This is a genomic window from Acinetobacter sp. ANC_7553 (assembly GCF_056779895.1).
Map to the genome: position 1 here is coordinate 1 of NZ_JBWYIV010000012.1, position 57671 is coordinate 57671.

General features: G+C 38.7%; 56 protein-coding genes and 1 pseudogene (1 of these 57 running past the window's edge). 24 read left to right on the top strand and 33 right to left on the bottom strand.

What is annotated here, in order from left to right:
- Window positions 1–260: 260 nt before the first annotated feature.
- The 6 genes from AC1M9I_RS10345 to tssH are packed head-to-tail and all read right to left on the bottom strand — an operon-like array spanning window position 261 to window position 7895.
- Window positions 261–1238, bottom strand: coding sequence for a M15 family metallopeptidase (locus tag AC1M9I_RS10345; RefSeq protein WP_481594549.1), 978 nt, complete (start codon window positions 1236–1238; stop codon window positions 261–263).
- On the bottom strand, window positions 1235–1852 hold the full coding sequence (locus AC1M9I_RS10350; protein WP_481592760.1) for a hypothetical protein: 618 nt from the start codon (window positions 1850–1852) through the stop codon (window positions 1235–1237). Before AC1M9I_RS10350 ends, AC1M9I_RS10345 begins: the two co-directional genes overlap by 4 nt.
- 12 nt (window positions 1853–1864) lie before the next feature.
- Complete coding sequence (gene icmH, locus AC1M9I_RS10355) at window positions 1865–2668, bottom strand: type IVB secretion system protein IcmH/DotU (protein ID WP_481592014.1); 804 nt, start codon at window positions 2666–2668, stop codon at window positions 1865–1867.
- A gap of 19 nt (window positions 2669–2687) precedes the next feature.
- The gene (gene tssK, locus AC1M9I_RS10360) at window positions 2688–4052 is read right to left on the bottom strand and encodes a type VI secretion system baseplate subunit TssK (RefSeq protein ID WP_481594548.1); all 1365 of its coding nucleotides are present in this window, start codon (window positions 4050–4052) and stop codon (window positions 2688–2690) included.
- Between the two features lie 5 nt (window positions 4053–4057).
- Window positions 4058–5176, bottom strand: coding sequence for a type VI secretion system protein TssA (gene tssA / locus AC1M9I_RS10365; protein ID WP_092766616.1), 1119 nt, complete (start codon window positions 5174–5176; stop codon window positions 4058–4060).
- 22 nt (window positions 5177–5198) lie between these two features.
- Complete coding sequence (gene tssH, locus AC1M9I_RS10370; RefSeq protein WP_481611035.1) at window positions 5199–7895, bottom strand: type VI secretion system ATPase TssH; 2697 nt, start codon at window positions 7893–7895, stop codon at window positions 5199–5201.
- 434 nt (window positions 7896–8329) lie between these two features.
- Here tssH and AC1M9I_RS10375 point away from each other — a divergent pair, with 434 nt between their 5' ends.
- The 14 genes from AC1M9I_RS10375 (at window position 8330) to AC1M9I_RS10440 (ending at window position 23535) form a co-directional block, all read left to right on the top strand.
- The gene (locus AC1M9I_RS10375; RefSeq protein WP_092766614.1) at window positions 8330–8917 is read left to right on the top strand and encodes a hypothetical protein; all 588 of its coding nucleotides are present in this window, start codon (window positions 8330–8332) and stop codon (window positions 8915–8917) included.
- Window positions 8918–8945: 28 nt separating this feature from the next.
- Window positions 8946–9458 (top strand): type VI secretion system contractile sheath small subunit, encoded by a 513-nt coding sequence (gene tssB, locus AC1M9I_RS10380; RefSeq protein ID WP_092766613.1) that lies wholly within the window; start codon window positions 8946–8948, stop codon window positions 9456–9458.
- Window positions 9451–10932 (top strand): type VI secretion system contractile sheath large subunit, encoded by a 1482-nt coding sequence (gene tssC / locus AC1M9I_RS10385; RefSeq protein ID WP_481594547.1) that lies wholly within the window; start codon window positions 9451–9453, stop codon window positions 10930–10932. The genes tssB and tssC overlap by 8 nt, the downstream gene beginning before the upstream one ends.
- Window positions 10933–10976: 44 nt before the next feature.
- On the top strand, window positions 10977–11480 hold the full coding sequence (locus tag AC1M9I_RS10390) for an Hcp family type VI secretion system effector (RefSeq protein ID WP_092766611.1): 504 nt from the start codon (window positions 10977–10979) through the stop codon (window positions 11478–11480).
- Window positions 11481–11548: 68 nt separating this feature from the next.
- Window positions 11549–12028 (top strand): type VI secretion system baseplate subunit TssE, encoded by a 480-nt coding sequence (tssE, locus tag AC1M9I_RS10395; RefSeq protein WP_481611016.1) that lies wholly within the window; start codon window positions 11549–11551, stop codon window positions 12026–12028.
- 13 nt (window positions 12029–12041) lie between these two features.
- A complete protein-coding gene (gene tssF / locus AC1M9I_RS10400) occupies window positions 12042–13850 on the top strand; it encodes a type VI secretion system baseplate subunit TssF (protein ID WP_481611017.1) in 1809 nt (602 codons plus the stop codon).
- On the top strand, window positions 13814–14809 hold the full coding sequence (gene tssG, locus AC1M9I_RS10405) for a type VI secretion system baseplate subunit TssG (RefSeq protein WP_481594546.1): 996 nt from the start codon (window positions 13814–13816) through the stop codon (window positions 14807–14809). The genes tssF and tssG overlap by 37 nt, the downstream gene beginning before the upstream one ends.
- Window positions 14806–16212, top strand: coding sequence for a hypothetical protein (locus AC1M9I_RS10410; RefSeq protein WP_481592764.1), 1407 nt, complete (start codon window positions 14806–14808; stop codon window positions 16210–16212). Before tssG ends, AC1M9I_RS10410 begins: the two co-directional genes overlap by 4 nt.
- A gap of 26 nt (window positions 16213–16238) precedes the next feature.
- A complete protein-coding gene (gene tssM, locus AC1M9I_RS10415) occupies window positions 16239–20078 on the top strand; it encodes a type VI secretion system membrane subunit TssM (RefSeq protein WP_481611018.1) in 3840 nt (1279 codons plus the stop codon).
- A 43-nt stretch (window positions 20079–20121) separates the two neighbouring features.
- Window positions 20122–21081, top strand: coding sequence for a type VI secretion system-associated protein TagF (gene tagF, locus AC1M9I_RS10420; protein WP_092766605.1), 960 nt, complete (start codon window positions 20122–20124; stop codon window positions 21079–21081).
- Window positions 21081–21839: an OmpA family protein gene (locus AC1M9I_RS10425; protein ID WP_481611019.1), complete on the top strand. Its 759-nt coding sequence runs from the start codon at window positions 21081–21083 to the stop codon at window positions 21837–21839. Before tagF ends, AC1M9I_RS10425 begins: the two co-directional genes overlap by 1 nt.
- A gap of 23 nt (window positions 21840–21862) precedes the next feature.
- On the top strand, window positions 21863–22399 hold the full coding sequence (locus AC1M9I_RS10430; protein ID WP_481611020.1) for a PAAR domain-containing protein: 537 nt from the start codon (window positions 21863–21865) through the stop codon (window positions 22397–22399).
- Entirely contained in the window at window positions 22389–23084 is a 696-nt protein-coding gene (locus AC1M9I_RS10435) for a zinc protease (protein ID WP_481611021.1), read from the top strand. Before AC1M9I_RS10430 ends, AC1M9I_RS10435 begins: the two co-directional genes overlap by 11 nt.
- Window positions 23085–23097: 13 nt before the next feature.
- Entirely contained in the window at window positions 23098–23535 is a 438-nt protein-coding gene (locus AC1M9I_RS10440; protein ID WP_481611022.1) for a hypothetical protein, read from the top strand.
- Window positions 23536–23739: 204 nt separating this feature from the next.
- Here AC1M9I_RS10440 and AC1M9I_RS10445 read toward each other — a convergent pair.
- The 6 genes and pseudogenes from AC1M9I_RS10445 to ribF form a co-directional block, all read right to left on the bottom strand.
- A pseudogene (locus AC1M9I_RS10445) lies at window positions 23740–24752 on the bottom strand (IS30 family transposase).
- Between the two features lie 433 nt (window positions 24753–25185).
- Window positions 25186–25728 (bottom strand): NADPH-dependent FMN reductase, encoded by a 543-nt coding sequence (locus tag AC1M9I_RS10450; protein WP_481611023.1) that lies wholly within the window; start codon window positions 25726–25728, stop codon window positions 25186–25188.
- A gap of 119 nt (window positions 25729–25847) precedes the next feature.
- Window positions 25848–26330, bottom strand: a complete 483-nt coding sequence (locus AC1M9I_RS10455) for an FKBP-type peptidyl-prolyl cis-trans isomerase (protein WP_035270560.1) — start codon at window positions 26328–26330, stop codon at window positions 25848–25850.
- Complete coding sequence (gene lspA, locus AC1M9I_RS10460) at window positions 26323–26865, bottom strand: signal peptidase II (RefSeq protein ID WP_481611024.1); 543 nt, start codon at window positions 26863–26865, stop codon at window positions 26323–26325. The genes AC1M9I_RS10455 and lspA overlap by 8 nt, the downstream gene beginning before the upstream one ends.
- Window positions 26858–29704, bottom strand: coding sequence for an isoleucine--tRNA ligase (ileS, locus tag AC1M9I_RS10465; RefSeq protein WP_481594542.1), 2847 nt, complete (start codon window positions 29702–29704; stop codon window positions 26858–26860). The genes lspA and ileS overlap by 8 nt, the downstream gene beginning before the upstream one ends.
- Window positions 29705–29765: 61 nt before the next feature.
- Window positions 29766–30767 carry a riboflavin biosynthesis protein RibF gene (gene ribF / locus AC1M9I_RS10470; RefSeq protein ID WP_092766599.1) on the bottom strand — a complete coding sequence of 334 codons (1002 nt, stop codon included), beginning with the start codon at window positions 30765–30767 and terminating at the stop codon, window positions 29766–29768.
- A gap of 189 nt (window positions 30768–30956) precedes the next feature.
- Between ribF and AC1M9I_RS10475 the strand changes: the two genes are divergently transcribed.
- Complete coding sequence (locus AC1M9I_RS10475) at window positions 30957–31526, top strand: 5'-methylthioadenosine/S-adenosylhomocysteine nucleosidase family protein (RefSeq protein ID WP_481611025.1); 570 nt, start codon at window positions 30957–30959, stop codon at window positions 31524–31526.
- Between the two features lie 77 nt (window positions 31527–31603).
- Here the strand turns inward: AC1M9I_RS10475 and AC1M9I_RS10480 are convergent, their stop codons facing one another.
- From AC1M9I_RS10480 to AC1M9I_RS10525, 10 genes are all read right to left on the bottom strand, one after another.
- A complete protein-coding gene (locus AC1M9I_RS10480) occupies window positions 31604–32218 on the bottom strand; it encodes a TetR/AcrR family transcriptional regulator (protein ID WP_035264923.1) in 615 nt (204 codons plus the stop codon).
- 315 nt (window positions 32219–32533) lie between these two features.
- Window positions 32534–33328, bottom strand: coding sequence for an ABC transporter ATP-binding protein (locus AC1M9I_RS10485; RefSeq protein ID WP_481592770.1), 795 nt, complete (start codon window positions 33326–33328; stop codon window positions 32534–32536).
- An 8-nt stretch (window positions 33329–33336) separates the two neighbouring features.
- Window positions 33337–34134, bottom strand: coding sequence for an aliphatic sulfonate ABC transporter permease SsuC (gene ssuC, locus AC1M9I_RS10490; protein WP_180000343.1), 798 nt, complete (start codon window positions 34132–34134; stop codon window positions 33337–33339).
- Window positions 34135–34187: 53 nt separating this feature from the next.
- Complete coding sequence (ssuD, locus tag AC1M9I_RS10495; protein ID WP_092766595.1) at window positions 34188–35363, bottom strand: FMNH2-dependent alkanesulfonate monooxygenase; 1176 nt, start codon at window positions 35361–35363, stop codon at window positions 34188–34190.
- Between the two features lie 21 nt (window positions 35364–35384).
- Window positions 35385–36317, bottom strand: a complete 933-nt coding sequence (locus AC1M9I_RS10500) for a sulfonate ABC transporter substrate-binding protein (protein ID WP_257219958.1) — start codon at window positions 36315–36317, stop codon at window positions 35385–35387.
- An 81-nt stretch (window positions 36318–36398) separates the two neighbouring features.
- On the bottom strand, window positions 36399–37373 hold the full coding sequence (locus AC1M9I_RS10505) for a sulfonate ABC transporter substrate-binding protein (RefSeq protein ID WP_481592772.1): 975 nt from the start codon (window positions 37371–37373) through the stop codon (window positions 36399–36401).
- 363 nt (window positions 37374–37736) lie between these two features.
- Window positions 37737–39089, bottom strand: coding sequence for an amino-acid N-acetyltransferase (argA, locus tag AC1M9I_RS10510; protein ID WP_481592773.1), 1353 nt, complete (start codon window positions 39087–39089; stop codon window positions 37737–37739).
- Between the two features lie 150 nt (window positions 39090–39239).
- Window positions 39240–39617, bottom strand: a complete 378-nt coding sequence (locus tag AC1M9I_RS10515) for an RcnB family protein (RefSeq protein WP_481594538.1) — start codon at window positions 39615–39617, stop codon at window positions 39240–39242.
- 179 nt (window positions 39618–39796) lie between these two features.
- A complete protein-coding gene (locus AC1M9I_RS10520) occupies window positions 39797–40195 on the bottom strand; it encodes an RcnB family protein (protein ID WP_092766593.1) in 399 nt (132 codons plus the stop codon).
- A gap of 280 nt (window positions 40196–40475) precedes the next feature.
- Window positions 40476–40631 carry a hypothetical protein gene (locus tag AC1M9I_RS10525; RefSeq protein WP_171076739.1) on the bottom strand — a complete coding sequence of 52 codons (156 nt, stop codon included), beginning with the start codon at window positions 40629–40631 and terminating at the stop codon, window positions 40476–40478.
- A 220-nt stretch (window positions 40632–40851) separates the two neighbouring features.
- Here AC1M9I_RS10525 and dapB point away from each other — a divergent pair, with 220 nt between their 5' ends.
- Window positions 40852–41673, top strand: a complete 822-nt coding sequence (gene dapB, locus AC1M9I_RS10530; protein WP_035264896.1) for a 4-hydroxy-tetrahydrodipicolinate reductase — start codon at window positions 40852–40854, stop codon at window positions 41671–41673.
- Between the two features lie 55 nt (window positions 41674–41728).
- The gene (locus AC1M9I_RS10535; RefSeq protein WP_481594537.1) at window positions 41729–42379 is read left to right on the top strand and encodes an START domain-containing protein; all 651 of its coding nucleotides are present in this window, start codon (window positions 41729–41731) and stop codon (window positions 42377–42379) included.
- Between the two features lie 18 nt (window positions 42380–42397).
- Here AC1M9I_RS10535 and AC1M9I_RS10540 read toward each other — a convergent pair whose 3' ends face one another.
- Complete coding sequence (locus tag AC1M9I_RS10540; protein WP_481608687.1) at window positions 42398–42808, bottom strand: hypothetical protein; 411 nt, start codon at window positions 42806–42808, stop codon at window positions 42398–42400.
- Window positions 42809–42902: 94 nt separating this feature from the next.
- Between AC1M9I_RS10540 and AC1M9I_RS10545 the strand changes: the two genes are divergently transcribed.
- Complete coding sequence (locus AC1M9I_RS10545; RefSeq protein ID WP_481611026.1) at window positions 42903–44345, top strand: aminotransferase-like domain-containing protein; 1443 nt, start codon at window positions 42903–42905, stop codon at window positions 44343–44345.
- Window positions 44346–44350: 5 nt separating this feature from the next.
- Here AC1M9I_RS10545 and AC1M9I_RS10550 read toward each other — a convergent pair whose 3' ends face one another.
- From AC1M9I_RS10550 to AC1M9I_RS10580, 7 genes are all read right to left on the bottom strand, one after another.
- On the bottom strand, window positions 44351–44920 hold the full coding sequence (locus AC1M9I_RS10550) for a DNA-3-methyladenine glycosylase I (RefSeq protein ID WP_035264883.1): 570 nt from the start codon (window positions 44918–44920) through the stop codon (window positions 44351–44353).
- A gap of 18 nt (window positions 44921–44938) precedes the next feature.
- Window positions 44939–45184, bottom strand: a complete 246-nt coding sequence (locus AC1M9I_RS10555; RefSeq protein ID WP_035264881.1) for a hypothetical protein — start codon at window positions 45182–45184, stop codon at window positions 44939–44941.
- 29 nt (window positions 45185–45213) lie between these two features.
- A complete protein-coding gene (locus AC1M9I_RS10560; RefSeq protein ID WP_035264946.1) occupies window positions 45214–45738 on the bottom strand; it encodes a M23 family metallopeptidase in 525 nt (174 codons plus the stop codon).
- Window positions 45739–45797: 59 nt separating this feature from the next.
- Window positions 45798–46829, bottom strand: a complete 1032-nt coding sequence (mutY, locus tag AC1M9I_RS10565) for an A/G-specific adenine glycosylase (RefSeq protein WP_481611027.1) — start codon at window positions 46827–46829, stop codon at window positions 45798–45800.
- Between the two features lie 106 nt (window positions 46830–46935).
- Window positions 46936–47304: an HIT family protein gene (locus tag AC1M9I_RS10570; protein ID WP_265596980.1), complete on the bottom strand. Its 369-nt coding sequence runs from the start codon at window positions 47302–47304 to the stop codon at window positions 46936–46938.
- Between the two features lie 62 nt (window positions 47305–47366).
- A complete protein-coding gene (locus AC1M9I_RS10575; RefSeq protein ID WP_035264872.1) occupies window positions 47367–48104 on the bottom strand; it encodes a dienelactone hydrolase family protein in 738 nt (245 codons plus the stop codon).
- Window positions 48105–48333: 229 nt separating this feature from the next.
- Window positions 48334–48492, bottom strand: coding sequence for a DUF1328 domain-containing protein (locus AC1M9I_RS10580; RefSeq protein ID WP_035264869.1), 159 nt, complete (start codon window positions 48490–48492; stop codon window positions 48334–48336).
- Window positions 48493–48682: 190 nt separating this feature from the next.
- Here AC1M9I_RS10580 and AC1M9I_RS10585 point away from each other — a divergent pair, with 190 nt between their 5' ends.
- The 3 genes from AC1M9I_RS10585 (at window position 48683) to AC1M9I_RS10595 (ending at window position 51807) form a co-directional block, all read left to right on the top strand.
- Window positions 48683–49135 carry a YcgN family cysteine cluster protein gene (locus AC1M9I_RS10585; RefSeq protein ID WP_481591991.1) on the top strand — a complete coding sequence of 151 codons (453 nt, stop codon included), beginning with the start codon at window positions 48683–48685 and terminating at the stop codon, window positions 49133–49135.
- A gap of 110 nt (window positions 49136–49245) precedes the next feature.
- Window positions 49246–50430, top strand: a complete 1185-nt coding sequence (locus tag AC1M9I_RS10590) for a PQQ-dependent sugar dehydrogenase (RefSeq protein ID WP_481592782.1) — start codon at window positions 49246–49248, stop codon at window positions 50428–50430.
- A gap of 102 nt (window positions 50431–50532) precedes the next feature.
- Entirely contained in the window at window positions 50533–51807 is a 1275-nt protein-coding gene (locus AC1M9I_RS10595) for a replication-associated recombination protein A (protein ID WP_092766586.1), read from the top strand.
- Between the two features lie 420 nt (window positions 51808–52227).
- Here AC1M9I_RS10595 and purC read toward each other — a convergent pair whose 3' ends face one another.
- Genes purC through dapA form a run of 3 tightly spaced genes read right to left on the bottom strand, consistent with a single transcriptional unit; the run spans window position 52228 to window position 54507 of the window.
- On the bottom strand, window positions 52228–52947 hold the full coding sequence (purC, locus tag AC1M9I_RS10600) for a phosphoribosylaminoimidazolesuccinocarboxamide synthase (protein ID WP_092766585.1): 720 nt from the start codon (window positions 52945–52947) through the stop codon (window positions 52228–52230).
- A 37-nt stretch (window positions 52948–52984) separates the two neighbouring features.
- Entirely contained in the window at window positions 52985–53590 is a 606-nt protein-coding gene (locus AC1M9I_RS10605) for a lipoprotein-34 precursor (NlpB) (protein WP_035264860.1), read from the bottom strand.
- Window positions 53591–53607: 17 nt separating this feature from the next.
- On the bottom strand, window positions 53608–54507 hold the full coding sequence (dapA, locus tag AC1M9I_RS10610) for a 4-hydroxy-tetrahydrodipicolinate synthase (RefSeq protein ID WP_481592783.1): 900 nt from the start codon (window positions 54505–54507) through the stop codon (window positions 53608–53610).
- Between the two features lie 681 nt (window positions 54508–55188).
- Here dapA and mhpT point away from each other — a divergent pair.
- From mhpT to AC1M9I_RS10625, 3 genes are all read left to right on the top strand, one after another.
- The gene (gene mhpT, locus AC1M9I_RS10615) at window positions 55189–56397 is read left to right on the top strand and encodes a 3-(3-hydroxy-phenyl)propionate transporter MhpT (protein WP_035264856.1); all 1209 of its coding nucleotides are present in this window, start codon (window positions 55189–55191) and stop codon (window positions 56395–56397) included.
- A 143-nt stretch (window positions 56398–56540) separates the two neighbouring features.
- A complete protein-coding gene (gene pncA, locus AC1M9I_RS10620) occupies window positions 56541–57194 on the top strand; it encodes a bifunctional nicotinamidase/pyrazinamidase (RefSeq protein ID WP_481592784.1) in 654 nt (217 codons plus the stop codon).
- 49 nt (window positions 57195–57243) lie between these two features.
- On the top strand, window positions 57244–57671 hold the start of the coding sequence (locus AC1M9I_RS10625; RefSeq protein WP_481594531.1) for a bile acid:sodium symporter family protein. It continues 538 nt past the right edge of the window; 428 of the gene's 966 nt are visible here — the first part of the coding sequence; its start codon is at window positions 57244–57246; its stop codon lies off the right edge, out of view.

The following is a 57671-nucleotide window of genomic DNA, read 5'->3' on the forward strand; positions in this document are numbered from 1 at the left end:
ATGGTAGTGTGGGGTTACCCATGTGAGAGTAAGTCATCGCCAGCTCATTATTCTAAACACCCCCTTCAATAGAAGGGGGTGTTTTTTTATGTGAAAAGAAAAAAATGAACAAATAAAATTAAGGGAAATGCATGGGGTACGGGAAAATTAACTTCTAAATCGATGTCTTCACATAGTTAATTACAAGCGCAAAATATATCAATAAATACAAAAATGCCTGTATCGTTAACAGGCATTTTGAAAAGAGAATCAACGGATTATTACTGTTCTATATTGCTTGCCATTAAATTACCTTGTTCAGCTTCTCGCATGAAACGATCATGAGTTTCCTTGCTACGAACCAAGCCAGGCATTCGATATTCTGTATGACCGTAGTCATGAATTTTTGTCCAACGTCCTCCCCAAACTAAACCGACAGACTCAGCAACTTGACCATATAACTGATAGCCACGCATAGCCCAAGGATCACGTTCAGAAATAACGACTTTACCATCTCGCTTGAATGCGACATCAGCTGCCAAACCAAATTGGTGATAGCTACGGTATGCAGTCGCTAAGGTGGTTGCTTTATTCCGAGATAGGCTATTTTGTCGTGCAGGACTACGATAACCCTCTAGTAATACTAATTCATAGCCATGTTGTTCCTTCATAATTTTGAAGACCATAAGTAAACGTTGTTTATAGCGTGGATGCATCTTGTCCCACTTACGATTTACCATTGAAGTATCGAGATGACCATGAGACAACTCTGAATTTTCTACATTAGGAATAGTTGTCGATGAAACAGAACCGCCAGTTTGAGCTTGATATTGTTGCTCAAGACGTACAGCTTCAACGATTGCTGCATCGACGAGACTTTCTTCAACCTCTGGAGGAGGGGAAAGAATTTCCCCATTTAATAAGTTATAAATTTGAGGATCAGCTTTCTTTAAATAGTTCGCTTCTATTTTTGTAGGATCAACGGGTTTTGTAAAAGCAAAAAGCATAATACTGCTAAGTAAGAAAAAACCAGCAATGAGTATCCACCATTGCTGTAAGTGCCAATGCGTTTGAATTTGGTCTGCTGAAGCAGCATGATTCATTTCATGTGCAAATTTACGTGCGTTTAAAAGCTTTTTTTTACCTTGTGGTAATAAGCTTTGTGCAAAATCTATTACTTTTTGTCTTATCTCATAAGACATCAATAAAGTCAGTGCGATGATTAATATCACAAAACTGACAATGATAAAAAAAATCACGGTGCAGGTTCTTTCGCAGTTCGTGTGACTGAAACTTCTACGCTGGCTACAGGAATATCAATATTTTCATCAGTGTCAGCTTTACTTTCAGCAACTTTATTTGCATTGGCTGTCGTAGGCTTAGACTCAGGCTTTTTTATGGTTTTCGGTAATGCTTCAGTTGTGGTCTTTTTTACTGGTTCTGCTTTAGGTGGAACTTGGGGAGTTTTGTTACTTAAAGGTTGCGCTTGATTAAAAGTTGATTCAAAGGGATTTTTACTTGAAGTCACTGGTTGAGTTGCTTGAGCAGAGTTTGTTTGCTGATGTTTGAAAATATTATTAAGCTCATTTAGCTTGGGTTGAGCTTGGTGATATTCATCAGGTTCAGATTGCTCGTTTTGATCAGCTTGGGTGATTCCCGAATCAATATTGGACAATTTATCATTTGAGTGTGTTGAATCTGTATCTGCTGCGTTAATCGGTTGGAAGCTTGGTTGATTTAAATAGGTATAAAAAGCTAAAGATGTGGCAGAGATACCAATTGCTACACCAATGATCCCACTTACTAGAGGCGAAATTTTTTTATTTTTTTTAGTAGGTGTAAGGACTCTAATATTTTTCTTTTCTTGGCTCATATTGAATATCTTTTATGGTAAATGAATCGTTATGTGGGCCTGTTCAGCAGGTGCACTAATGACATTATTATATTGAGTCATGGCTTTGGTCTCTTGTTGACTGAGCATATAGCGAAGTCCAGAAAATGCCAATAATGCAAAGAGGAGTAAAAATAATAGAATCCAAGCGAATGGAAGTTCTCTATGAATAATGTTTTTAATTTGATCAGGCAATGCAGCGAAAGGTGAAAAGAGGGCTTTTTTACCTTTTAAATAATCTATTTCATCGCCTACGCGTGCAACCAAATGATTTAAGCTTTCAATTGATTCAATACGGTATTTACCTTGAAAACCTAACAGTAAACAGTAGTGAAAAACTTCTAAAGCCGCTAAGCGATCTTTTCCACGAGTTCTAATTTTTTCTAATAAGTCAAAAAATTGATAACCTGCGAGTTGAGATCCAAATAAAGTTAACTGAAGAGGACTAATTAACCACGAATTTTGTAAATGGAAATAACTAGGGTCCTGTTGTGTGACAATCGTTTCATCAAGTAATGCACAAAATGCATATTTTGCATCATGGATATCCTCGGCTGAGAACTGCAACTTCTTCGCTTGTAATTCGAAACGTTGTAGTTGATCCATGATTTTTTGGCGAAATTCATCGACATTGTCAGGAACGTATTGGTTACGAATTAAAAAAACGATATAGAAACCGTCATGCATTAAATCAACCAAATTAGAAGACTGTGTCAATTTATTCTGTTGCTGTGGTGTAGAGCCTGCTCCAATCTGACCGTCATCGAACAGTGAAGGTGCTCCATTAGGCATATTCATATTTTTCTCTTCTCAATCTCTAGCCATTCATCACTGCGATGAGTTCAATACTGATATCTTGGAATCCAGCAGGTACATAAATACAGATGGTTTCAGACTCCAACATGCGTTGATAGAGTTCATGATGAGGTTCAATTTCAAAATAACTCACACCAGAGCGGACTGGAATCGCAGTAGGTACTTGCATCAAATGGTGAATCGGAATAGCAGGCAATGCAGAGACGACACGTTGCTCAACATCGACTGTTGTGCCCACTTTAAAACGTAGTGGGACAATTTGTACAAGTTCGTGTGTCTGCATCATTGAACTAGACACAGCAATATACAGACGAGATTCGCGAGTGATCTTATCTGACTCTAAGCTACCAACCCAATACGAAGGACGTATTTCTTTAAGACTGATATTGAAGTATCGACTTGAAATGATTGTGTCAAGTAACTCTCTTAAAATGACATCTAACTGCGCAAAGCTATCTTGTAAATTATGATGTTGATATTGAGGTAAATGTTCAACTTCATAGGCTGTTGAGAATGTCAATAATGAGCCAGTCAATCTGAGTAATTCAAAAAATAAGCGTTCAGGGTGAATTTGGGGATGAGTCAATAAATGGCTGAGAGTTGCATGAGCAGTATTCAATGCATTCACTAGCCAAAATGAAACAATGTCACCTGATCTAAATTCAATTAATTTTTGTTCGTTTTCGCGATTGTTGGTTTGAATAGTTTTGATTTTTGCTTTAATGACATTCAAGGTACGTTTTAAATTAGCAACCAATGACTCACATGAAGCAATATGCAAAATTGGTGGAATAAATTTTGTATCAAGTTCAAAGCTTCCTGAACTATGACGCTTAATTTTTCCTATCGGCAAATATAAAAAACCATCCAGTTCATGAGGAGTATCATTCTGAGATTCCAGCAATTTCAGCTCAGCACGACGACGAATGTAAGTAATTTCAGCAGGTGTGGCATCTGTGAACAAATCATGAGTTTCATTCAGATACGAATGATATCGACTTGGTTGTGTCGAAGCCTCATGGGCGATATTACGCTTGTTTGGTTGAACGATAGGGAGCGCAAGAAAAATGGTCATTTCACCACGGAAATTGAGCTCATCGAGCAGTACGGGCTGAGGTAAAAGATCTCGCGAAGGAGCAGCGTAAATTTCACCATCTTGCCAAATCATTTCAATGTGCTCAATTGCTAGCACATGGGTCGTTAATTGAGATTCATCAAATTTGAGCTGTTGTACCCCATATGCGAATGGAATGGTGGCGCGAATAGTTTGATTTAAACGCTGTTCATGATAACTGTCTTGAATTTGAAAGTGCTGCGGTCTTAAAAATAGACCTTCACCCCACAGTACTTTTTCTGCTTTAAACATTGAGATTACCATTCATTAGATTCATTGCTATTTTTTACACCCAAGAGTTCATGGACTGATTCCAATGGGTTGTTATCGTTTTTAATGACTTGTGCGAGCCATTCATGAAGCGGCATTTGGCTCCATTTAATGGTTTTTTGAAGCATATAACTCACAGGACTATGTGGTTCATTTGCTTGAAAATAATCCGCAATATCTTTAAGCACCCGCATTGCTTGTTCACGATTTTGTAGATGACTTTGTGGTTGAGGTTGAAATGACTGCTGAGTTACTGCTGCTTGTATATTTGCTGTTGGAGCAGAATTTATATTTGAATTGTTTTCTTGGAATTGTAGGTCTTGATTCATGTCAGGAGTATCCTCAGACATTAAAAATGCATCTGCTTTGTAAATTTTTTTCAGTGTTTTATGTATGTCTTCCAACTGAGAATCAGTATTTGCGAAACTTGGAGCATCTAATTGCATCAGTTGATCAAGTACTTGCTTGAGGGTATCCCAGTGCGTCAAAATTTCTAAAAAGAACTGATAATTGTTGTATTGGAAACTTTTTGAGGTATTAAATAAGCTTTGTTCGAATTGCTCGAGTTCTGGATGATTCTGAGAAGATCCATAATCATCAGCATTTTTTAATCTTACATTTTGTTGATGCAGTAATTTTTCATAATCATAGATTGAATAGAAAGGAGCTGAATTGATGAGTGGAACACGTTTAATCAAAGCAGGTAACTGAGAAGTCAAACCTTGCAATAAACCTAGACGTTGATCTAAATCATCATCTTCAATTTCAGGATGTATATCTTTCCAATAATTGGATAACATACGATGCGAAAGCTCAAGGCTACGAGCGACTCCTTCATAACCGTAGAGTTGACTCCAAGCCTCGCTTAACCAAGTCAATAAACGAATATCTTTACTTTTTTGAGTCAGAACATCGATACATTTTGCCGAAACAAATGACCAATCTGCTTGTTTAGGTTCAGCTACCCAATCCCCCATATCTAAGAGCGGATCATCTTGGGTTTTCGCTTTCTTGATTTCATGAAATTCATTCGAAAAAGATAGATCTTCGCCACAGATTGCTTGATCTGAGATTGGTTGAAGTAGCTGTTCTATATCAATGTTCATATTAATTTATATACTCAAATAATTATGCTTCAACAATTTTCTTTTTGGTGGCTTTACGCTTTTTCGGTGCTGTTGTTGGATCTAATCGATACTCAATCACGTCATCTTTGCTATCAATTTGAATTAACTTAGGGACTTTGTTATCCGCCAAGGCGATCAATATTTGTGTTGCAAGTTCAGGTAAAACTGAAGAGTTTAGAATATTGTCGACATTACGTGCGCCACTATCGACTTCTGTACAGCGACTTAAGAGTAGTTCCACCAAATCATCCGTGTACTCAACACGTGTTTGATATTGTTTGAAAATACGATCAGTAATTTTGCCTAACTTATGATGAATAATACGCACAAGTAGATCATCATGGAGTGGGAAGTAAGGCACGATACGCATACGTCCCAAGAAGGCAGGTTTAAACTGTTTATATAAACTTGGTTTTAAATGTTCAATTAAGTCTTCTGCCGTAGGCCATTCTTCTACAGGTTTAGTCAAACAGGCCTGCATAATTGCGCTTGAGCCAGTGTTAGAGGTCAATAAAATTGTGGTATTTTTAAAATCGATAACACGTCCTTCACCATCTTCAAGTGTGCCTTTGTCAAAGACTTGGTAAAATAACTCTTGAACATCTGAATGTGCTTTTTCAATTTCATCTAACAAAACAACGCTATACGGATTGCGTCTAACAGCTTCAGTGAGGACACCACCTTGACCATATCCTACATAGCCTGGAGGCGCACCTTTCAATGAGGAAACAGTATGAGCCTCTTGATACTCAGACATGTTAATCGTGATGAGATGAGATTCCCCACCATACAGCTCATTGGCTAAAGCTAAAGCCGTTTCTGTTTTCCCCACACCACTTGGTCCAACCAACATAAATACCCCTTGAGGCTTGTTTGGATCTTCAAGTTTTGCTTTAGAGGTTTTGATTCCTTGAACAAGTTGATGCAGGGCATAGTCTTGACCCATGACGCGTTGTTCCAGTTTTTCTTCTAAACTTAGAATTTGCTTGATTTCGTCATTGACCATTTTTCCTACAGGAATACCAGTCCAGTCTGAAATAATCTCATTAATGATTTGAGCATTAACACGTTCAAATACCAGAGGTTGTTCACCTTGTAATATTTTTAAATCGGATCTAAGTTGCTGAATCTGATTTTTAAAATCATTAATGTGTTCTTCATGTTTTAATTCAGAATTTTTTTGCTCAAGTGTTTTGATTTTTTGAACAATTTCTAGTTCTTGTTTCCACTTTTCAGTTGTGGCATTTAACTCATTTTCTATTTCAGTGATCGTATTTTTAAGATTGGAGAGGCGTTCGTCATGCTGTGGGAACTGATTATTCTCTTGTTCCAAAATATCTAATTCAAGCAATAAATTATGATGTTGAGCATGTAGCTGATCTAACTTTACCGGCTGAGCATTCTGAGTTAATGCCACACGAGCGGCAGCAGTATCTAAAATACTCACTGCTTTATCTGGGAGTTGTCGACCAGCAATATATCGATGTGAAGAATGAACAGCAGTCACAATGGCTTCGTCATCGATTTGAAGATTAAAGTGTTTAGCCATGACAGGAATCATGGCGCGAAGCATATCAATCGCAACTTCTTCAGTCGGTTCTTCAACTTTGACGACTTGGAAACGACGACTGAGCGCCGCATCTTTTTCAAAATATTGCTTATATTCAGCCCATGTAGTTGCAGCAATTGTTCTTAACTCGCCACGTGCTAAGGCTGGTTTAAGGAGATTCGCCGCATCATTTTGACCAGCTTGACCGCCTGCACCAATCAGTGTGTGTGCTTCATCAATGAAGATGATGATAGGATGAGCGGAACTTTGAACCTCTTGGATGACTTGTTTTAAGCGATTTTCAAACTCACCTTTTACACTTGCACCTGCTTGTAATAGACCCATATCAAGAACATGGATATGTACATTTTTTAATGCATCAGGCACTTGGTTGTTGGCAATCTTCAGCGCTAAACCTTCAACGACAGCAGTTTTACCTACGCCTGGCTCACCTGTTAAAATAGGATTATTTTGACGACGACGCATCAGAATATCCAACATAAGGCGAATTTCAAACTCACGTCCAATGACAGGATCAATCCCACCGTTAAGCGCTTTTTGAGTCAAGTTAATGGTGTATTGATCTAGTGCAGGTGTTTTTGCATGAGATTCTGAACTTTGAATCGTATCCTGACCCTGAACATCATTTTGATGATCAGCTTGAGGGAGATGCTCTTCAATGCTAGCTTTACAAATTTCTATAAATTTGTGTTTCATCGTATCAATCGGGAACAGATCGAATAAACTCGATGCACGAAGCGCGATTTGATATAAATCTCCTGCAGTCAATAACGCAACTAATAAGTGCCCGCTACGGATGACTGGGGTTTGATCTGCGGAAGCAATAAGCCAAGCTTGTTCTAGCAGACGTACAATCGATTGAGCAAAAATAGGTGTACGCGTATTGCCTTTGGGCAAGTGCGAAATCGTTTCTTGTAAATCATCGATCAGTGCATTTTTAGAAATTTTATAGTGATCGAGCAAAATAGAGAGATCATTTTTTAAGTTTTGATTTAATAATTCGAAGAGTAGATGTTCAATTTCGATTTCGTAATTTTGTTGATTAATACAATAATTTGCAGACTTTTCTAGTGCTGTTCTTGTCGTAGGAGATAGTTTTGTAATCAAAATTTTCAAGTTATTCATCAGAATTCTCTGTGTTCAAATTATTTATAGTTACTTAAAATAGACCTGCATAACGTCTATTTTTAAGATTTTTAACGACTAAATATTTAATAAACAATAATTTTTAGTATGAAAAAATTCACCCATATTTTTTTATTCTACCTAAATAAAGGTGATAAAAAAACTATCCTATAGTGTGAATCGTTTACAGAACTATATAATTTTGTAACTTAAAAAACTTAATTGTTTCTTTATTATAATGGTCATAATGTTGACTAAGTTTGCATTTATAAGTTTAAATTTTAATTAAATCTAATATCTAGAAGACATTGCTCTAAACATTGAGTGTGTTAAAAAAATGATTTAATGAATCATATAGTTAATGTAAATTTTATAATAAATGAGGGTGTGTTTTGAATACTAAAATTCTGCTGACAACTCTGCTAATTGGGTTGGGGATGGCGTCTACAACTTACGCAGATGAAGTAAAACTCAAAAGAGGTTGTGTTAAAGATCATCCATTAGTAGCGGGTGAAACAGACCAGACATTGCTACAAATTTATGCTCAAGCATGTGATAAAAAAAATAAAGACAACAAAAATGGTTTTCTAGCACAAGCAGCTCAGCGTTTTCAACAAATCGGACAAAATCAGAAAGCACTTCAATTGGTGAACAGTCTTAATGCACAAAATGTTCAGCACTCATCGTTAACAGATACTAAGTTTTTAGCTGGAATCGGAATCGCGAATGAGGCATTAGAGCAAATGCGTGGACCAGAAGTACGTTATTTGACTGAAGAGACTTACGAACCTGCGTTGGCACTTTCTGAAGCAGTTAAAAAAGCTAAACCTTTGACTGTAATCGAAACCAAAGTTGAAGAAGCCCCTAAGCGTGTTCAAGAGACTCGAACTACTCGACAGCCTGCACGTACAACGCGCCGTGCATCGACTCCAGCAAAAACAACACCTGCTAAAACAACGACACCTGCGAAAGTTGAAAAACCAGCAGCACCAAAACGTGAGAATCCGTTTGGCTCGTTGAACTGATCAAATTACAAATTTAGGAAAAAATAATATGGCTAAGCGTGAAAGTGTTCAAAAAAAATTACAACGCATCCGACCACCTCGAGTACAACTGACGTATGACGTAGAAGTAGGTGATGGTAAAGAAATAAAAGAACTTCCTTTTGTTGTTGGTGTATTAGGGGACTTTTCAGCAGCATCTGAACTTGAAAGAACCAAACTGAAAGATAAGAAATTTATTAATGTGGATTTGGATAACATTGATGAAGTAATGAGTTCGCTAGCACCAAGAGCAGCCTTCCAAGTTGAAAACACAATTTCGGAAGAGGGTGGAAATATGTCGGTAGATCTTACTTTTAACTCAATGGAAGATTTCCGACCTGAAAATGTTGTTCAACAAGTTGACCCTTTACGCAAATTGGTTGAAGCGCGTGAACGCCTTTCAGATTTGCGTAATAAAATTTCAAATAGCGAACGTTTAGAAGATCTGCTTGATGAAATTCTTCAAAATACAGATCAAGTACGCAAATTAAGTGCTGAAGCAGGAGGCGACGACCGTGAGTAATTTACAAACCGCACCTGCGACAAGCAATGCTGTTGAAGAAACGAGTCTTCTAGATTCGATTGTTGAACAAAGTCGAATTGCGCGTAACGATGATGAACATGTTCGTGCGAAAAATTTAATTGGTGAATTAGCCAAAGAAGTTATGGCTGGAACAATTACTGTTTCAGAAAACATGACGGTTTCAATAGATAAGCGTATTGCTGAAATTGATGCTTTAATTTCTGCTCAATTAAGCAAAATTATGCATCATGAACAATTTCAAAAGATTGAGTCGACTTGGCGTGGACTTTACTATTTCTGTCAAGAAACACCTTCAAATCCTTTAATTAAAATCCGCATTTTAAATACCACTAAAAAAGAATTGATTAAGGACTTCCAAGGCGCAACTGACTTTGATCAAAGCACATTGTTCAAAAAGGTGTATGAAGAAGAATATGGTTCTTTTGGTGGTGCACCTTACGCAACTTTGATTGGTGATTTTGAATTCGATCGCACACCGTCAGATATGTATCTTTTAGAACAAATCTCTCATGTTGCCGCTGCCTCTCATGCACCCTTTATTTCAGCAGCAAGCCCTTCAATTCTAGGTCTTGAATCTTTCACTGAAATTGATCGTCCTCGTGATGTATCTAAAATTTTTGAAACTGCAGAATATGTACAGTGGCGCTCATTCCGTGAAAGTGATGATTCTCGCTATGTGGCTTTAACTATGCCACGTGTTTTAGGTCGCCTGCCTTATGACCCTAAAGAGGGTTGGGTAACAGAAGGCTTTAACTTCGTTGAAGAAGTCTCAGGTGAAGATCACGATCAATATCTCTGGATGAATGCAGCATACGGTTTCGGTACACGTTTAACGAATGCATTTGATATGCATGGTTGGTGTGCGGCAATTCGTGGGGTTGAAGGTGGTGGTTTAGTGGAAGGCTTGCCAGTACATACCTTCAAAACCAATGATGGTGAAGTTGTATTTAAGTGTCCGACAGAAGTTGCGATTACTGACCGCCGTGAGAAAGAGTTGAGTGATCTCGGCTTTATTCCATTAGTACACTGTAAAAACACAGACTACGCAGCGTTCTTTGGGGCTCAATCGACTCAAAAGCCTAAGAAGTATGATAGCGATACAGCGAATGCAAATTCAGCACTCTCAAGCCAGATTCAATACATCATGGCTGTGTCGCGTATTGCGCATTATTTGAAAGCAATGATGCGAGATAAAGTCGGAAGTTTTGCTTCAGCTGGAAATGTAGAAAGCTTCTTGAATGATTGGTTATCTCAATATGTATTACTAGATGATGGTGCATCACAAGAGGCCAAAGCTAAGCGCCCACTTCGTGAAGCATCTGTAAAAGTTGTGGAAGACCCGGCGAACCCTGGTCACTACAAATCGGTCGTGTTTTTAAGACCGCACTTCCAGTTGGACGAGTTGTCGGTATCTTTGAGACTTGTCACTGAGTTACCTCAGTCCTCTAATTAAATAGAGCAACTTTATAATAACGTTAAATAAAACAGGAAATCTTCATGAAAGATATATATGTTCAATTTCGAGGAAAATACAAAGTAGACGGCGAATCTCGTGACACTGAGCACAAAGATTGGTTGGAAGTTAATTCTTGGTCTCATAACATCCGTCAGCCTAAATCTGCGACATCTTCAAGTGTTGGTGGTCATACTTCTGAGCGTGTTGAACATTCAGACATGTTATTCGTTAAAGATTTAGATGCGACTAGCCCGAAACTTTGGGAAGCATGTTCTGCTGGTTACACTTTTGATGAAGTACAAATCGATTACTACCGTGCGAATGGTGATAAGCGTATCAAGTACCTTCAAATCAAATTGAAACATGTTCTAGTTTCAAGCGTAACACCATCTGTAAATGCTGAAGGTGTTCCGACTGAAGCATTTGGTTTGAAATATGCTGCTGTTGAGTGGACATATAACCAACAAGATATCGATGGTACTCAAAAAGGTGCGATCACGAAGCAATGGTCACTTTCTAACAACACTGCAAGCTACAAAGCTTAAAGTCTTGAAAGTGAGAGGAGTAGGGGCTGACTTAAGTTGGCCTTTATTCATCTTCTAGAGTAGGCAAGATGAAAACAAATTTAGATCATCTTTATCCATTTGGCTTCCGTTCAACTTTATTTGATCGCTTGATTCCAGAATACGAGGATCAGATCAAAGGCTTGTCTATGCAAGAGCTACGTGAATCTGTTGCACATGACTTGGAAGATCTACTCAATAGTCGAGTAGCTAAGTTTGATCAGATTGATGACTTCCCTACGGTTAAAGGCTCGATTGCACAGTTTGGCATTATTGATTTTGTTGGATTATCAACAGCGAATCCAATCGATCGAGACAAAATTTGCCAATCTATTCAGCAGTCCATTGTGGCACATGAACCTCGCCTACGACAAATTCAAGTTGAAATGTTGTTAGACAGCGACAATATGGGCGCACTTTGCCTCAGTATTCAAGCATATTTAAATATCCATCCATTGTATGAGCCTGTAGTTTTTGATGCTTTATTGAAACCAACGACACAACAATATGTAATTTCGGCTAGATCTTAAGATTGGGGCTTTTGTGATAGAAGAACTTTTACCGTACTACGAAAAACAATTACAAGAATTTGGACAACAATCTCGTGAGTTTGCTCAGAAGTATCCTAAAATTGCCCAACGGCTCTCGCTCAACCAAGAACAGATTGATGATCCACACATTGAGCGCTTAATTCAGGCGTTTTCGTTGATTGCTGCTCGAATTGATAAAAAATTAGCAGACAGTTATGACGTTTTTACACGTGCTTTGTTTGAGGTGATGTTCCCTCAATATCTAAGACATTTTCCAAGTTGTACAGTCGTCAGTTTCGAAGATCAAAATAAAATAAAACAATTAACAGAAGCTCACGTCATTCCGCAGGCAACAACGCTAAAATCACGAAGCTTTAAGGGGGTACAATGTGAATTTAATACCTCTCAAGCTGTACGATTACTTCCCATTCAACTGAACCAAGTTCAATTTAAAACGAACCCAAGTGCTCAAATTTATCTCAACCAAAATGCCACTTTGCAATTAAGTTTTGAAACTTTCAATGAAGCAGGCTTGTGGATTCATCAAGAAAAACTCCCTATTTATTTAGATGCTATTTCAAATTTTCCGCTGCAAGTTTTGGATAGTATTTTCAAAAAAGATACGACTTTTACGGTACGCATTGGAACACAGCTTTATCAAATTTCTAATCCATTTTCCTTAATGGGCTTTGAGGAAGATGAGAGTTTATTGCCTATTGATCAACATACACATCATGCCTATCGCTTGTTGATGGAATATTTTTGTTTTGCAGATAAATTCAGTTTTCTTAATCTTGATTTGTCTTTTTTAACAAATTTATTAGATCAACAAACGAGTTTTGATCTCCAAATTCATTTTAAGTTAAACCTAAACGATCAGGCGATTATTCGTAATTATTCAGAGCTGAATGTTGCAAATTTTAAATTATTTAGCACGCCGGCTGTTAATCTTTTTGAAAAAAATGCTGAACCACAAAAAATACATCATCGACAACTTGAATATCCATTGATCACGGATGCGCATCATCCTGAGTTTTATCAGGTCTATTCGATTCAGAAAATGCACATGGTTCGTGAAAAGATTAATCAGGAACAGGTTTATCATCCAGTGTTGCCGTTCTTTGGAATGAGTCATTACCATGATGAAAATGTCCAATTTTTCTATGCATTGAACTCATCACAGCTCAACAATAAGTTTGTTGAAACGGGTTATTCCATTATTTCTAAGCATTTACAGCCGTATGATACAAAGTCTGATTTTATTAGCACCGTATTGCTATGTTCGAATCGGAATTTACCGCATGAAGCATTAAGCCAGTCAAATAATATTTTAAATCTGAATGATAGTAGTTTGGCACGTCGAGCGTTGGTATTGAAGCGTCCGAGTTTACCCTATCAATTTGAGCAAAATCAGAAAGAGCAATGGCGCATTATTTCTCATCTTTCATTAAATACGTTAGCACTGATGAAAGGGGATGCGGTAGCACATTTAAAAGAATTATTAGAGTTATATAACTTACCGGCGAATAAAGAAAATCATCTGTTAATTAATTCGATTAAACAAATTGAATTTAGCCTGACGCATAAGTTGGTTGAAGCAAAACCTTTCCCGCTTTTCGTACGAGGACTCAAAGTTGTTATCCGAATCGATGAACAAATATTCAGAGGTCATAGTCTTTATATTTTCAGTCAATTGCTGAGTCATGTGTTTAACTTAAAAGTGCAGTTAAACAGTTTTGTCGATGTCATAATCGAAGATGCTCAATCACAACAGGAGTTATACCAATGCGTGCAGAATGTTGGTGGCAAGAAGCTTCTGTAACAGACCATTTATTTCAACAGCCGACTGCATATGAATTTATTCAGTCGATTCGATTGTTAAGACATGTGCCCTATGCTCGGCCACATACACCATGGGATCGTGATTTTAAATTTCATCCTTCCTTAGAGCTTAACTTCCCTAAAAAAGAAATTGAATCACTCGCTTTAGAAGATGAAAAAGTTCAGCTTACAAATTTAATGGTGGGTTTGACTGGAATGCAGGGGGCATTACCCTATAGCTATACCAATAAAGTTAAATCAGCACCACGCAAATTTCGAGTTGAAACAACGCAATTTTTGAGTTTATTTAATCATAAGCTCACTTCACAATTCGTTGATGCGACGGTCAAGTACAATTTACCAGTACGGTATGAGGTCGAGTCTGAAAATCATTATCTGAATATTATCCATGCATTAAATGGTTATATTAGTCAGCAACATCAACAACAAGAACTTGATGATTATTTTGCTGAATTTGCAGGATTAATGCAGGGGCAAAATAATACAACACATGCTTTAAAAACCATGATTGCACAGGTATTTAATCAGCATGTGGCAATACAAGAGTTTATCCCTGAAAAATTTAAATTAGAGCTTCAGCAGAGAACATCCTTAGGAGGGGCGACGCCAAGCTTGTTAGGATTGAATACATTTTGTGGAGAGACTATTACCCAAATTGATGGCAAAATTGAAATTCAAATTGGACCGTTGGATCGTAAAACTTACCTAGATTTTCTACCACAACAAAAACTAAGTTTAAAATTAAAAAAACTACTACAAAGCTGGTGTAGCCCAACCTTATTGGTTGATGTTCGTTTAATTTTATCAAAACAAGAAATACAGCCTATTACTTTAAATTCGGAGCATTCTATGGGGCTTAGTCAGGGTGCCTTTTTAGCTCATAATCAACCGCTAGACAATGATGAAACTTGCTACCCATTGCTTGGAGTAGCGTCATGATCAAAATCATTGTTGGAGTGTTCCTTACTGTTTATCTGGTGATTTCTGCGATTGTGGTGCTGTATTGGCGTGACATCAATTTTGATCCTTCTGGCAGTGATCTACTTATCTTTTTTGGATTGTTACCTGTTGCAATCACTGCTTTTTTGGTGATGCCCTATATGATTTATCATTGGATAAAAGAGCAAAAAAATAAACAGAATGATCCTCAACTTAGCGATGAGACCACAATTGAGGAGCTACAGCCTGAGCCCGTGGAGTGGATCAATTTAAATGTCTATCGCGCTTATGCACTCAATGCTTTGGGTGAAAATCATCTAATTATTGATGCGATTCGGGAGTTCAAGAGCCCTGAACTTGATGACAAATTATTGAATGGGTATGGGTTGCCTATTCTGAGTTATCGAATTTCTGATTTAGACGTCGAACAAGATGAAGAGGATGAATATAGCTTCAAACGGCAATACCGCATTCATCAATTGATTCTGACTCAACTCGAACAACAAACAGAAATACTCTGGGAAATTAGTGAGCATTTAAAAAAATCAGCGCTTTTCTACGATACTCAAATTAGCCAATCTTATCGTATGCATCCAGCATGGATTGATCCTCAGGCTGAGTATCATGATGGGGAAGAAGATATTCCTTCTGTGCAGCAAGTTTATCGACTGAATAAGCTTAAAATCCACCTGGTTCTCGCTGAAGAATTACTGCATGTTTGGGATGAACAAGATTCTGAGCAACTCATTTCAGACTACCTGAGTCAGCTCAATTATATTCCTGAAGTGTTTCACGTGGAACACCACTATTGGGGTGCTGAAACAAGCTATAGTGAATGGATTCATCTTTTACAAAGTATTGAAAAAGATGAGTCGTCTATAAGTCTTGTGTTTATCGTTGATTCCGAAATTGATCAAGATACATTGGATGAAAAGATTTGGATTTCAGAACAATATATTCCTGCAGAATATATTTCGAGCTGTTGTTTAGCTTCACCTAAAATTCAAATTGAAAATGTTTTACCTACGAAAACATTAGATATTGCGATAAATGAAAAACAACTGAAACAGAGTTTAGATCGCTATAACATTGATCATCAGTTCAAAGTGGAAAATGAGCAGCCCTTTACAATTCTGTTGGATGACATTACTCAACTCAACACACTTAAGAAAATTGAGCAAAATTTTGCCAATACGAATATTGAGCAACATCACTATTTAATGCTTTATCCAACACTTGGGAATACACAAAGCTTAGCTAAAATTTTTGGCTTTACTCTCGCTTTTCAGTTTGATGATGCCTTGATGACAATGGTGTATACAACTCAAAACCCAGATGTTCAGACATTTATTCAAACTTATCAATCAGAATCAGACATAAATCCTGAGCAGCAAAACGTTTAAAAATTTACGAAAAAAATGAGAATACAATGCACACGATATTAGGCTATGTATGGCAGTACGTTTCAAACCCAAAGGCAATCATTGCATTGTCATTGTTTGTTGCCTTAGTGTCTGCCTATCACACGATACCTAGACAGTATTTCTGGCCGCTTGCGGTGGCTTATGTACTGGGTCTAATCGGTTATGGAATCTATTGGTTCATTCAACGCAAACGCCATGAGAAACAAGGGGAAGAATTGGCGGAAGCAATCGAAAAAGATACCCAAGCTGAGTATGGTAAGCAGAAGGATAAAGATGAACTGCAATTGGTTCATCAACAGATGAAGGATTCAATTCAGCTCATTCGTAAGTCAAAGCTGGGTGATAAAAAAGGGAATGCAGCGCTATATGAGTTGCCTTGGTATATGGTCATTGGTAACCCTGCTGCCGGTAAGAGTTCTGCCATTTATAACTCGGGGTTAAAGTTCCCATTCGAAGAAACGCATAAAAATGCAGTGTCTTCAGGTTTGAGTGGAACACGTAATTGCGATTGGTTTTTCTCAACAGAAGGGGTGTTGTTAGATACGGCTGGTCGTTACTCAGTCTATGCAGAAGATCACTCTGAGTGGATTGGTTTTTTGAACTTGCTCAAAAAAAATAGATCTAAAGCGCCGATTAATGGACTGATTGTCACCGTCAGTATTGCCGAGTTAGTTAGTCAAAGTCCTGAAAAATCGTTGAAACTCGCTAAAAACTTGAGAGCACGTATACAAGATTTGACGGAACGTTTAGAAATCTTTGCACCTGTGTATTTGGTGTTTTCTAAAATGGATTTGATCGCAGGATTCACTGAGTTTTTTGATTGCTATGATCAGGATGAATTTGACCAAGTTTGGGGAGCAACGCTGCCTTATAATCCAGATTCATCTGAAAATGCTGTTGATCTATTCGAGCATCATTACAATATTTTGTATGATGGATTGAAAAGCGTAAGTACGACTCATTTAAGTCGCCGTCATGCACAGAATATCTCACCAAGTGTGATGACTTTTCCGCTTGAGTTTAAGACTTTAAAGCCAGCACTCAAAACTTTTATAGGAACACTATTTGAGGAAAACCCGTATCAGTTCAAACCTGTATTCCGTGGTTTTTACTTCACGAGTGCCTTACAAGAAGGAACGATCGAGAGTCCAATGACGGAGCAAATTGCTCAAGAATTTAGACTTCAGAAAATTCCGAACAGCGAACATGGTATTCCACAAAATTCTGTATCACAGAATCATGGGTATTTCTTAAAGGGATTATTTTCAGATGTCATTCTGAAAGATAAAAACTTGGTGAAGCAACATATTAACCCGGCGAAAAAGCGCCAACGTTATTTGAGTTTTATTGCAGCTTTACTTGGGGTATCTGTAATTTTAGGCCTGTGGGTGTGGTCTTACCGTAACAACCAACAGTTGATCGCAGATGTTCAAGCAGATCTGAATAAAGTGATGCAAATGGAGCAGGCATCAGGTCAGCATTTGGCGACACAGCTTGACTCGTTACTAATTTTACAACAGCGTTTAGAACAGTTAGATCAATTTGAAGAAGATCGTCCATTAAAGTTTGGCTTTGGTTTGTATCAAGGCAATGATCTGCGAGAAAAACTTAAAACCGAATATTTAAATGGTGTGCGACAAATTGTTTTAGAACCATCTCAACAAAATATTGGTCAGTTCTTGCAACGTGTAAAAAATAATGAAGCGACACTAAAAGAAAATCACGTTAATGTTGAAATTCAGCAAGTATCGGCTAAACCTGCACAAAATGCTTTGGAACCTTCTGATTCGAATCCCCAAGATGCTTACAACGCATTGAAAGCTTATTTGATGATGAGCAATTCAAAATATATGGAAGCAAGTCATCTGAGTGATCAGGTTACACGCTTTTGGCGTTCATGGTTAGATGCCAATCGTGGACAAATGTCACGTGGTGAAATGATCCAAAAAGCGGAGCAGGTGCTGACCTATACCATGACATTGGCGAATGATCCAAAATTCCCACAGTTGTCAGCGGATGCGCAATTGGTTGATCAAAGCCGACAAGTATTGTTGGCGGTGATGAAGGGGATGCCAGCACGTGATCGAGTTTATAATGAGATCAAAATGCGTGCTGCCGTACGATATCCAGCAGTGACAGCAGCTCAAATTGTAGGTGAGAACAATCGTAGTGCCGTATTAGGTTCTTATGCTCTTCCTGGGGTATTTACATATAAGGCATGGAACGAATATATCGATCAAGCCATTGATGAAGCTGCGAATAGTCCGACAGACAGTCGTGACTGGGTGTTGAACAGCAATCAATCAGATGACCTCACCTTTAGTGGTAGTCCAGATCAAATTCGTAAGCAGCTGACTGAACTCTATAAGAAAGAATATATCGCAGAGTGGCGTAAATTCTTGAATGGAATTTATTATGCAAAACAACCTGATTTTGCCCAGCAACATAAAACTATAGATTTATTGGGTGAGCCTCAAAACTCCCCGATACGTTTGCTGATTGAGCATACAGCGAAAGAAACCAATTGGGATAACCCTGTGGTTCAAGCAGAATTGGCTGCTCCACAAACAGGATTTATCGCTTGGTTTAAACGTAAGGTTCTTCGTCAAGATAATACCAATGAAATTCAACGTGCAGCTGAGCGCGCCCAAGGTGCTATCTCAAAAGAATTTAATGTTTTTTATCAGTTGGTTCGTAAACGTGATGATCAGCAAAATAAATCATTACTTGATGAGTATTTAGAAAATCTCGCACAGGTACGCAGTAAGTTCAATGACCTCCGAAATGCAGGGGATATTGGCCCAAATGCGATGGCTTTGGTAAAACAAACCATCAATGAACAAACCTCAGTATTTAATACTACGCAAAAACTTGTCGATGAAAAACTGACGGTAGGGCTGAATGATATTGACAATAAGCTCATTCAAAAGCTTTTGGTGAGTCCACTGACACAATCCTTTGCAAGCTTAATCACGCCAGCACAAGATGAGATTAATAAATTATGGGTAATGCAAGCTTATCAACCGTTTAATCAGACTCTGAGCCAAAAGGTTCCATTCAATACCTCGGCTTCAATCCAAGCGACGAGTAGTGAAATCGGTCAAATCTTCGGTGAGGGCGGTAGTATTGCCAATTTTGTTAAAGAAACGCTCGATCCATTTGTGATTCGTCGTGGTTACACACTGACTTCTAAAACGTGGAAAGACCAAGGCATTATCTTGAATCCACAATTTGTGATGAGTTTCCAACGCTATGTTTCACCACTTAACGGTGTAGCTACAGGTACTTTGTCACAAGGTTCTGCGCCTGCTGCGACCAATCAGTCCAACTTCCAATTCTATCCATTGTCTAATCCACAATTGCTGTCTTATACGATTGATATTGATGGTCAACGTATGGTCTTTGAAAATGGTATCCAACAGTGGGTGAACTTTGTTTGGCCGAATACTGGTGCTATTCCTGGAGCGCGTATTACTGCAGTCGATCTTGAAGGAAAAACACATACGATTTTTGATGCACCAGGTGAATACGGGATCAATCGTTTGATCGACTCTTCACAACGTCGTGATCAAAATGGTGTCATCGAAATGACTTGGGCAAGTGCTCAACAACCATCATTAGCGGTAAAAGTAAACTTCCGTTTGATCAGTGGGAATTCAAGTCAAGGTGGTACAGGCGTTGGCTCTAATCGTGATTTAAACGGTTTGCAATTGGTTGATAAGGTGACCACCAACAAGGCGACAGCACGTGTGGTATCTGCTCAAAAGGCACCAACACCAGCACCTCAAGCTGAGAATTCAACGAATACGGCATTGCAAAATGCAACACAAGGAGCACAGCCATGATGTATGGAGTACAACTTAAGATGGATCATCAGTAGGAGGCGATATGTACAGTGTGAAAACAACGCCTTTGTACTATGGTAAGAGTCCTGCTCGTGGCGATTTTCTGAAAACCAAAGGACAGTATTCTCTGATTCAAGTGATTGATCAGTGGATTACTGAAGCGCTTGAAATGGCAATGAGAAATCCAAACTTCGATCAAAATTACCAAAGTTTGGCATCATTAGATTTCTTTATTGCCAATCCGCGTGAAAATATGTTCTTGGTTGCAAACTTAGTGACCAGCCAAGACAGCTCAGGTCGTCAGTTTCCTATGGTGTTGAGTCACTTATTGGAAGTGGATGCACCCTACCAAAATTTGCTCTATGCACCTTATAGCTATAAGCCAGTTTTGATTGACTTATTTCAAAGAAACCGAGTGATTCGTCAAATTCGAGATGCTGATGATTTAATCGAAAAACTGGCTCAGCTCAAAAAAGAAATTCAAGTTCTTGATGTAACTGAATCAACCGCTTTTTTTGAAAATCACACCATGCATTCGTTTGCACAAATGATGAAAATATCGGTCTATGAGCTTGCACAAAGCATGATTGGACTAGGTCTTTTACTCCAACCTGTATTAAAAAATGGAACGAGTAAACTGAATAAGGTGTTAATTTTACCGATTCACAACCCTAGTTTTTGTTATGAAATCGCAGCATTCTGGGTTAGTTTAATCGCAAGATTTTTGCCAAAACATAATACCGAAGTGTTAATTGGTATTCTTCATTCAGAACGTCCAGTTTTATTATTTGGCTTTCAGGGCGCAGATATTGAAGCATTAAGTGATATTTTCAATCAAAACTTAAGCTCTGAACATTGGGTTTCATTGGTACAAGCACAGTGGATTGATCGCTATTTGGAGCAAAATGCAGGTCTTGCTGCACTCGAGCAATCTTTGTGCGAACGACAGTTAAGTTTAAATCAAGGAATGAAATTATTCCGACAGACTTTTATAGAAGAATAATGATGAAGAAAACCTTATTAAAGATTTCACTGCTTAGTTCGATATTGAGTTTAAGTGTTATATCGTTTGCGAAAGACATTATCGTTGAGGGAGTTGTTCCTAACGAGATGAGCAAACAGGCCATATTGAGTAAAATGAAAGTGGTCTATAGCCAAGACCAAATTATCGATAAAATTCAGGTTCGTCCTGTCACTGCACCCAATGGATGGAGTGATTCCGTAACCCAAGTCATCACACCTGATCTTAAAAAAGTTTCTCAAGGAAAATTGAGTGTAAGAGGAACACAAGTTGAGCTCACAGGTAAAGTCCTCAATCAAAATGATATCGTACCGACTCAAAATACATTTCAAAATTTAGTTGTGGCACCTTATCGCTTTAATGCACAGTTATCTGTGAATCATGCAGAACAAGCTATCATTGATAATGCTTTAAAAAATCGAATTATTGAATTTGCTTCTGGAAGTGCCACACTTTTACCAGCAGGCACACAAATTTTAGACGAAATGGTGGTTGCGCTAAACAAAGTTCAAGGCAAAAATGTCAAAATTATCGGACATACTGACAGTCAAGGTAATCCACAGAAAAACAAAGAATTGAGCTTGCAACGTGCGGATGCAGTAAAACAATATTTGATTGCGAAGAATATTTCACCTTCACGATTAAGTACAGCGGGTATGGGTGCTGATGAACCTGTTGCAGACAATGCAACGGAAGAGGGTCGTAAGAAAAATCGACGAATCGAGTTTGAAGTTCAATAAAATATTATAAAAGGAATAAGTGTATGGCTTTCCCTTATATTACGATTGGCTCTCCAACCACAGGTGGTGGGCAGGTTATTTCAGCAAATAGTTCTTTCTTAATCGAAGGTAAGCCAGTTGCTTGTGTAGGGGATAAGGCCACCTGTCCTAAACATAAAACAACGGCTACTATTATTTCAGGTGATCCATATATGCTAGTTATGGGCAAATCTGTTGCGAGAGTAAATGATAGTTTATCGTGTGGCTGTAAATTATTACCCAAACAAAATTTAGTAGTAGGAGCAACAGGAGCTAGTATAGGAAATAACCCAACCTCATTAATCTCTAATTTGGCTAGTAATTCTATAGTGAATCGAAATAGACAGTATGGTCAAAGATTTCAATTAAAAGATGAATTAACGGATGAAGTACTTCAAAATATTTGTTACGAAATTGAATTAAATGGAAAAGTAATTCATGGGCGAACCGATCAAAATGGATTTACAGAAGAGATTATCGGAGATAAAGAAGAAAAAATTTTTCTAAGAATAATTGCAGAGGATCATGAGCATGTCCACTAATAAACAAACTGTTTCTGAAGTAGAGGCAATGTTAAAAATCAAATATGGTATAGATCCTCCTACTAAAGTAGTTAGATTAGAAACTAAGAGATATCTGACAGCTGGTGAGATTGCTTTATCAAAATTAATTTTTAACAATTCTATTAATTACTCTAAAGTATTGATTAAAAGAGGTGGTTTATTAGGATTGCCTAACTCTACTAAAAATGCCATGACCCCATTTGGTGAAATTCATTTACCTGAAGAGTCTTTTTTAAGTATCAAAGATTTTTCAGTATCTAAAGAAGCCAGTGATAGAATATGGTTTATTCATGAAATGGCTCATGTATGGCAACATCAGCTTGGCTATAATAATTTTGGAGCAGGTCTAGAAATAGGCATTAGAGGTGGATATACAAGTGAATCTAAAGCTTATGACTATGACCTATTATGCGATGATCAGGATAAAAAACTTAACCAGTTTAATATGGAACAACAAGGTGAAATAATTAGCCATTATTATGATGCAGTCTATTTAACAAATTTTCCTAATCATGATTTACCTATTAGTCATAAAAAAAATTTAGCTCAATTAGCTGCTTTGAAAAAAGTATTACAAGATTTTCTTAATAACCCATCGGATAAAAATTTACTACCTCTAAATTACGGAAAGTTTTTTTGGCATAGCACTAAATCTAGATATTAATAGAGAATTAATTATGAAATATTTTTTGGTTGTTTTTTTTATAATATTTAATTCGAATATAAGTGTGCAAGCGAGCTCCAGTAAATATAAAGGTGGTGAGTTAAAAATAATTAAAAAAAATAATGAAGCCTGTTTTTATATTAATAATAAGGGGTTGAAAGGTGAATATGAATTAAATGTTTTTGATAAAAAAAATTTTTATAAAATATCTAATTATAGTTCAAATTTTAATAACTATTATCCATCACAGAATAACTGTATAAAAATTAAGTATAATTTTAAAAATAATTATATCTATACTGCTGTACTTGATTCGGAAGTTACAAATTTTGGTAGTGATTTTTGTTTTATTGGAAATGAATTAGGTAAATTTGATGGAGTTAAATGTACTATAAATAAAGCATCTTTTTGGGAGAGGATAATAAAATTTTTCAATGCCACAGAAAATTAATTTACATTTAAACTATATCATCGTATCTGCATTTATTATGCACAATAGTTAGTTGGTTTTTTAAATGTTAGATTCTCAAATGAAGTGCAACAGAGATTAAATTATTGGAAGGAGGCAAGATAAGTTAGCATTTTGCTTCCGACCGTCCAAAGTCAAAGTTGCATCATGAACTATACTTATCTTACCCAAGAAGAGAGGGCAGCTTCAAATGTGAGGTGCGACAGTTTTAAAAGCCTGATGATAATCAACCAACTGAACAAATTTCTCTAATGGTGTATGCCAATCAAGAGCTCTTCTCGGTCGAGTATTGAGAGACATTGCGACTTGATTTAAATAATGCTGATCTGCTTGGCTTAGGTCAGTCCCTTTCTGTAGATATTGTCTAATCAAGCCATTCATATTCTCACAAGTACCTCTTTGCCATGGCGAATGAGGATCACAGAAATACACTTCTATCCCTAAATCCTGTTCCAAAATCTGATATTCCGCCATTTCGCGCCCACGATCATAAGTCAATGTCTGACGTAACTCCGGTGGTAGATATTTCAGTGATTCTGTTAATGCTAAGCGAACTGATTCTGCTTTGGCATCAGGCAACACAGCTAATAAACAAAGGCGTGTATTTCGTTCAATCAGACTAGCTATAGCACTTTTATTGTCTTTTCCTTTGATCAAATCTGCTTCCCAGTGCCCTGGTCTTTTTCTTTCCTGAACCTCGGCAGGACGCTCATGTATAGTTTTTATCTCTTGTAATATCGAATCTTTTTTGGACTCTCCATTGGCTTTACGTTTTTTATTTTCACGTCTTAAGCACGATAATAATTCTTTTTTTAATTCACCTTTGGGCAAGGCTCGAATAGTTGAATAAATTGTTGTATGGCTGATATTCATAGCTGGTTCTGAACTCAAAAATTGTTTTATTCGTTTAGAAATTTGTTCTGGTGACCACAAACAAAGGATTTCTTCAACAATGAATTTCCATAATAAAGAAGCATTCAACTTAAGTTTTCTGTGACCACGTCTTCGTCTAGCCAATGCAGACTGTGAAGCGGATTCAGCGCAGTAAGATTCAGTTGTCGAATTGAGATTAAGTTCACGAGAAATCGTACAATGATGTCTATTAATTTGTTTAACAAATTTTCGGGGTGAAAAGTTTGCTTTTTATGTTCAAGCATTAATGCTGTTCGTTCTTGAAAACTCAGATGTGTATATGACAAAGTGACACTCCTATATCCAATTTAATAAGGATAGTTGTGTCGCACTTCAAGGTTTAGGCTGCCCTGTTTATGCAAAAGTATTACAGCAACAGCCATCAGATTTAACAAATAGTATTACGATGCAACAATTTCTAAAACAATGTTTTTTAAAATGATTCTACAAAATTCTGGTAAAGATAATAGCTTTGAAAATGATATTGAAATTAAACAAGTTAACTCTTTATGTGTAATGGGGAAATTTTTACTTTCTGAAAAGTATAAAAATGCTGTCAAATCTATAGCTTCCTGCATTTCATATTTTTACTTTAAGAAATATCCTATCTCTGTATGGTTTAACTATATGTAAATTTACCTTGTACGTATAGAAGCGATATAAGCCACAGCGTACATCAATATTCAAAAGATTTTCTATTGTGTACAGCTAAATCGGATCTTATGCACTTACATATTGCACAATTTTATCAAACGCAGATTTAAGCGCTTTGTCATCGAATTCATTGCCTTCGAATGTTTCATTGCGATTGCGTGCAAAAATATCGCGAATCTCAACCACGGCATTTGAGTCGACTAAACCTAATTGCGTAGCAACTTGACGGATTTGATCGATAGAGCGAGAGCCATTACTACCGCCATAACTGACATAAGCAGCAGGTTTTCCATTCCACTCTTTACCTAAATAGTCGAGTGCATTTTTAAGTGCAGGGCTGTAACCATGATTATACTCAGGACTAATAAATATAAATGCATCACCTTTCGCGATTTGAGCAGCCCATTCTTGTTGCTTAGGTTGATCATATATACCCGTTAGTGGTGGATTTGCTCCAGCGAAAAACGGTAAATCCCATTCTGTTAAGTCCACAATTTCTGTCTGAATCGTGCTGTAGTTATATGATGAAATCGTGTTTTGAACCCAATTTGCAACTTTAATGGCTGTGCGGCCTTCTCGAACGCTTCCCACAATAATTTGAATATTCACCAAATTAATCCTTCTAACTGTTATCACACTGACTTTAAAATGTTTTTTTTAAAAAGGTAGATCGAAAATGTATCTAAAAAAAAGCGCCATAAGGCGCTTTTTTATGCACGAATCAGGCATTACATAATTTTGATGCCTTGCTGACCTGCTGGTGTTACTTTGAAAATTTCAACTTCAAAAGTAATATCTTTACCAGCAAGCGGATGGTTAAAGTCGACCTCAGTGATATCATCACCAACCGATTTAACCACACCATATAATGACTGCTTTGCTTTATCTTCAAACTCAATCATTTGACCTTCAGCAGGACGTTGCTCAAATTTAACAGTATCAAATTTTTGCACGTTCTCTTGGTTCCAAGGGCCAAAAGCATCTTCAGCAGGTAAACTTACTGTACGACGGTCCCCCGCACGTAAGCCAAATAAAGCTTTTTCAAAACCAGGCAATAAGCTGCCATCACCTATCACAAGGCTTACAGGTTCTTCGCGACTACGTGTATTATCAATTTCAACACCATTTTCAATGGCTACTGAAAAGTGTAAATGTACTTTTGAACCCGCTTCAATGCGAGTATCTTCATTTGGATTAATAAAATCAGTCATTTTGCGCTTCCGCACGTTGAATACGATGTTTCTCTAAGAAAAAAGTATCGATCAGCATTAAGATGGTACCTAAAGTAATGGCACTATCTGCAAGGTTAAAAGCAGGGAAGTGACTATTGTTGTAGTAGACATGAATAAAATCAACAACATAGCCTAAACTTACTCGATCAATAAGATTACCAATCGCCCCACCTAAGATGAGTGCGATGGCTAAAGGCAATACTTTCATGTTTTTTGGCATACGAATAATCCAAAACACAAAAATAACCGAGACAATTCCTGCAAGTGATGTAAAGAAATAACGTTGCCATCCACCGGCATCGGACAAGAAACTAAAGGCAGCGCCGTAGTTATGTAGTAATGTCCAATTTAAAAAAGGTAAAACAGGTACAGGGTCTGCATAAGTCAGATGTGTACTTGCTATCCATTTAGTCCATTGATCCAAAATAATGGCAACAATAGACAATCCTATCCACCACAAATTGTGGGGATAGAATTGGAATAAACCTTTTTTATTATTTTGTGGATTAGGCATATTTTCTCTCTTCGCCTTGACCTGTAGGGAGGTTAATAATACAACGACCACATAGTCCTGGATGTGATGGATGTGTATTCACATCAGGCAGAACATGCCAGCAACGAACGCATTTTTCGCCGTCAGCAGCAGAAACTTTCACATTCAAGCCTTCTAAGTCAGATACTTCACCTTGTGCTGCATCGAAACTATTGACCATCACTTGTGAAGTAATGAGAACGAAACGAAGTTCATCGCCTAATTTGTCTAGAACGGCTTTAAGTTCATCATTCGCCCAAAGCTCAACCTTAGCAGACAAGTTTGAACCCACAGTTTTCGCACCACGTGCTGCCTCGATAAACTTATTCACTGCCGATTTCACATTGATCAATGTTTGCCATTCAGTTTCTGATACGACATTGGCACTTGATGCAGTCGGAATATCATACCATTCAGCAGTGAAGACATATTTCTCAGTTTGACCGGGAATCAATGGCCAAGCTTCTTGTGCGGTGAACGTTAAAATAGGTGCCATCCAACGTACAAATGCTTGAACCAAATGGTACAACGCAGTTTGTGCAGAACGGCGTGCTTGAGAATCTGCTTTGGTGGTGTACTGACGGTCTTTGATAATGTCTAGGTAGAAACCACCTAAATCGTTGATACAGAAATTCGTCAGCGCACTTGTCACGATATGGAAGTTCATATCTTCGTAAGCTTTCTGAATCGTTTCTTGCACTTCTGAAGCACGTTGCAAGATGTATTGATCGAGTGCAATCAAATCATCAATCGCTAAGCAATCAGTCGTAGGTTGGAAACCATTTAAGTTTGCTAACAAGAAACGCAATGTGTTACGAATACGACGGTAACCGTCTGAGGCACGGTTAAAAATTTCTTTACCTGCGGTCATTTCATAACGGTAGTCTGCAGATGCGATCCAGAAACGAAGGCCATCAGCACCCATATCTTTAATGATATCTTGCGGCGTGATGACGTTACCGATCGATTTCGACATCTTACGGCCTTTCTCATCGACCACGAAGCCGTGTGTCAACAAGCCTTTATACGGTGCGCGTTCGTTGATTGCCATTGAAGTCAACAATGAAGATTGGAACCAACCACGGTGTTGGTCTGAACCTTCAAGGTACAAATCAGCAGGGTCTTGTAGCTCTTCACGTTCACGAAGGACTGCAAAGTGTGTTGTACCTGAATCGAACCATACGTCTAAAGTATCTCGAACAGCGTTATAGCAATCTGCATCATCACCGATGAATTCGCGTGCATCACGGTTATACCAACCATCAATACCTTCTTGTTCGATGAGTTTAGCCACTTCTTCGATCAATTCAGGTGTACGAGGGTGTAACTCGTTAGTATCTTTATGAACGAAGAATGGAATTGGCACACCCCAAGTACGTTGGCGAGAGATACACCAATCTGGGCGACCTTCGATCATCGCTTGAATACGGTTTTTACCCCAATCTGGTACGAACTCAATATTATTTTCAATCGCGTTCAATGCACCTTGGCGTAGACCTTTGGCATCCATGCTGATGAACCATTGTGGTGTTGCACGGAAGATAATAGGTGTTTTATGGCGCCAGCAATGTGGGTAGCTATGTTTAATCACAACATGTGCCCAAAGTTTGCCTGCTTCAGTCAATGCTTCAATAATTTTTGGATTGGCTTTGTAGATGTGCTCGCCTGCAAAGAGTGGCGAAGTTGGTAGATACACACCATTACCACCGACTGGGTTTTCAACTTTTAAGTTGTACTGTAAGCCAACTTTATAGTCGTCTACACCATGACCTGGTGCAGTATGTACAGCACCTGTACCGCTACCGTCAGTCACGTGCTCACCTAAGATTACAGGCACTTGGCGTTCAGCGATCAGTGGGTGTTGCAGAACAAGGTTTTCAAGTTTTGCACCAGTGAATTCTGCAAAGACTTCAAATGCAGTAAAACCATAACGCTGAGTAGCTGATTCAACCAATGATTTCGCAAGAATGAAGTTTTGAGGTACTTTGTCTTCGCCAGTCGCTTTCACAAGTTGATATTCGAGATCAGCATGAAGCGCAACCGCTTGGTTGGCAGGCATGGTCCAAGGTGTTGTGGTCCAAATCACGATGTCGGTACGTTCAGCAATGTCTACACCCAAACGTGCAGAAAGGTCAGCTAAATCAACAACGCTGAAACCCACATCAATTGCGTCTGATTTTTTATCTTCGTATTCAACTTCAGCTTCAGCCAATGAGGAACCACAGTCTAAACACCAGTTGACGGGCTTAAGACCTGGTTCGATATGACCTGCTTTGGCAATAGCACCCAATGAACGCACGATGTCGGCTTCTTGTTTGAAGTTCATCGTTAAGTACGGATTGTCCCAATCACCAAACACGCCCATACGCACGAAGTCTTTCTTTTGCAGTTCAACTTGTGTGTAAGCATATTCACGGCAGGCTTTACGGAATGTAGAAGCATCTACTTTTACGCCGACTTTACCGACTTTTTCTTCAACTTTAAGTTCAATTGGAAGACCATGACAGTCCCAACCCGGTACGTATGGTGCATCAAAACCATCCATCACTCGGCTTTTAATGATGATGTCTTTTAAGACTTTGTTAACCGCATGACCTAAGTGAATTTGACCATTCGCATATGGAGGGCCGTCATGAAGCACATATTTTTTCTTGCCAATACGCGACGCACGAATCTGCTGATAAATGTTGTCGGCATACCACTCTTCTAACCATTTCGCTTCACGTACTGCGAGATTTGCTTTCATCGCAAAGTCAGTACCTGGGAGGTTTAGCGTGGCTTTATAGTCCACTGCATTTTCAGGAGTTTGCTTATCGCTCATGCAAGTTGTCTTCCAATTTAATCAGTCTAAAGCTGACGCGTTTTACAAAAATTAAGGAGTATTAATAAGGAAAGTTGGGGTTATTTCGGCGAAACTCAAGCAGTTGCTCAACATCATCATCGATCCCAGCTTTGAGTGCTTCTAGCGAAGGATAATTCTTTTCGCCATGAACAAAGTTCAAAAATGTTACCCGCATTAACAGGCCATACAGATTAGCAGAAACATCAGGGAAATGTACTTCTAATCGCCACTCTGGATGTTCCTGTTCGATGGCTGGTCGGGTGCCGACATGTCCTGCACCGAAAAGGGCTGTAGCCTTATAACCAGCGATACCTTGATATTCGGCATTTTCATTGCGAACTTTGTCTTTTAACGATTCTGTTTCACAAATCACTTCAACACCATAGATGCCATGCAAACAGGGTTTATGGCGGTTTAGACGAACATTGATAGTTGGAAAGTTAATGGTGCGACCGATTTGATCACCATATTGAACACGACCCGTAATGCTATACGGGCGACCAAGTAGCTCCGCAGCTTTTTTAAGATCACCTGCAGCCAAAGTTTGGCGTATTAAGGTGGAGCTAATACGCTCGCCATTCAGTTCAACGTTATCTAAATCGGTGACTTGAAAACCATAATCGCGCAAGAATTGGCTATTACCTTGTCGGTTTTTCCCAAAATGATGATCTTCACCGAGTACCAGACTTTGGGTATTCAGTTTGTATTTTAGAATATCAGCAAACTCTTCCGCACTTAAATTACGGAAAGTGTCATCAAATTTGGCAACAACAATATAGTCGATACCAAGTGCAGCCAAATGTTCCACTTTTTCACGTAATGAACTAATTCGTGGTGGTGCATCGTAACTTTTAAAATATTCTAAAGGCTGTGGCTCAAAAATCATCACCACAGTTTTTAAATCTTGTTGTTGTGCTATGTCTTTTAATTGCTGAACCATCGCCTGATGACCCAAATGAACACCATCAAAATTGCCAATGGTGACGGCAGTTTTGGGCAATTGAAAGTTGGGCGCTAAAGCATTCAGACGGAGTAGCTTCATGGGCGAAATGGTGACTAAAATTAATTTGGGCTATATATTGCCATATTCTCACAGTTTCGTCTTGTTGTTGTGTTTTTATTCAATACTTTTCTTATTCTAGATCAAGACGCTTGAGTCATTAGATCAAAGAAACTTTTATTTCGGGATATATTTTTGTCTAATGTATTCCATTCGAAATTTAATGAGTAAGTGATGTCTGATCTAGCCCTAATTATGGCCTTAGCAAGCGAATCTAAAGGATTATTCGAAGCTGAAAATATTGCAGTACATTACAGTGGTATTGGTAAGGTCAATGCAGCATTTAAAGCTTTTGAAGTGATTCAAAAAACGGGATGCACAACTTTGCTGAATTTAGGAACAGCAGGAAGTTCGCATTTTGATGCGCATTCCTTGGTTGAAGTAACAACATTTGTACAGCGAGATATGGATGTTTCACCGCTTGGCTTTGAAGTTGGTGTTACACCGATGGATCAGGAATTTCCCGCAGCGATTAACCTAGAGCCGTATTTTCAACATCTTCCCAAGGGCATTTGTGGGACTGGCGATAGCTTTGAAACTGGTGAACCTAAGGTGCCATGTCAGTTGGTTGATATGGAAGGATATGCGCTCGCCAAAGTATGTAAGAAACTTGGCATTCGTTTGATTTCCGTGAAATACATTACAGATGGGGCAAACGACACCGCACATTTAGATTGGGAGGAGAACTTGTTGTTGGGCGCTCAAAAATTATTGGCTTTATATCAGAGTATGGAACACTAGATTTTTAAGATTTTGGCGACCATAGAAACTATGGTCGTATGCCAGAGATCAATCTCGAAGAGATTTAGAGAAACCAATTATGGTCGAGGTAAAATACCGTATAGCATCATATGGACTGTATGCTCAATGGTACGTTGATACATGGTGCGATTGCGCAAGGTTTTTCCCGTTACCATTTCAGTTTGGGTGCTAAAATCAGCATAGTTTTGTGTGATACCCCAAAGGTTAATAATTAAAACCTCAGCATCGATCTTGTCTGATATTTTGCCTTGCTCTTGCCACGTGGAAATGACTTTAGATTTGCGTTTGAAGAGTTTTTTTAATGGGCCTTTCAAAATTGGCAGGATATGTGGTGCGCCTTGGATAATTTCTAAAGCAAATAATTTTGATGCCTTATGTTGAGTACGAGAAACCTCAATCTTTTGCATGAGATATTGCGTGATCGCTTCAGCAGGCTCTAAATCAGCTTCCAACATTTGCAGTGGAGCTAACCATTTTTGCATGACAGTAGTCAGCACTTCGACATAGAGCGCTTCTTTATTTTCATAGTAATAGAAAATATTCGATTTGTGCATTTCCGCGAGTTGTGCAATTTCATCTAAGCTTGCACCACTAAAACCATACACAGAAAACACATCTAATGCAGCAGCTAAAAGCTGTTGACGTTTTTGCGTACTCTTCTTTTGTTCCATCTCGTCAGTAAATTATAAAAAGGAACCTCAAATTGTACGGCAAAACGTGCGATTTGTGCACAAGGATTAGGGCATTTGCAAAAGAATATGAAGAATAATTGTGTAGTTAAGTGATAAAACTAATAATAAGACACATGTACAATCTATTTGATAAACAAATACATATTACTCATGTGGGAAATGCTGATCGAGAATATCTTTTAATTTAATTAAAAAAAGCCATTTATCAGTACGAAAAGTGTCTAATTTTCCGACGAAAATTAGACACTTCCATTTACCTTATTCAACAATTCAGAATGTCATATTTTGTATCGCTTAAGTTGAAAGTACGGCTTCTAAAACTTGTTGTTCAAGCTCTGCAAATTTGACATTTTTTTGTCGCGGTCGTGGTAAATCTACTTTGAACTGATGTGCGATATGACCTTTATCGAGCAAAATAATACGATCTGCTAACTGAACAGCTTCACTGACATCATGTGTCACTAAGATGGTGGTGAAGCCTTGTTCTAGCCATAGTTTCTCGATTAAATTTTGCATGTCTAAACGCGTAAGCGCATCTAAAGCCCCCAAAGGTTCATCAAGTAATAGTATTCGAGGGGTATGAGACAAGGCACGTGCTAGCGCTGCTCGTTGACGTTGTCCACCTGAAAGTTGTGCAGGCCAAAGTTCAGCTTTTTCATTTAAGCCAACTTTTTCCAATAATGCTTCAGCCTTATCATGCTGGGATTTATCTAAGCCCAATTGCACATTTTTTAAAATGCTTTTCCATGGCAATAGGCGAGGATCTTGGAACATGACGCGGATGTCATCAGCGGTAATACCTTCACGAAAGTTCAGTGCAGATTTAAATTTAATCTCACCATAACTCGGTTGTTCTAAATCCGCGATTAACCGTAACAACGTACTCTTACCACAGCCACTTCGACCCACAATGGCAACAAATTCACCAGGTTCTATATGTAGGTCTAAATCCTCTAATACTTTAACTTTGCCATAGAACTTGTGCAGTTGTTCAATATTAATTTCTGCACCGATCTTTTGTGGAGCTGATCTGGCATGATCTGGAATGACATGTTCATCAGCGAGATTTGAAATACTTAAATCAGTCATACGCATTCCTATTTTTGATAGCCTGGATGCCAGCGTAATAAATATTTTTCTAAGGCAACCGCGAGTACATCCGCTAATTTACCAAGTAGGGCATACAGTAGAATCCCTACTAAAACGACATCTGTTTGTAAAAATTCACGCGCATTCATGGTCATGTAGCCAATTCCAGCTTGTGCCGAGATGGTTTCAGCCACAATTAAAAGAACCCAAACTAAACCTAGTGCGAAGCGCAAACCAACTAAAATGGAAGGAAGAGCACCTGGTAAAATAATTTCTTTGTATAACTGCCAGCGTGTTAAACCATAACTCTTGCCCATCTCGATCAGCTGAGGATCTACAGATCGGATACCGTGATACGTATTGATATAAATTGGGAAAAACACGCCAATCGCGACCAAAAATAATTTGGCAGATTCGTCAATTCCAAACCATAGAATCACCAATGGAATTAAAGCTAAAGCTGGAATATTACGGATCATTTGTAGGGTCGTGTCGAGTAACGTAGAGGCGACTTTAGATGAGCCATTTAACAACCCTAAAAATAATCCTAAGCCACCACCAATCAGCAAGCCAATCAGTGCACGTCCCGCACTGACTTGGACATGTGTCCACAGTTCACCACTAAGCAATAGATGCCAAAAAGCTAAAACCACTGCGGTTGGAGCAGGCAAGACGCGGCTTTCTAAAATGCCAGTGACTGATGCCAGTTGCCAAATCACAATAAGGAAAATGGGTACTAACCAAGGCAACAAACGTTGCCCCAGTTGTTTGGTTCCTCGAGAGAGAAAACCTTCAGCTTTAACCACCTTGGTTTTACTCAACACGATAGAATGCTTTTGAGTTTTATTTACTGCTGTTGTCATGCCGGCTCCTGAACCTGATCTCCTTTTTTATTTTCTTCAGGAGTGTAGTTATTCGCGACAATCTCACCAAAAGGTCCAGTCAGATTCGGTTGAGTCAGTTTTTGGCGTGTTTCTAATGGTAGAAGAGGGAATACCAATTCAGCAAAACGAATTGATTCTTCAAGGTGCGGATAACCCGAGAAAATAAAGGTATTAATGCCTAAATCTGCATATTCTTGGATACGTGCCGCCACAGTTTCAGGGTCACCTACTAATGCCGTGCCTGCACCGCCACGGACGAGACCTACGCCAGCCCATAAGTTTGGTGAAACTTCAAGTTTCGAGCGATCTCCATTATGAAGTTCAGCCATACGACGTTGACCAACAGAGTCCATTTGTTTAAATTTTTTCTGTGCCGCAGCGATGGTTTCGTCATCAACATACTGAATTAATTCTTCAGCAGCTCTCCATGCTTCCTCGTTGGTTTCGCGGACGATGACATGTAAACGAATACCGTAATCTAGGGTGCGACCTTTAGCTGCCGCCTTAGCGCGGACATTTTCAATTTTTTCTTTAACTGCTGCTGGTGGCTCGCCCCAAGTTAAATAGGTATCCACTTGATCGGTTGCCAGTTCAACAGCATCATCAGAAGAACCACCAAACCACAATGGTGGGTAAGGTTTTTGGACGGGTGGATATAATAATTTTGCATCATCCACGCTTAGACGTTCACCATGGAACGTGAAGCTTTCACCCGTATGAGAGCGTTTTAAAATTTCGCGCCAAATCGTAGTATATTCAGTCGCAGTTTTATAACGCGTTTTATGATCTTCATAGACGCCGTCACCTTTTAACTCTTGCTCATCACCACCAGTGACTAAGTTCAATAGAACACGGCCATTTGAAAGACGGTCAAAGGTTGCTGCCATACGTGCAGCCAGTGCAGGAGTGGTTACCCCTGGGCGCAAAGCAACGAGAAATTTAAGATTTTTGGTGGCATCAATTAAACTTGCGGCAGTTAACCATGGATCTTCACAAGAACGACCAGTCGGGATAAGCACACCTTCATAACCTAGATTATCCACCGCCACAGCGATTTGTTTCATGTAGGCATGGTCGACAACACGTCCGCCTTTGCTTGTACCTAGGTAGCGACTATCACCATGAGTAGGAATAAACCAGAAAATTTTCATTACTTAAGTCCTTAATATGAGTTACTTACCAGTCCATACGACTTGGTTGATTTGTATCGGTTTAGGAATGATTTTGAGCTCAGCAAAGCGATCAGCCAGTTGTTGCTGATCTGCAATGACTTTCGCGGTTAAAGGTGCTGCATAAGATGGACGAGGTCGGCGCTGAACAAAGGTTTGGCTCACATTCGGCTTTAAACCTGTTGTTTTGGCAAAAATCGTTGCTGTAGTTTTTAAGTTCTTTTGAACCCATTGATCAGCAAGATTAATCTGTTCAATGACACCTGAAATCGCTTGAGGATGTTTGTCGATAAACTTGCCTGAAGCGAGATAGAACGTGTAATTCGGGCTCAGCCCTTGTCCAGTGGTCAAAACTTTTGCTTTATCTTCAAGCTCAGCAGCAGCGTAATACGGGTCCCAAATGGCCCATGCATCAACGGCACCTTTTTGGAATGCTGCACGTGCATCAGCAGGACTTAACCAAATTGGTTTTACATCGCTCCATTGCAAACCTGCTTTTCGGACGGCTTGGACCAATAGATAATGTGAACTAGATCCACGATGTACTGCGACACGCTTGCCTTTGAGTTGTTTAAGCTGAGTAATGTTGGATTTTTTCGGCACTAAGATTGCTGAAGAAAGTGGCTTCGCCGCCTCATAAGCAATGTAATGCAAAGGTTTATTTCCTGCTTGAGCATAAACAGGCGGGGTATCACCTGTTGCACCAATATCCACTGAACCCACTGCAAGTGCTTCTAAAATTTGAGGACCACCAGGGAACTCATTCCATGTAATTTTGGCATTGGGAAATTCTTGCTCAAACAGTTTTTGCTGTTGAGCAATCACCAAATTCACGGAAGATTTTTGGAAGCCAATGCGTAATTCCTTCACTGAGGGATCAACAGCCCATGCAGCTGAGCAACCCAACATCGCACAGGCAAATAGCATCGTTGTCATTGAATGACTTGAGGTTTTAAACCAAGTGTGTGCTGTATTTGCTGATTGATATTGAGTCATGTTCATCACCTTTTCATGTTGTTATTTGGGTGTAGGAGCAATAATTGCGGCCTGAATATTGATTTTGTTTGGAATCAATTTCTGTTGATGGAATACATCGGCAACTTTTTGCTGATGTTGAGCAACTTCAGTACTAATTGGGTAAACGCCGAAGCTCATACGTCCAATTGAGGTTTGAAGAATTTTGAAATCTAGACCTGTAGGCTTCACGAGCAGTTGAGCTGCTTCGTCTTTATTGGAAGCAATCCAATCTGATGCCTCATTAAGTTCTTGAACAACGGTTTGTATAATTTCAGGATTCTGTTCAACGAACTTACGATCAGCCATATAGAACTGGTAGTTATTGGCATTCCCTTCGCCAGAAGCGAGAACACGTGCGCCGATTTGATGCTCTGCTGCTGCAAAGAACGGATCCCAGATTACCCATGCATCGACTGCACCGCGCTCAAATGCTGCGCGAGCATCCGATGGTGGTAGGTAAACCACTTCAATATCATCAAGCGTCAAATGATTCTTTTCTAAAATCTTCAAGAGAAGATAATGAACGTTAGAACCTTTGTTTAACGCTACACGCTTACCTTTAAGTTGTTGAATATCTTTGATGTTCGAATTTTTTTGAACAATCAACGCTTCAGCGCGTGGAGTCGCAGGTTGATTTGCGACATAAACCAAATTTGAATTCGCTGCTTGGGCAAAAATAGGGGGGGCTTCACCGACTTCACCAAATGAAACACTGCCGACATTCAAACCTTCTAACAGTTGTGGTCCACCTGGGAACTCTACCCATTTCACTTGAATGTTTTGATCCTTCAAAACGGCTTCTAATTCACCACGTTCTTTAATCACGGGCAGTAAGCCATACTTTTGATAACCGATATTTAACACTTGGGTTTTATCTTCTTTTTTTGAGTCGCAACCAGTGAGTAGCAAAGCACCTGTTAACGCAGAAGACAAAATGAGTGTTTTTTTCCAAAGATTAGCGTTAAAGCTGCTCATATTGAAAATCCTGAAAACTTAAAAATAAAAAAAATCAAAAAAATAAATGCGTCATGTAACGCGCCTAAGTTAATGAATTTTCTATTTCGTAAAAAATAAGAATTCAGGAATTCCTAATGAATAAAAAAGATAAAATTAAAAGAGAAAAAAATATCTAAAAAAATGCAAAAGACTCAAGCTGATAATAGCGATATTTTTGTTTCTAAGTTAATGAAATATATAAATATATATTAAAATATTAAATTGTGATAATGATATGATTTGTATGAATATATCGAATGAGTGTGAAGATAGTTCAACTAGGAATATCGATATATAAAAGAAAGATAAAGCAGTTCATGAGGGTGCAATAAAAAAGCCACTTTAGAGTGGCTTTTTACAAACAATTGAGTTTCTTTGGAAATTATAAAGTGCCTGACGCGCTTGTGGTAAGTCATCCACCGATGCTTTGACAAACCCTTGTTCCAAAAACCAATGTGCGGTTCGTGTCGTAAGAATAAATAACTGTTGGATATTAGACTTTTTTGCTTTCTCTTCTAAATAGTGCAAGATTTGGCTACCACGATTTGATTTGCGGTAACTTGGATGTACTGCCACACAGGCTATTTCTGCAGAACGAATTTCATTTGATTCAGTTGGTATTGGATATAATGCTGCACAAGCCAGAACCATACCGTCACGTTCAATCACAGCGAAATGATCAATTTCATTTTCTAAGCGTTCTCTAGAGCGGTATACCAAAATGCCTTCTTGTTCTAATGGGCGTAATAAACTGATTAATCCACCGACATCCTGAATCGTCGCTGTGCGGACTTCTTCATAATGTGCATCGGTGATCATCGTGCCATGCCCATCACGAGTAAATAATTCTTCGATTAATGCACCATCATGTTCATAAGATAATAAATGAACGCGGTTAACGCCATTTAAAGAGGCTTCCTTGGCATTTTGTAAATGCAATGCCAATTCATAATTTTGCTCTAAAGCAACGTCAATATGTTGATCTAGCTGATGCGGGGTCACTTCGCGCAACAACTGCTGTGGGCTTTGCATTAAACCTTGTTCGGAACCGAGAAAAATGAGTTTATCGGCACCGAGTTGGATAGCTGTTTTGGTCGCCACTTCTTCAGCAAGCAAGTTATAAACTTCACCAGTGGTTGAATAACCTGAGGGGCCAAGCAATACAATATTGTGATTGTCCAAATGTTTTTGAATCGCATCTGCATCGACTGAACGCACTTCACCGGTAAGTTGAAAATCGATACCGTTACGAATGCCATAAGGTTTAGCTGTTATAAAATTACCAGATACCACATCAATGCGAGCACCATACATGGGTGAATTTGCAAGTCCCATAGACAATAAGGCTTCGATTTGTAAACGGATTGAGCCTACGGCAGACATGACCGCACCTAATGAGTCACGTGTTGTTACTCTACGATGATTATGAAAAGGACTATCTAAATTCTTCTCAGCAAGATTTGCACTGATTTGTGGTCGTGCTCCATGAACCAGAATGAGTCGAATGCCGAGAGAATGTAAAAGGGCAATATCATGAATAATATGTTGAAAATTTGGTGATTGAACTGCTTCGCCGCCAAACATTAAAACGAAGGTTTTATTACGATGGGCGTTGATATACGGCGCTGAGTTTCGGAACCAATGCACATATTGCTGTGTCATATTTTGAATTGTATCTATTGAGTCCGATTGCATGCATGTACCGATAGAAGCGAGAAGTGGTCATCAGATTCTAAACAAAAAAATGATTTTCCACACCTGCATTAAAATAAAGACATAAAAAAGCCCAAACTGAGTTTGGGCTGAGTGCAGGGAAGATCAATTTGAGAAGATCTAGGAATAAGCTTATCCGATGATACGCACGATGCGATCTGTACGCTCATTCACTAAGACATAGTCTCCATTAATTTTGTACCACTGCTGGTTACGCGCCGCTTTAGGTAGATTCTTCGCTTGACGATCACTTAACTCAAATTTTGAAGAGTTGAATTGACGTGGTAACTGTTGACCTACTCGCCATTGACGGCTTGGATTTACATTTTGGAAGCCACGATTTTGTTCATAGCGGTCATGTTGATATTTCGCAGTCTGACCTTTATTCCAATGCGCTGGTGGAGGAGTTGGTTTTGAATAGTGACGACCATCGTCATGTGGACCAGCCATCGCAGATGTTGCCAATAAACCACTCATTGCTAATGTAAGTACTGATACTAACTTTTTCATGTGGGATACCTCTAACTTTGTTATTTATCCGATATCGCTAAAGTACAAAATGATTTGAGATAAACCGTGGAGAGATATAGTCAATTTGTGAAATGTATGAAGAAGTGATGAAGATGAATGATTAGGATTGAACTCAACAAAAAACCCGACATGAAGTCGGGTCGATTTAAACGTCAAAATTAATCTTGCTGGATTTTCAAAATGCTATTGCTGTTTGAATCCACCAGAATAAAGTCATTATTCACTTTGTACCATTGTTGGTTTTTACCAGGTTTTGGTAGGTTATGATCTTTATATTCGGTTTTATAACTATTGCCACGATAGTGTTGAGGCATGACGTAGCCAGTTTGCCATTTATGTTGACGTAAACGTTTTACGCCACGCTCTTCTCTGTTTTTACGACGATCTTGGAACTCTTGATCTGATGAAGCATCATATTGAGTACGTTTCTCAAATCCTTTACCACGTTCACGTGAACCTTTATCTTGGTAGTCATCAGAGTAAGGAGCAGCATTGGCAATATTTGCTGTAAATATTGCACTTAAAGATAATGTCAAAACTGTCATAATCTTTTTCATATTCCGCCCTCGTTGACCTTATAAATTGGGGTTCACACTAATGTACTGAAAAAATGCAGAGAAACTGTGAAGATAGAATGTAATTTAGATTAAAAATAACGAGATAATAAGAACATATTTTAATAGGAATGAAAATAGAAACCGATGCTTTAGCTGAGCAATCAATGCTTTGAGCAATTTTAAATTTTGAATCCTAATATGATTTTTAAATTGTAAATATTTTAATAACACAGAAGATGATTTTCTTTTAAATAAGAAAAATCATCTGATCCGTTTCATCTCAGTGCCACTGATTATGATATTCCTGCAATTGTTGAATAGCTTCGATAATGATCCACGCAGTTTCGGCATGATCTAAACCTTGAACTAATGAAGCATCCAACTGTAACTGTTCGATCGTTTGGATCGTTGATAATTTTCGAGCTTGGTCTGCCATATTATTTCCTTATAAAAGTGTTGAATTTCATGGCATTGATCATAGTTAAAATTTATAAATATAAAAAACCGAATATTTTTCTCAATTTAATCTGATTATTCGATTAGTGTTCGAATCAAATGCTTAGAAGACAGCATAATTTTTTATATCGATAAACTTAGCGTATGTATAGACTTTTGTTATAGTAAGAACAATTTTAAAGCAACACTAGGAATAGGTTATGTCTGTCGCTCCGCGTATTGGGATTTTAGGTGCTGGTGGCCGTATGGGTCGTACATTGATTCAAGCAGTTCAAGATGCTGGTTATCAATTAGCAGCAGCGGTAGAGCGTCCAGGCAGTAGCCTTATTGGCGCGGATGCAGGCGAATTAGCGGGTATTGGTACACTTGGTGTGAAAGTCGTGGGTGATATCCAAGATGTTTTAAATGATTGCGATGTATTTATTGATTTTACTGCACCAGTTGCAACTGAACAGCATTTGAAACTGTGCCGTGAGGCTGGTGTTGCATTAGTGATCGGTACGACGGGAATGAACGATGAGCAAAAAGCATTTTTAGATGAAAGTGCAACGATTGCTCCTGTAGTGTACGCAGCAAACTACTCCGTAGGCGTGAATGTATCCATTAAACTTTTAGAATTAGCATCTAAAGTCTTTGGTGACAGTGTCGATATTGAAGTGATCGAAGCACATCATCGTCATAAAGTTGATGCGCCATCAGGTACTGCTTTAATGATGGGTGAGGCGATTGCTGATGCATTAGGTCGTGATTTGAAGCAAGATGCTGTGTATCACCGTGAAGGGCATACTGGTCCTCGTGAACGTCAAAGTATTGGTTTCCAAACCATTCGTGGTGGCGATATTGTGGGTGAACATACGGTAATGTTTATTGGTGAAGGTGAACGTGTAGAAATCACACATAAAGCCACGAATCGCATGAATTTTGCTGCAGGTGCAGTACGTGCCGCTGCTTGGGTTGTAGGTAAAGCACCGAAAAAATATGACATGAAAGACGTTTTAGGCTTCAACGATATCAAAGTTTAAGTTTAAAAATACTGCGTGATCATCTAAATAATAATGTTAAATATGAAGAATAAAAATGAAGAAAATTTCTATGATCTGCTTGCTTGTCAGTGCCATTGGCCTGACAAGCCAAGTTCAAGCCAATGAAGCCTCTCGACTCACCATTAACAAAAACAATATTAAAGTGTGGACGATGCAAAATCTTGATCATCCTGTGTTGTCCTATCGTGCTGAAACAGTAGTGGATGCTTCACTCGAAAGAGCAGTTGCAATAGTTTTGGATGTGGAAAATGCAAAATCATGGGTACCCAATGTCGGCTCAGCACAGGTGATTTCTCAAGATTTGAAGCAAGGGGAATTTAAACTCTACATGGTGTTAGATTTTCCATTTCCTTTGAAAGATCGAGATCTGATTGTGCAAGGGAAAATGTATAAGGATTCAAAAGGTATTATTCATATTAAGAATAAAGCTTCGCAAACGGGAAAATCGAAGAATCCTCAGTATATTCGCCTGCAACACTATGTTGGAGACTGGAGCTTTGAACAGATTGGACCGAATAAGGTAAAGGTCAGCACTTCAGGATATGCGGATCCAGAAGGTGCAATTCCACAAAGTGTGACCAATATGTTTGTACAACAGCAGCCTTATCAAATGTTGCAAAAAATGAAAACTGAATTAGCAAAATCTCAATCTGCGCAGATATCGTTACCAGATATTTTGAAATAATGACGTTACATCAGTCATTTAATCATTTTTCAAAGTGTAAGCTGTAAATTGCTTTAACTCTGCTGCTTGAGGCAAATGAAAACTCAAAATTGGTTGCTTAGTCTTAGACGTCTGATCCAATAGAAAAACTTGATAGATTTGTTTTTTGGAATCATCACATTGAAAATTTAAATTTTTTTGTGTGGGGCTATTGAGCTTGACTGCATGATCAGAAGACACGGTGTAGAGGTAAATTTTCTGCTGATCTGGAGATTCAATACTTTTTGTAAAACGATAATGACTGTTGTGCGTCACTTTTAAGAATCCATCAATTAACGATGTACAAATAAATTTTTGCTCAAGTGCAGCTTGATCGATCGCATACTCTGGTTGGCAAGCTGTCATAAGTGTTACCAAGGGTAATATCAAATATAATTTATCGTTGTTCATGTGGCCTCCTGTGTTTTTTTAGCTGTAAGACCATCATAAATTTGCTAGGTTTATAGATACAGATACACACATTTTATAAAAATGAGCACAGTTCATGTTCCAGTATCAAATCTTAGCCAAACATATCAAACAGAAAATTCTGAGTGGAGAACTGTGTTCAGGACAGAAGCTCATTTCCCTTCGACAATTTTCAGCATTACATGCCGTCAGTTTAAATACAGCAAAAAATTGTTATGCATTATTGGAATCGGAAGGGCTCATCACTGTTAAAAATAAATCGGGTTATTTTGTTCAACATTTGAAATCCAGAAACGATCCTCCAGTATTGCCTTATCATCATGAATTTGAAGCTGAAGCAAAGGATATCAGTAACTTAGATTTGCAAATTGAAATACAGGAGTCTTCAATCAATAACCGATCAATTCATTTAGGTGCAGTACAAATCTCTCCAAATCACGTGCCTGTAGATACAATCCGAAAGTCAATTCAACGTGCTTTAAAACACAGTCAACCTGAAGATTTCCTTTACAGTAATCGACAAGGGCATTTGAGATTGAGACAAGCTTTATCAGACCATTGGGCTGAAGATGGGTTTTATATCAATCCAGACGAGATTTATATCACCAATGGCTGTATGGCTGCGTTATCACTCGTGGTTCAGCTCTTGACCAAGGAAGGGGATGGCATTGTGATTCCAACCCCAAATTTTAATGGTCAATTACAGTTGTTAGGGACACTGAAACGCAAGTTGATTGAGATACCTGCAAATGTGGATGGTTTTGATTTAGAACGCTTAGAAAGAGCAATGCAGCACCCCGATACCAAAGCCTGTCTATTGACTGTGAATTATCAAAATCCACTAGGATTTGAGCTTTCTAATCATGATAAGCAGAAGATTGTGCAATTGGCTGAACAATATCAATGCTATGTGATTGAAGATGATATTTATGCTGAATGTAGTTTTAATTTACAAAGACCTTTACCGATTAAGCATTGGGATGAAGCAGGCTATGTCATTTTATGCAGTTCAATATCAAAATCATTGTCCAGCGCATATCGAGTAGGTTGGTTTTGTTTACCGCCGAGGCTTAAATATTTGCATCGTCAAATTGTCATTCAAAATGTCAGTGTGAATACACCTTTGCAATTGGCTTTGGCTGACCTGATGTATAGTAGAGCCTATCGTGAGCATCTACTCCGATTAAAACCAAAATTAAATCATCAAGTTGATGAATATCGACAAACGATATTAAGCGCTTTTCACGGGATTGACATTGGTTTAAGTCAGCCAGATGGTGGCTATGTTTTATGGCTGCAATTGCCGACACATATTGATGGTTTAGAACTCTATTATGCTGCACGTCAACATGGTATTAACATTGTTCCCGGAGATGTTTTTGGAGAAGAACGCCGTTATAAAAATTATATTCGCTTAAATGCAGGGCATGAACTAACTCATGAAATTCATGACTCCATCGTGTTTTTAGCGGATTGGGTGAAACAAAAAATGAGGTCATCATCCCAAGCACCTTCTTAAAAAGATTATGGCGCTAAACTAAGCTTTTTAAAGCAGTGATTTTCATGATCATCAATCATTCCTACCGCTTGCAGATAAGAATAGATAATGGTTGGACCCACGAATTTAAAACCATTCTTTTTTAGAGTTTTAGAAAGTTGCAGGCTTAATTCGCTTTGTGTTGGTGCTAAGCGATAGTCTGGCACAGAATGAACTTTGGGTTGATGCCCTACAAAACTCCATAACCATTTGACCATATCAGGCATGATTTGGCGCATATTCAACCATGCTCGAGCATTATCTCGAATCGCCTTTAGTTTACCTAAATGACGAATTATGCCCGGATCTTGTGCTATTTCGATTAAATGTTCATCTGTAAAAGTCGCAATTTCTTCAATGGTGTATTGAAAGAAATGATATCGATATCGCTCGCGTTTTTTTAAAACAATAACCCAAGCGAGTCCTGCTTGCTGACCTTCTAAACAGAGCATTTCAAATAAGGTGTGTTCATCATATACAGGCACACCCCATTCTTGATCGTGATAATTAATATAAATCTGCTCATCGGAGCACCAGCCACAGCGTTGAATCGTCATGCGAATGCTCTGAAGTGATCAAATGGTAAAAGCAACCCACTGATCGTTTTGATTGTCCCAAAAGAACAACTCTGCCTGTTCTAAATCCGAAAAATTAATCCAGAAATCTTTACCTGCTTTATCTGCAAAACCAGTGCTAATCAACAGAGCTTCTTCGGTAATTTCCATAATCCAGCCCTGATGGCTTTGTCCATTTAAGACAATACGTTGTTGATTGCCAGATTCTGCAAATTCAACTAGACGATTAATCAAGGCTTCTGACATGAAAACTTCCTAAAAATAAAAACTTTAATTTAACGTAAATAAGGGTATGGATTGACAGGGCCTCGACCGCGACCATCTAAGTAAATTCCATAATGTAAATGAGGGGCAGTATGTCGAGCATTACCCGTATTGCCGACATAACCAATATGGTCACCTCGTCGCACGAAGTCACCCTCATTGAGACCTTTTTTATGCTGATCTAAATGCGCATAATAATGCCAAGAACCAGCGGGTCCTAAAATCCAAATGACTTTCCCACCCAGCTTATTATCGCGCATACTGCGAACAATTCCATCAGTTGCACTATAAACTTTTGTACCACGAGCCGCCAAGATATCAATGCCTTCATGTGTTCGACCGTGACTTCGTGATGCACCCCAAGTGTCTGTCAGTTGTCTCGCTTTTACACCTTGTACTGGGATAGGTAATTTTCGATCCAAAGGAAGCATATGTAAGCGAGCAACGAGGGTTGGATCAAGCGGCGTTTGTTTTGGAGGTTGGCTACTGCAGGCGACAAGTAAAATAGCTACACTTAGGATGATGTAATGTCGCAAATACTTAGTCACTCGAACTCCTTGATATGATACAGCCACACTTATTTGAATCGACTATGTCACAAATTCACGGCTGAGATCAATTTTTTCATCGCAGTTGGAATGCCCATTTCTGTTACAACTTGTGGAGCGAGCCATTCACCTCCTAATTCTGTTTGGAGGTATTCCATCTGGTCGAAATCAACATGGAAAATATGTGCATTCAGTAACCAGGTAAAGTGGGTGAAACTGTGTGAAATTTGAGTTGGTAATTGATTACTCACCAAACCATATTGCTGAGTCAATTGACTAAATTCTGAAGTTTCATCAATGATGGGTAAGGTCCATAAACCACCCCATAAGCCTGAATGCGGACGTTGTTGCCATAACCATGTATTTTCAGTACTTCGCAGTAATAAAACATCCGCAGTTTTTATAGGCACTGTTTTTTTTGGCTTTTTAAATGGTAACTCTTGTGTCAGACCCTGCTTTAAAGCTTGGCATTCTGACTGCATTGGACAGTACAGGCAAAGTGGTTTTTTAGGAGTACAAATTGTTGCACCCAAATCCATAATGGCTTGCGTGTAATCATGGTTGCGTTGTTCAGGACAGAGTTGCTCGGCTAATTCCCACATTGCACGTTCATGGACAGGCTTTGATAAATCATCTTCAATGGCAAAGAAACGTGCTAAAACACGCTTAACATTTCCATCCATTATCACGCCGTATTTGCGTAATCCAAGTGACATCAATGCACCAGCAGTTGATCTACCTATTCCTGGCAGTGCCATCCAAGCTTCTAAAGTCTCTGGAAAATGTCCATTTTGACTTACGATTGTGGCTGCTTTATGCAGGTTGCGAGCACGCGCATAATAGCCTAGACCTGCCCAGTAAGGAGCAACTTCATCCCAAGTAGCACGACCTAAATCGGTGACCGTCGGAAAGCGCTCAATAAAACGATCATAGTATTTCAGAACAGTTTTCACTTGGGTTTGCTGCAACATAATTTCAGAGACCCAAACTTTGTAAGGATCATCTGCGACTTGCCATGGCAGATCATGTCGACCATGTACATCAAACCAATCCAGTAACGCAGTTGAAAAAGAAAACATGAAAATACCATTAATACAATCTGTGCTCAGTATAACCAATCTAGGCAAAGACCTTTTAAAAAAGCATGAAAAAAGGCGCATATTGCGCCTTTTTGTAAAATCAACATTACTCTTGAATAATGCCCCAACGACTATCTAATTTAAGCGGTTGGTTTTTGTAACGAGGAATAATATGGATGTGTAAATGTTCCGACTCTTCATCGCCAAAAACTTTGCCATCATTAAAAGCGATATGAAAGCCTTCCGGATGATGACGGATTTTTAACTCGTTACGTGCCAGTTCTAACAACGACTGTAAACTTTTACGCTCTTTATCGGTAATTTCAAAAAAAGAACTCACATGACGTAAAGGAATAATAACGGAATGTCCTTTAGTCAACGGCTGCTGTTCTGGCAAAATCACACCGAATTCATTTTTATCAATCACATCATATTCATCGTGATTGCAATAAGTACATTGTTCACTCATCCTTATATTCCTCTTATATTTTATCTTCTTTCTTCAATAATCTTAGCGCTAATAAACTTTGAAAGTAATTAATCTAAGTGACGCGACAGTAACTCATACATCGCAGCTAAGCTTTTTTCTTCAGCTTCAGCGTTATAACCGAGATCTACACCATTGGCTTTTGCCCGTTCATCAGCTTGTGGATTGCTAAAACCATGTTTTGCATCCTCAAAGATAATGACCTCATGTGGCACCTGAGCTGCAAACATTTCTTCTTTAAATTGTGCCACATCATCTAGCGTGACCATGCTATCTAGCTCACCATGCAAAACCAGAATTTCAGCTTTTACTTGACCTTGTTGAGCAGGTGTTTGCGCAGATAAATTAGCATGGAAGGTAGCAACTGCTTTTAAGTTCGCACCAGAGCGAGCAAGATCTAAAACAACTTTTCCGCCGTAACAAAAACCAATCGCAGCTAATCGAGTTGCGTCAACTTCAGGCTGTGCAGATAAAGTGTCTAACGCAGCTGTAGCGCGTTGTACAATTGTTTCAGGCTGTGCGAAAGTTTGCATCATCCACTCATTTGCTTGAGAAGCTTCAGTGGTTACCTTTTTGTCGCCGTACATATCAATGGCAAAAGCAGCATATCCTTGTTCTGCAAGTTCTCGAGCACGTTGTTCTGTATATTCATTACGACCCCACCACTCTGGGGCTACAATAATACCTGCAGCTCCTGAAGAGTTTTCAGGTGCGGCAAAATAACCAATCAATTGAGTACCATCTGCCGCTTTATACTGAATTTCTCTTGTTTGAATTGCTGAAGTCATTATTGAAAGTCCTTTCGTTTATGAAAATCAGCAAAGATTAAAGCATAAATGTTTTCCGAAGTGATGAATTTGCAATAAGAAAGTAAAATCAAATGTGAGAATTTATGAAAGATTGGAATATATAAAACGCGTATCAATGAACAGATAAAAAGAAATAAAAAAAGAAGAAGGAGTACCTTCTTCTTTTCATCAATCTTGTGTTTTCAATTTAATCTAGTGATTTAGAACACTAGACTTTGCCTCTTGAGATAAAGCCTACAATTGCGAGAATCACTGCAATCACAAGTAAGATAATTGCGAAATCTTTAGATAAGCCTGCTACACCACCAAACCCTAGCAAACTTGCTATCAATGCAATCACTGCAAAAATAATCGCCCAACGGAACATTTTGATTCTCCATAAATTTTTATTAATGTTCATTCAGTATAAGAAAATAAACTGAGCAAAATGTATACAAAGGGTATTTTAACGTAGAGTATTGATATTCTTTAGTTAATCAACTGTAACTGAGATTGATGAAATTTTATGAGAATTATTAGTGATATACTGACTCAAATTTTTGATATTTAGCTGAATCATGAGCACATCTTTACGCCCTGAATTTTGGAAACATTATTCACTGTTTGAAATGAACCAAGCAGAATGGGAGGCACTGTGTGATGGTTGTGGTATGTGTTGTTTGGTTAAATTAGAAGATGATGAAACCGAAGAAATCGCATATACCAAAGTTGCGTGCAAACTTCTAGATTGTCAGACGGGGCATTGTTCAGATTATGAAAATCGTCAGGTGCATGTACCTGACTGTATTCAGTTAACGCCTGAAAAATTACAACAAATACGATGGCTACCTTCGAGTTGTGCATATCGACGTATTAATGAAGGTAAAAAGCTACCGAATTGGCATCACTTGGTGACAGGCAATAAACAAAGTGTGATTAGTGCTCGAAAATCTGTAGCAGGTCGTTGTATATCTGAACAGCTTGTTAATGAAAATGAAATAGATGAATACATCGTGCGGTGGGTACGCTAGTACATTCAATTGCTAGACTACACATATTTTGTAATATAAAAACACTTTTAAAATGATCATTGCCGTTTAATCCTTGAGACTGATATTCAAGGATTTAAAAAGGGAAAGGCATGTTAAAAGCTGCAAAACTAATTTGGATTGTTGGTTTGAGCGGAATCATAATGGCGTGTCATGCCAATCAAAATAAAGCCACTGAAGCACAGAATCCGCAGGAATCAACAGTCAAAAACGAGAATTCAAAAGCTCAAGAACAACGATATCAAGTTGAAAAAATTGCTCTATTTGATGAACCATGGGCGATTGCAACTTTACCAAATGGTCAACTGTTAATTACAGAAAAGTCAGGCATACTTAAGTTGTTTGACCCACAATCAAAACGTAGTTTTAACGTGGCTGGTGTGCCTCAAGTTGCTTATGGCGGACAAGGTGGGTTAGGTGATGTTTCGATTCATCCTAATTTCAATAATAACGCTTGGTCATATCTCAGTTATGCCGAAGAAAAAAATGGATTGTTTGGTGCAGTGGTAATCCGAGCGAAATTGGATTTATCGAATATCGAAGCACCGAAACTGACGGATATCGAACGCATATGGGAGCAAGTCCCTAAAGTGTCGGGTCAGGGGCATTATGCACATCGTATAGTGTTTGACCAGCAAGCGAATTTATGGATTAGTTCAGGGGAACGGCAGAAGTTTCAGCCTGCACAAGATATGCAGTCTAATCTAGGTAAAATTGTATATTTGTATGATGATGGTCGTGCTCAAGAATCTAATCCATTTGCCAAACAAGGTGGTGTCTCAGCGCAGATTTGGAGTTTAGGTCATCGTAATCCTTTAGGTATGGCATTTGATCATCAAAATCGTTTGTGGGTGGCAGAAATGGGCCCTAAAGGTGGCGATGAGTTCAATCTTATTGAAAAAGGTAAGAATTATGGCTATCCAATTGTATCTAATGGTGATCACTATGATGGGAAACAGATTCCGAATCATGAAACGCGACCTGAATTCATAGCCCCTAAACTTGATTGGTCTCCAGTGATTTCACCCTCGAGTCTGATTTTTTATAAATCTAACTATTTTCCACAATGGAAGAACAAAGCCTTAATCGGTGGATTATCATCGAAAGCCATTATTGTGGTAGATCCACAATCTGAACCTGTACGAGAAATTCAGCGCTTGGATATGGGGGTTCGAGTACGAGACTTGCATGAAGCGAAGGATGGCACAATTTGGGGAATAGAAGATGGACCGCAAGCTTATTTATTCAAATTAAAAGCAAAACTCGAATCTGAGTAAAATGAAAAATGTTGAATAGTGATGGTTGTTTTGACTATTAATATTGGAATTTGACTATTACATAGTAGACTAGTCAACAGCACTTTGAGATCTATAAAAAATATGTCCGATACACAAATTCCGCTACCTGAACGCTTACGTCCACGTGATTTGTCTGAGATTATCGGACAAGATCATTTACTTGGTGAAGACGCACCTTTACGTCAAATGATTGACCAAGGACATTTACCTTCGATTATTTTTTGGGGGCCTCCAGGCGTCGGCAAGACCACCATTGCGCTATTGTTAGCTCAAGCTGTAGATCGTACTTTTATTAGCTTGTCTGCACTCAACACTGGTGTTAAAGAGCTTCGAGAAATCATTGGGGAAAGTGGTGATCTCATTGTACCAGTGGTTTTTATTGATGAAATTCATCGTTTTAATAAATCTCAACAAGATGCCTTACTGAGCGCAGTAGAAAAAGGCAAGATTACTCTGGTTGGTGCAACCACAGAAAATCCTTCTTTTGAAGTCAATAATGCTTTGTTGTCGCGCTGTCAGGTGTATACGCTGAATGCATTATCTGAGCATGATATTCAACATTTAATTGAACGTGCACTCAAGCAAGACCAATTTCTGAAAGACCGTCATATTCACATCGAAGAATATGATGCATTAATTCAATTTGCCGCAGGTGATGCTCGTAAAGCACTCAATTTATTGGATCTCATTGCGAGCACATTTGAAGCAGATGTTGAAAATATTGTCACCAATGCCATCGTGGTGAAAGTAGCTCAACAAAATATTGCGCGATATGACAAATCTGGTGAGCAGCACTATGATTTAGTCTCAGCATTCATTAAATCAATTCGTGGAAGTGATCCTGACGCTGCACTATATTGGATGGCGAGAATGTTAAAGGGGGGGGAAGATCCAGTCTTTATTGCGCGTCGGATGTTGATAGCCGCTTCGGAAGATATTGGAAATTCTAATCCTAATGCGTTGTTATTGGCTGGGGAGTGTTTTAGGTCCGTTCAAGCGGTTGGGATGCCAGAATGCCGTATTATTTTAGGACAATGTGCAGTGTATTTGGCCACAAGCGCGAAAAGTAACAGCACTTACTTAGCAATCAATAAAGCATTAGAGTTGGCTGAACGTACGTCAAATCTTCCAGTTCCATTGCATTTAAGAAATGCTCCAACCAAGTTAATGAAAGAGCAGGGATATGGTGTAGATTACTTATATCCACATCACTATCCAGAACATTTCGTGTTGCAGGATTATATGCCTCCAGAGCTGAAAGGCACCAAATTGTACGAATCAGCTCGTAATAAGCGTGAAGTCGAAGCAGAGCGTTTACAGCAGCGACGTTGGCAGCAAGAGCAGCAACAACAATAAAAAAAAGCCCAGTTCTATAGGAAGCTGGGCGAAAAGCGATTCATCTGGTCGGCAACTACAGTCTCTCTCTTGAGCCACCAACTCCTGTAGTTGCCTGGTATAAAAATATATTAGTTGAACTTAGTGATATTGTAAAAACGATCATTTTAATAAATAGCATTAATTTATTCGATTAATGGGGGTAAATTTAAAAACAAAAACAACAATTGAGTTTTTTAATGATCAATGACCCAGATTTGTCATCTTATTTAAATATCGATTCGATAAATTAATAGCATTACCAATGAGGAGAGAGCATTGGTAATGCGACTTAACAAAAATAATGAATGTATAACAATAATTTGAAAATATAAAAATAATATCAACAGATACAAAAAAGCCGAGTCATATGACTCGGCTTTATTTTATCTAAATTTTGATTTAGATATCAGAAAGGTCAACACCGATACGTGTAGCAACTTCTTCATAAGCTTCAACCACACCACCTAAACCTTGGCGGAAACGGTCTTTATCTAATTTTTTCTTGGTATCTTTGTCCCATAGACGGCAACCATCTGGAGAGAACTCATCACCAAGAACGATACGGTCATGGAACACACCAAATTCAAGTTTAAAATCAACTAAAAGCATGTTGCCTTGAGCAAAAAGATCTTTTAACACCACGTTTACTTGGTGAGTTAACTCTTTCATACGCTCAAGTTGCTCAGCAGTAGCCCAACCTAAAGCAATGGCTTGAGATTCATTCACCATTGGGTCGCCCAAAGCGTCATCTTTGAAAAATAATTCAAATGTAGGTGGTGTAAGTTCTAAACCTTCTTCAACACCCAAACGACGGCAAAGCGAACCAGCTGCATAGTTACGGATTACACATTCAACTGGAATCATGTTTAACTTTTTAACCAAAACTTCGTTTGGTGTTAAAAGTTTTTCGAAATGAGTTTCGATACCTGCAGCTGCAAGTTTTTCCATGATAAAGGCGTTAAAACGGTTGTTCACCTTACCTTTGCGATCTAGCTGTTCGATTTTTTCGCCATTAAATGCTGAGGCATCATCACGAAAGACTAAAATCAGGTGGTCTGCACTATCGGTTTCATAAACGGATTTAGCTTTACCAGTATAGAGCAAGGTTTGTTTTAACATGGTGGAACCTTTTTCAGAAAAAATATGCCTAGAACGACTAGGCTGGCCAGTTTTGATAAATCTGGGTTAACAGGCTCGCAGCTTTTTGTTTGTCTGCAAACGCGTTAGTTGGGGTAAACACGGCCAAGGTATGACTCGAACCTACAGATGTCAGTTTAAGCACTAAACTTTCACCATCCACTTGAATTGTCGCGGAATGGGGATTCTTAGGTTGATTGACAAAGTTGTAGTTGAGGCTACTGAGGGTGGCGATTGTGTATTGCCAAATTGTAGCAGAATTTCCGTCAATTTTGATCAACGGATTGCCATTTCCATCAGTTAAAAGTTGTGGACGACCGACAGCAGTTGATTGTTCACTCTCAACAGGATTAGAAACGGTTGGTGCCACATTAGGACGAGGTAGCTCGAAACGATTACCTCGCTTATTAACCATTTGTGGCGCATTGTCTATTGCAAGCTGTTCAACAACAGGCGCTGGATAAAGCGGTGTTGCTGGTCTAACCATTGAACCTTCAGGAAATTTAAGCGGGGTTTGTGCAGTAGATTTTTTATAATCGAGTGAACCATTATCGATACCAATCGTACTACAACCGACCATGCTGAGGGCTGAAAGGGCAAGGGGTAAGCCAAAACGTAGTTGCATAGTTGTTATACTCTTCTTTAAATAATGCTCGCAGCTTTTAATGCATCACGCAGTGAAGCTCGATATTGTTCTGCTAATGGAGTAAGTGGTAAACGGATACCTGTACCAATTAATCCCATTTCATGAAGTGCCCATTTCACAGGAATTGGGTTTGATTCACAAAATAGAATTTCGTGTAAATTTGCAACTTGATCATTAATTGCTTTTGCTTGAGCTGCATCACCCACTAAACCAGCGGCACACACTTGGCTCATTTGCTTTGGAGCAACGTTAGCGGTCACAGAAATATTACCTTTCGCACCATGCTCAATCAGTTGATATGCTGTTGCGTCATCACCTGAATAGACCACCATTTCTTTGCCTTCAAGTGCTTTTAAAAGCTCAGCACCGCGAGGAACATCACCTGTTGCATCTTTAATACCTACGATTTGAGGAATATCAGCAAGACGAACTACAGTTTCATTGCTCATATCAACGCCAGTACGGCCAGGTACGTTATAAAGAATTTGCGGTAAATCAACAGCTTCAGCAATTGCTTTGTAATGCTGATACAAGCCTTCTTGAGTCGGTTTGTTATAATATGGCGTTACTAAAAGTGCAGCATCTGCACCAAGCTCTTTAGCTTCTTTGGTAAGCTCAATCGCTTCATGCGTTGAGTTTGCGCCTGTGCCGGCAATAATTGGAATGCGTTTATTGGCTACACGAATTATTTCTTTGATCACTTGAGTGTGTTCAGCCATGCTTAAGGTCGAAGCTTCACCTGTTGTTCCCACGGCAACGATACTATTTGTACCTTGTTCAATGTGCCATTCAACAAGCTTCTCGAGACCCTTCCAATCAACAGTTCCATCTTCAAACATTGGAGTGACGATTGCGACGATTGAGCCTTGAATTACCTGAGCTTGCTGAGTAGTCATTTTAAAACACGATCCTATTTTTCCATCCAGTGAAGGTTGAGAAGCGAAGTTTGGATGGGTATGTATTTTGATTTATATCACGATCCAATATGCCTGCATACTGGATAATGCGTATGCAAATTATGAACTAAGCAACCAATAAGAACAATATGAATTCACTTCAGTCAAAAAAAAGTTTAGTTAAAACAAGTAACTTTTTTTAAAAAAAGCAATTTTAAGACCTTATGGTTAGGCATTTAAATAACAGTGAAGATAGATGTTCGTCTATGAAAGTATTGCGGATAAAAATGAAAATTCGAACTAAAATCTGACCAATTTACCCTGAATTAATAGCTTATATCACTTACATCAGATTTAAGATGTATGTATATACAGGTGAATAGACTAATAATTTTTAAATTATGTGATTATTATAATTTATAAAACGTCTTATTTTTTTTACTTAAAGGTTAAATTATTCTAATACTTATAGATTTTATAATAGATTTTTCTTGGTTTTTTCCTAAATAAAAAAAATAATTAATCGTTTTGAAGACTAGAATTTATTTTGGTTGGCAAGAGGTATGAAATTTAATCTTATTTTGATTACATTTTATTACACCATTTGATAACTCTCACTTTCATTGACTTACATAGATAATCGGGCATCGGACTCAAATGCTGATGAGTGAGGGAAGTTCAATGCAAGAATCAGTAAGTAACAAACATGCAATTTTGACGGTAGGTATCTGCTTCCTCATTGCAGTAATTGAAGGCTTAGATATTCAGGCTGCAGGTATTGCAGCTGCGGGTATTCGTGAACATTTTGGTTTAGATAGTTCACAATTAGGTGTGTTTTTTAGTGCCGGTATTTTAGGTCTGTTACCTGGGGCACTGGTAGGTGGGCGTATTGCGGACCGTATTGGTCGTAAAACAGTTTTAATTTGGTCTGTTGCTGTTTTCGCTGTATTCACTTTATGTACGGTATGGGTAAATAGTTTTAACAGTTTATTGGCTGTACGTTTCCTTGCAGGTGCAGGACTAGGTGCAGCAATGCCAATTCTCATCACTTTGGCTTCTGAAGCAGTAACCCCACAAAATCGTGGTCGCGCTGTTGGGCTAATGTATTGCGGTATGCCTGTCGGTGCTGCGATCTTATCTTTAATTGCAAGTACAGATTTCGGTGCTAACTGGAAAAATATTTTCTATCTTGGTGGTTTATTACCATTAATTGTTATTCCAGTGATGATGAAGTTCTTACCTGAATCTAAAGAATTCTTGAAAACGCAAAATAGAACTGAAGCTGAAATTGCAGAAGCTCCACAAGGTTCGTTTAAAGATTTATTTAATTCACAGAATCTTCTTCGTACGATGTTCATCTGGTGTAGCTATTTCTTCACGCTCATGGTGGTTTACATCATGCTCAGCTGGTTACCTTCTCTATTCCAAGAATTAGGTTTCTCAAGAAAAGAAGGTGCGACAGCGCAATTCTACTTCATGGTAAGTGCTACTGTAGGTACTGTGATTTTAGGTGTATTAACTGACCGCTGGAAAAAAGCTTATGTGATCTTGTTAATGTACGGTGGTATTTTGGCTGGCCTTCTTGCGTTGAATGCAGCAAGCTCACTCACACAAATGTATTTGGCTTCAGCATTGGTTGGTGCTTTCGTGATTGGCTGTCAAGGTGTGCTTTACGCATTTGGTGGTATTGTGTACCCAACAGAAGTACGTGGTACAGGTGTTGGTGTAGCATCAGCAGTAGGTCGTATCGGTGCTATGCTTGGGCCAGCAATTGCAGGATCATTGTTAACGGCAGGATTTGGTGCAGCAGGCGTAATCTCTGCAGCAATCCCTTGTATTATTATTTCTGCGATCTTCATGTTAATGTTGGTACGTCGTATCCAGAATTAAGACAAAAACATAGATTAAAGCCTGCTTGATGCAGGCTTTTTTTATAGAGTTTTCTTATCAAATTTTCTACTCAAACAATTGTAGTTCTCATGATCCTATGCAATAGTCCCTAACAATTTCAAAAATATTGGGAGCTGAAAAGGATGTTCCAACCACAACAAAGTGCACTTATCGTTGTTGATGTTCAGAATGGATTTACCCCTGGGGGAAATTTGGCGGTAGCAAATTCAGATCAAATTATTCCAACCATTAATTTACTTGCTCGGCATTTTGACAATGTTGTCCTTACCCAAGATTGGCATCCTCAAGACCATATTTCATTTTTTGAAAATCATCCTGGAAAGTCTGCTTATGAGACGATTGAATTAGCTTATGGCCGCCAGGTGTTATGGCCTTCACATTGTGTGCAGGGTACACATGATGCAGATTTTCATCCAGACTTGAATATATCCAAAGCGCAGTTGGTCATTCGTAAAGGTTTTCATCCACATATTGATAGTTATTCTGCCTTTTTAGAAGCTGATCATCGAACATCGACTGGCTTAGCAGGTTATCTGCGTGAGCGTGGAATTCGTGACATCTTCATTGTCGGGATCGCCACTGATTTTTGTGTGGCTTGGACGGCAATTGATGCTGCAAAATTAGGTTTTAACAGTTATGTCGTGTCAGATGCGACTAAAGGCATCGATTTAAATGGTTCGTTGCAACATGCATGGCAAGAAATGCTTGCACAAGGTGTGAAACGAATTTACGCCAAAGAACTGATGACTCTCAGACACTCAGCGCAGACCATTTAAAGGCATGGCTCAAGATCATACGTCGTTAATCCAACAAGTGAACTTCTAAATGAAAGCTATCAATCAATTCGTGCAGAAAACCTTTGCGCTGTGGGTACTCTTATTTGCAGGAATTGCCATGTATATGCCAGAAGCTTTTATTTGGCTTAAGTCTTATATCACTTGGATGCTCGGGATTATCATGTTTGGCATGGGAATGACCCTGTCGTGGGAAGATTTTAAAAGTGTTCTCAGCCAGCCTAAGGCGGTTGCCGTTGGCGTGAGTGCTCAATTTATAGTGATGCCATTATTGGCATGGGGATTGTGCATAGCATTTCGATTACCCGCTGAAATTGCCGTTGGCGTACTCCTTGTTGGATGTTGTCCCGGAGGTACAGCATCTAACGTCATTGCTTATATGGCAAAGGCAAATGTGGCTTTGTCCGTCGCGTGTACCTCAGTTTCAACGATGTTAGCACCTTTGCTGACACCATTGAT

Excerpts from the sequence above, each read along its gene's own strand:
- AC1M9I_RS10350 (WP_481592760.1), bottom strand. The coding sequence starts at position 1,852 with ATGAGCCAAGAAAAGAAAAATATTAGAGTCCTTACACCTACTAAAAAA.
- icmH (WP_481592014.1), bottom strand. The coding sequence starts at position 2,668 with ATGAATATGCCTAATGGAGCACCTTCACTGTTCGATGACGGTCAGATT.
- tssK (WP_481594548.1), bottom strand. The coding sequence starts at position 4,052 with ATGTTTAAAGCAGAAAAAGTACTGTGGGGTGAAGGTCTATTTTTAAGA.
- tssA (WP_092766616.1), bottom strand. The coding sequence starts at position 5,176 with ATGAACATTGATATAGAACAGCTACTTCAACCAATCTCAGATCAAGCA.
- AC1M9I_RS10375 (WP_092766614.1), top strand. The coding sequence starts at position 8,330 with ATGGCGTCTACAACTTACGCAGATGAAGTAAAACTCAAAAGAGGTTGT.
- tssB (WP_092766613.1), top strand. The coding sequence starts at position 8,946 with ATGGCTAAGCGTGAAAGTGTTCAAAAAAAATTACAACGCATCCGACCA.
- AC1M9I_RS10390 (WP_092766611.1), top strand. The coding sequence starts at position 10,977 with ATGAAAGATATATATGTTCAATTTCGAGGAAAATACAAAGTAGACGGC.
- tssE (WP_481611016.1), top strand. The coding sequence starts at position 11,549 with ATGAAAACAAATTTAGATCATCTTTATCCATTTGGCTTCCGTTCAACT.
- tssG (WP_481594546.1), top strand. The coding sequence starts at position 13,814 with ATGCGTGCAGAATGTTGGTGGCAAGAAGCTTCTGTAACAGACCATTTA.
- AC1M9I_RS10410 (WP_481592764.1), top strand. The coding sequence starts at position 14,806 with ATGATCAAAATCATTGTTGGAGTGTTCCTTACTGTTTATCTGGTGATT.
- tssM (WP_481611018.1), top strand. The coding sequence starts at position 16,239 with ATGCACACGATATTAGGCTATGTATGGCAGTACGTTTCAAACCCAAAG.
- tagF (WP_092766605.1), top strand. The coding sequence starts at position 20,122 with ATGTACAGTGTGAAAACAACGCCTTTGTACTATGGTAAGAGTCCTGCT.
- AC1M9I_RS10425 (WP_481611019.1), top strand. The coding sequence starts at position 21,081 with ATGATGAAGAAAACCTTATTAAAGATTTCACTGCTTAGTTCGATATTG.
- AC1M9I_RS10430 (WP_481611020.1), top strand. The coding sequence starts at position 21,863 with ATGGCTTTCCCTTATATTACGATTGGCTCTCCAACCACAGGTGGTGGG.
- AC1M9I_RS10435 (WP_481611021.1), top strand. The coding sequence starts at position 22,389 with ATGTCCACTAATAAACAAACTGTTTCTGAAGTAGAGGCAATGTTAAAA.
- AC1M9I_RS10440 (WP_481611022.1), top strand. The coding sequence starts at position 23,098 with ATGAAATATTTTTTGGTTGTTTTTTTTATAATATTTAATTCGAATATA.
- AC1M9I_RS10455 (WP_035270560.1), bottom strand. The coding sequence starts at position 26,330 with ATGACTGATTTTATTAATCCAAATGAAGATACTCGCATTGAAGCGGGT.
- lspA (WP_481611024.1), bottom strand. The coding sequence starts at position 26,865 with ATGCCTAATCCACAAAATAATAAAAAAGGTTTATTCCAATTCTATCCC.
- ileS (WP_481594542.1), bottom strand. The coding sequence starts at position 29,704 with ATGAGCGATAAGCAAACTCCTGAAAATGCAGTGGACTATAAAGCCACG.
- ribF (WP_092766599.1), bottom strand. The coding sequence starts at position 30,767 with ATGAAGCTACTCCGTCTGAATGCTTTAGCGCCCAACTTTCAATTGCCC.
- AC1M9I_RS10480 (WP_035264923.1), bottom strand. The coding sequence starts at position 32,218 with ATGGAACAAAAGAAGAGTACGCAAAAACGTCAACAGCTTTTAGCTGCT.
- AC1M9I_RS10485 (WP_481592770.1), bottom strand. The coding sequence starts at position 33,328 with ATGACTGATTTAAGTATTTCAAATCTCGCTGATGAACATGTCATTCCA.
- ssuD (WP_092766595.1), bottom strand. The coding sequence starts at position 35,363 with ATGAAAATTTTCTGGTTTATTCCTACTCATGGTGATAGTCGCTACCTA.
- AC1M9I_RS10500 (WP_257219958.1), bottom strand. The coding sequence starts at position 36,317 with ATGACAACGATGCTATTTGCCTGTGCGATGTTGGGTTGCTCAGCTGCA.
- AC1M9I_RS10505 (WP_481592772.1), bottom strand. The coding sequence starts at position 37,373 with ATGAGCAGCTTTAACGCTAATCTTTGGAAAAAAACACTCATTTTGTCT.
- argA (WP_481592773.1), bottom strand. The coding sequence starts at position 39,089 with ATGCAATCGGACTCAATAGATACAATTCAAAATATGACACAGCAATAT.
- AC1M9I_RS10515 (WP_481594538.1), bottom strand. The coding sequence starts at position 39,617 with ATGAAAAAGTTAGTATCAGTACTTACATTAGCAATGAGTGGTTTATTG.
- AC1M9I_RS10520 (WP_092766593.1), bottom strand. The coding sequence starts at position 40,195 with ATGAAAAAGATTATGACAGTTTTGACATTATCTTTAAGTGCAATATTT.
- AC1M9I_RS10525 (WP_171076739.1), bottom strand. The coding sequence starts at position 40,631 with ATGGCAGACCAAGCTCGAAAATTATCAACGATCCAAACGATCGAACAG.
- dapB (WP_035264896.1), top strand. The coding sequence starts at position 40,852 with ATGTCTGTCGCTCCGCGTATTGGGATTTTAGGTGCTGGTGGCCGTATG.
- AC1M9I_RS10535 (WP_481594537.1), top strand. The coding sequence starts at position 41,729 with ATGAAGAAAATTTCTATGATCTGCTTGCTTGTCAGTGCCATTGGCCTG.
- AC1M9I_RS10540 (WP_481608687.1), bottom strand. The coding sequence starts at position 42,808 with ATGAACAACGATAAATTATATTTGATATTACCCTTGGTAACACTTATG.
- AC1M9I_RS10545 (WP_481611026.1), top strand. The coding sequence starts at position 42,903 with ATGTTCCAGTATCAAATCTTAGCCAAACATATCAAACAGAAAATTCTG.
- AC1M9I_RS10550 (WP_035264883.1), bottom strand. The coding sequence starts at position 44,920 with ATGACGATTCAACGCTGTGGCTGGTGCTCCGATGAGCAGATTTATATT.
- AC1M9I_RS10555 (WP_035264881.1), bottom strand. The coding sequence starts at position 45,184 with ATGTCAGAAGCCTTGATTAATCGTCTAGTTGAATTTGCAGAATCTGGC.
- mutY (WP_481611027.1), bottom strand. The coding sequence starts at position 46,829 with ATGTTTTCTTTTTCAACTGCGTTACTGGATTGGTTTGATGTACATGGT.
- AC1M9I_RS10575 (WP_035264872.1), bottom strand. The coding sequence starts at position 48,104 with ATGACTTCAGCAATTCAAACAAGAGAAATTCAGTATAAAGCGGCAGAT.
- AC1M9I_RS10580 (WP_035264869.1), bottom strand. The coding sequence starts at position 48,492 with ATGTTCCGTTGGGCGATTATTTTTGCAGTGATTGCATTGATAGCAAGT.
- AC1M9I_RS10585 (WP_481591991.1), top strand. The coding sequence starts at position 48,683 with ATGAGCACATCTTTACGCCCTGAATTTTGGAAACATTATTCACTGTTT.
- AC1M9I_RS10590 (WP_481592782.1), top strand. The coding sequence starts at position 49,246 with ATGTTAAAAGCTGCAAAACTAATTTGGATTGTTGGTTTGAGCGGAATC.
- AC1M9I_RS10595 (WP_092766586.1), top strand. The coding sequence starts at position 50,533 with ATGTCCGATACACAAATTCCGCTACCTGAACGCTTACGTCCACGTGAT.
- purC (WP_092766585.1), bottom strand. The coding sequence starts at position 52,947 with ATGTTAAAACAAACCTTGCTCTATACTGGTAAAGCTAAATCCGTTTAT.
- AC1M9I_RS10605 (WP_035264860.1), bottom strand. The coding sequence starts at position 53,590 with ATGCAACTACGTTTTGGCTTACCCCTTGCCCTTTCAGCCCTCAGCATG.
- dapA (WP_481592783.1), bottom strand. The coding sequence starts at position 54,507 with ATGACTACTCAGCAAGCTCAGGTAATTCAAGGCTCAATCGTCGCAATC.
- mhpT (WP_035264856.1), top strand. The coding sequence starts at position 55,189 with ATGCAAGAATCAGTAAGTAACAAACATGCAATTTTGACGGTAGGTATC.
- pncA (WP_481592784.1), top strand. The coding sequence starts at position 56,541 with ATGTTCCAACCACAACAAAGTGCACTTATCGTTGTTGATGTTCAGAAT.